This is a genomic window from Flavonifractor sp. An100 (assembly GCF_002161175.1).
Classification (GTDB): Bacteria; Bacillota; Clostridia; order Oscillospirales; family Oscillospiraceae; genus Lawsonibacter.
Map to the genome: position 1 here is coordinate 114414 of NZ_NFMA01000004.1, position 40703 is coordinate 155116.

At 55.8% G+C, this 40703-nt stretch carries 42 protein-coding genes and 1 other annotated feature (1 of these 43 only partly in view); of the genes, 12 read left to right on the top strand and 30 right to left on the bottom strand.

Going from position 1 to position 40703, the window contains the following annotated elements:
* Both B5E43_RS03945 and B5E43_RS03950 read right to left on the bottom strand, forming a co-directional pair.
* Nucleotides 1-592, bottom strand: the 5' portion of a protein-coding gene (locus B5E43_RS03945; RefSeq protein ID WP_087393836.1) for an S-layer homology domain-containing protein. The gene continues 521 nt to the left of window position 1, outside the view; the window shows 592 of its 1113 coding nt (coding positions 1-592); the start codon lies at nt 590-592; the stop codon falls past the left edge of the window.
* Nucleotides 589-1260, bottom strand: a complete 672-nt coding sequence (locus B5E43_RS03950; RefSeq protein WP_087393837.1) for a redox-sensing transcriptional repressor Rex — start codon at nt 1258-1260, stop codon at nt 589-591. Before B5E43_RS03950 ends, B5E43_RS03945 begins: the two co-directional genes overlap by 4 nt.
* Nucleotides 1261-1427: 167 nt before the next feature.
* On the opposite strand from B5E43_RS03950, the gene B5E43_RS03955 reads away from it, so the two are divergent.
* Nucleotides 1428-2012: a helix-turn-helix domain-containing protein gene (locus tag B5E43_RS03955; protein ID WP_087393838.1), complete on the top strand. Its 585-nt coding sequence runs from the start codon at nt 1428-1430 to the stop codon at nt 2010-2012.
* Between the two features lie 45 nt (nt 2013-2057).
* Here the strand turns inward: B5E43_RS03955 and B5E43_RS03960 are convergent, their stop codons facing one another.
* Together B5E43_RS03960 and B5E43_RS03965 are read right to left on the bottom strand one after the other, a co-directional pair.
* On the bottom strand, nt 2058-2651 hold the full coding sequence (locus B5E43_RS03960) for a TlpA disulfide reductase family protein (RefSeq protein WP_087393839.1): 594 nt from the start codon (nt 2649-2651) through the stop codon (nt 2058-2060).
* Between the two features lie 9 nt (nt 2652-2660).
* Entirely contained in the window at nt 2661-3323 is a 663-nt protein-coding gene (locus tag B5E43_RS03965) for a cytochrome c biogenesis protein CcdA (RefSeq protein ID WP_087393840.1), read from the bottom strand.
* A gap of 227 nt (nt 3324-3550) precedes the next feature.
* On the opposite strand from B5E43_RS03965, the gene B5E43_RS03970 reads away from it, so the two are divergent.
* The 4 genes from B5E43_RS03970 to B5E43_RS03985 all read left to right on the top strand — a co-directional run bounded on the left by B5E43_RS03970 (nt 3551) and on the right by B5E43_RS03985 (nt 8092).
* On the top strand, nt 3551-4207 hold the full coding sequence (locus tag B5E43_RS03970; protein ID WP_087393841.1) for a Crp/Fnr family transcriptional regulator: 657 nt from the start codon (nt 3551-3553) through the stop codon (nt 4205-4207).
* A 110-nt stretch (nt 4208-4317) separates the two neighbouring features.
* The gene (locus B5E43_RS03975) at nt 4318-4986 is read left to right on the top strand and encodes a response regulator transcription factor (RefSeq protein WP_158098954.1); all 669 of its coding nucleotides are present in this window, start codon (nt 4318-4320) and stop codon (nt 4984-4986) included.
* A gap of 14 nt (nt 4987-5000) precedes the next feature.
* Complete coding sequence (locus tag B5E43_RS03980) at nt 5001-6773, top strand: HAMP domain-containing sensor histidine kinase (RefSeq protein WP_087393843.1); 1773 nt, start codon at nt 5001-5003, stop codon at nt 6771-6773.
* Between the two features lie 167 nt (nt 6774-6940).
* Nucleotides 6941-8092 carry a GGDEF domain-containing protein gene (locus B5E43_RS03985; protein WP_087393844.1) on the top strand — a complete coding sequence of 384 codons (1152 nt, stop codon included), beginning with the start codon at nt 6941-6943 and terminating at the stop codon, nt 8090-8092.
* Nucleotides 8093-8173: 81 nt separating this feature from the next.
* Here B5E43_RS03985 and guaB read toward each other — a convergent pair whose 3' ends face one another.
* From guaB to B5E43_RS04045, 12 genes are all read right to left on the bottom strand, one after another.
* Nucleotides 8174-9649 (bottom strand): IMP dehydrogenase, encoded by a 1476-nt coding sequence (gene guaB / locus B5E43_RS03990; protein ID WP_087393845.1) that lies wholly within the window; start codon nt 9647-9649, stop codon nt 8174-8176.
* 102 nt (nt 9650-9751) lie between these two features.
* Nucleotides 9752-10495: an acyl-ACP thioesterase domain-containing protein gene (locus tag B5E43_RS03995; RefSeq protein ID WP_087393846.1), complete on the bottom strand. Its 744-nt coding sequence runs from the start codon at nt 10493-10495 to the stop codon at nt 9752-9754.
* Entirely contained in the window at nt 10492-11106 is a 615-nt protein-coding gene (locus B5E43_RS04000) for a hypothetical protein (RefSeq protein ID WP_087393847.1), read from the bottom strand. Before B5E43_RS04000 ends, B5E43_RS03995 begins: the two co-directional genes overlap by 4 nt.
* Nucleotides 11107-11147: 41 nt before the next feature.
* Nucleotides 11148-12155, bottom strand: coding sequence for a PhoH family protein (locus B5E43_RS04005; protein ID WP_087393848.1), 1008 nt, complete (start codon nt 12153-12155; stop codon nt 11148-11150).
* Nucleotides 12156-12275: 120 nt separating this feature from the next.
* Nucleotides 12276-13499 carry a sporulation protein YqfD gene (locus tag B5E43_RS04010; RefSeq protein ID WP_087393849.1) on the bottom strand — a complete coding sequence of 408 codons (1224 nt, stop codon included), beginning with the start codon at nt 13497-13499 and terminating at the stop codon, nt 12276-12278.
* 12 nt (nt 13500-13511) lie between these two features.
* A complete protein-coding gene (locus B5E43_RS04015; protein WP_087393850.1) occupies nt 13512-13793 on the bottom strand; it encodes a YabP/YqfC family sporulation protein in 282 nt (93 codons plus the stop codon).
* Nucleotides 13794-13850: 57 nt separating this feature from the next.
* Nucleotides 13851-14369 carry a hypothetical protein gene (locus B5E43_RS04020; protein WP_087393851.1) on the bottom strand — a complete coding sequence of 173 codons (519 nt, stop codon included), beginning with the start codon at nt 14367-14369 and terminating at the stop codon, nt 13851-13853.
* 66 nt (nt 14370-14435) lie between these two features.
* The gene (locus B5E43_RS15300) at nt 14436-14666 is read right to left on the bottom strand and encodes a hypothetical protein (RefSeq protein WP_206406913.1); all 231 of its coding nucleotides are present in this window, start codon (nt 14664-14666) and stop codon (nt 14436-14438) included.
* 123 nt (nt 14667-14789) lie between these two features.
* A complete protein-coding gene (locus B5E43_RS04030; RefSeq protein WP_242964698.1) occupies nt 14790-14930 on the bottom strand; it encodes a helix-turn-helix domain-containing protein in 141 nt (46 codons plus the stop codon).
* Nucleotides 14931-15052: 122 nt separating this feature from the next.
* Nucleotides 15053-15631 carry a YgjP-like metallopeptidase domain-containing protein gene (locus B5E43_RS04035; RefSeq protein WP_158098955.1) on the bottom strand — a complete coding sequence of 193 codons (579 nt, stop codon included), beginning with the start codon at nt 15629-15631 and terminating at the stop codon, nt 15053-15055.
* A gap of 89 nt (nt 15632-15720) precedes the next feature.
* On the bottom strand, nt 15721-16362 hold the full coding sequence (locus B5E43_RS04040; RefSeq protein ID WP_087393856.1) for a hypothetical protein: 642 nt from the start codon (nt 16360-16362) through the stop codon (nt 15721-15723).
* Nucleotides 16343-16927 (bottom strand): RNA polymerase sigma factor, encoded by a 585-nt coding sequence (locus B5E43_RS04045; RefSeq protein ID WP_158098956.1) that lies wholly within the window; start codon nt 16925-16927, stop codon nt 16343-16345. The genes B5E43_RS04040 and B5E43_RS04045 overlap by 20 nt, the downstream gene beginning before the upstream one ends.
* Before the next feature lie 102 nt (nt 16928-17029).
* Between B5E43_RS04045 and B5E43_RS04050 the strand changes: the two genes are divergently transcribed.
* Nucleotides 17030-18211, top strand: a complete 1182-nt coding sequence (locus B5E43_RS04050) for a nucleoside recognition domain-containing protein (RefSeq protein WP_087393859.1) — start codon at nt 17030-17032, stop codon at nt 18209-18211.
* Between the two features lie 64 nt (nt 18212-18275).
* Entirely contained in the window at nt 18276-18488 is a 213-nt protein-coding gene (locus B5E43_RS04055) for a hypothetical protein (protein WP_087393861.1), read from the top strand.
* A 66-nt stretch (nt 18489-18554) separates the two neighbouring features.
* Here B5E43_RS04055 and B5E43_RS04060 read toward each other — a convergent pair whose 3' ends face one another.
* From B5E43_RS04060 to B5E43_RS04095, 9 genes are all read right to left on the bottom strand, one after another.
* On the bottom strand, nt 18555-19439 hold the full coding sequence (locus B5E43_RS04060; RefSeq protein ID WP_087393863.1) for an AAA family ATPase: 885 nt from the start codon (nt 19437-19439) through the stop codon (nt 18555-18557).
* Between the two features lie 89 nt (nt 19440-19528).
* Nucleotides 19529-20914, bottom strand: a complete 1386-nt coding sequence (gene gltA / locus B5E43_RS04065) for an NADPH-dependent glutamate synthase (RefSeq protein ID WP_087393865.1) — start codon at nt 20912-20914, stop codon at nt 19529-19531.
* The gene (locus B5E43_RS04070) at nt 20907-21755 is read right to left on the bottom strand and encodes a sulfide/dihydroorotate dehydrogenase-like FAD/NAD-binding protein (protein WP_087393867.1); all 849 of its coding nucleotides are present in this window, start codon (nt 21753-21755) and stop codon (nt 20907-20909) included. The genes gltA and B5E43_RS04070 overlap by 8 nt, the downstream gene beginning before the upstream one ends.
* 100 nt (nt 21756-21855) lie before the next feature.
* A complete protein-coding gene (locus tag B5E43_RS04075; RefSeq protein WP_242964699.1) occupies nt 21856-23784 on the bottom strand; it encodes a bifunctional UDP-sugar hydrolase/5'-nucleotidase in 1929 nt (642 codons plus the stop codon).
* A gap of 142 nt (nt 23785-23926) precedes the next feature.
* Nucleotides 23927-24928, bottom strand: coding sequence for an asparaginase (locus B5E43_RS04080; protein WP_087393870.1), 1002 nt, complete (start codon nt 24926-24928; stop codon nt 23927-23929).
* Nucleotides 24929-25018: 90 nt separating this feature from the next.
* Nucleotides 25019-25876, bottom strand: coding sequence for a glucose-1-phosphate thymidylyltransferase RfbA (rfbA, locus tag B5E43_RS04085; protein WP_087393872.1), 858 nt, complete (start codon nt 25874-25876; stop codon nt 25019-25021).
* A gap of 210 nt (nt 25877-26086) precedes the next feature.
* Entirely contained in the window at nt 26087-28084 is a 1998-nt protein-coding gene (locus B5E43_RS04090) for a pyruvate carboxylase subunit B (RefSeq protein ID WP_087393874.1), read from the bottom strand.
* Between the two features lie 269 nt (nt 28085-28353).
* Nucleotides 28354-28482, bottom strand: a complete 129-nt coding sequence (locus B5E43_RS15620) for a hypothetical protein (RefSeq protein WP_275532986.1) — start codon at nt 28480-28482, stop codon at nt 28354-28356.
* A 332-nt stretch (nt 28483-28814) separates the two neighbouring features.
* Nucleotides 28815-29336, bottom strand: a complete 522-nt coding sequence (locus B5E43_RS04095; protein WP_087393876.1) for a hypothetical protein — start codon at nt 29334-29336, stop codon at nt 28815-28817.
* Between the two features lie 126 nt (nt 29337-29462).
* Nucleotides 29463-29708, top strand: a binding site (T-box leader).
* 95 nt (nt 29709-29803) lie between these two features.
* On the opposite strand from B5E43_RS04095, the gene leuA reads away from it, so the two are divergent.
* The 4 genes from leuA (at nt 29804) to B5E43_RS15305 (ending at nt 35985) form a co-directional block, all read left to right on the top strand.
* Nucleotides 29804-31498, top strand: coding sequence for a 2-isopropylmalate synthase (leuA, locus tag B5E43_RS04100; RefSeq protein WP_087393878.1), 1695 nt, complete (start codon nt 29804-29806; stop codon nt 31496-31498).
* 307 nt (nt 31499-31805) lie between these two features.
* Nucleotides 31806-34190 (top strand): phosphoketolase family protein, encoded by a 2385-nt coding sequence (locus B5E43_RS04105; RefSeq protein WP_242964704.1) that lies wholly within the window; start codon nt 31806-31808, stop codon nt 34188-34190.
* A gap of 202 nt (nt 34191-34392) precedes the next feature.
* Nucleotides 34393-34935: an ECF transporter S component gene (locus B5E43_RS04110; RefSeq protein ID WP_087393882.1), complete on the top strand. Its 543-nt coding sequence runs from the start codon at nt 34393-34395 to the stop codon at nt 34933-34935.
* A 3-nt stretch (nt 34936-34938) separates the two neighbouring features.
* On the top strand, nt 34939-35985 hold the full coding sequence (locus B5E43_RS15305) for a hypothetical protein (protein WP_206406915.1): 1047 nt from the start codon (nt 34939-34941) through the stop codon (nt 35983-35985).
* Nucleotides 35986-36030: 45 nt separating this feature from the next.
* On the opposite strand, the gene B5E43_RS04120 is transcribed toward B5E43_RS15305, so the two are convergent.
* Entirely contained in the window at nt 36031-37164 is a 1134-nt protein-coding gene (locus tag B5E43_RS04120) for an aldo/keto reductase (RefSeq protein ID WP_087393884.1), read from the bottom strand.
* 2 nt (nt 37165-37166) lie between these two features.
* Complete coding sequence (locus tag B5E43_RS04125; protein ID WP_087393886.1) at nt 37167-37577, bottom strand: DUF3842 family protein; 411 nt, start codon at nt 37575-37577, stop codon at nt 37167-37169.
* Nucleotides 37578-37682: 105 nt separating this feature from the next.
* Between B5E43_RS04125 and B5E43_RS04130 the strand changes: the two genes are divergently transcribed.
* Nucleotides 37683-37922, top strand: coding sequence for a DUF6774 domain-containing protein (locus B5E43_RS04130; RefSeq protein WP_087393888.1), 240 nt, complete (start codon nt 37683-37685; stop codon nt 37920-37922).
* Here the strand turns inward: B5E43_RS04130 and B5E43_RS04135 are convergent.
* The 3 genes from B5E43_RS04135 to B5E43_RS04145 all read right to left on the bottom strand — a co-directional run bounded on the left by B5E43_RS04135 (nt 37898) and on the right by B5E43_RS04145 (nt 40528).
* Complete coding sequence (locus B5E43_RS04135) at nt 37898-38758, bottom strand: patatin family protein (protein ID WP_087393891.1); 861 nt, start codon at nt 38756-38758, stop codon at nt 37898-37900. The genes B5E43_RS04130 and B5E43_RS04135 overlap by 25 nt on opposite strands.
* A 208-nt stretch (nt 38759-38966) precedes the next feature.
* Nucleotides 38967-40196, bottom strand: coding sequence for a site-specific integrase (locus B5E43_RS04140; protein ID WP_087393893.1), 1230 nt, complete (start codon nt 40194-40196; stop codon nt 38967-38969).
* A 128-nt stretch (nt 40197-40324) separates the two neighbouring features.
* A complete protein-coding gene (locus B5E43_RS04145; RefSeq protein ID WP_087393895.1) occupies nt 40325-40528 on the bottom strand; it encodes an excisionase in 204 nt (67 codons plus the stop codon).
* Nucleotides 40529-40703 lie beyond the last annotated feature (175 nt).

The following is a 40703-nucleotide window of genomic DNA, read 5'->3' on the forward strand; positions in this document are numbered from 1 at the left end:
CCACCGAGGAGTAGTACCAGTCTCCACTGCTTACGTCGTAAAAAGGCAGGCCCGTGCCGCTGCCCTGGGTATAGGAGTAACCTCCCTGAACCCCCAAGCTGGCCCCTCCGGACAAAATCGTCACCTTGGCCAGGGTATCCTCTCCCACCAAATAGCGTTGGTTTGCGGTCAGCTGAGTCCCCGAGGCCACCTCAGTTCCTGTGGTCACATCAATGAACGCCCCATTGTGCGTAACGCTGGCCGTTCCTTCCATCAGCATCGTCCCAGACCCGGTGGTCAGCTCGATCACATCGCCTCCGGTCCAGCTTCTGGCCTGCAATGTAGCGCTGTAGGAACCACTTCCGCTCCCGGAGGTTGCTCCCCCCTGGTACCCTTGCTGCAGAGCATCCAGCGTTTTCTTGGCACTGTCGTAGGTCTCCTGTAACTTTTCGTTTCCCGCCTGTGTGCCCTGCTCCACTGCCGCAGGTATAAAGGTGTTTTTAATATAAGATAACGTGACCAAGCTGTCTCCCGTGGCCAGCGCGTACGCCCCACAGGCCATGACCAGCAAAATACCGACCCCACACAAAAGCCGAATGACCGATCGTTTCACAGCGTATCCTCCTCTGTGTCCTGGCTTTCCGGCTCCTCTTGCTGGGAGATCATATAGCTCAGCGCCAACAGGCTGTCGGAAAAATGGACCGATTCCACCACTACGTCTTTCCGGTTCACCGAGATCTCATAATTGGTAAAATTCCAGATTCCCTTTACCCCCGCAGCTGCCAACCGGTCTCCCATCTCCTGCGCGGCAGCGATGGGGACGGTCAGCAGCCCTACACTTACTGGATGCTGGGCTAAAAACTCCTCCAAGGAGCTGATATGATACACCGGCACACCGGCGATCTGGGTGCCTACCACCTGCTCGCTGACATCAAAGGCCGCCAGCAGATGAAAGCCATTGCTGGAAAATTTAAAGTTCTTGATCAGTGCCCGCCCCAGGTTTCCGGTTCCAAGCACCACAATGGTATGGCCCCGGCTAATTCCCAGGATTTCCCCAATCTCTTCCTTCAGGCTGTCCACCTTGTATCCGTAACCCTGCTGTCCAAAGCCGCCAAAGCAAAACAGATCCTGCCGGATTTGTGAGGCGGTAAGACCCATGGACTTCCCCAGCGCGCTGGAGGAAATCCGGACCACTCCGGATTCCTGAAGCTCGGAGAGCTGACGGTAATATCGGGGCAGACGACGTATGACCGCTGTCGATACTTTTGTGTTCCGTTTCATAGCATTTGCTCCCTAAATAAAACGTGCAACGTTATAATCCTATTTACCTGATATAGTTTACCTTATTCCCCATGCGCTGTCAATTTTTTTCCGTTTCCAACTCAACGCAGCGTTGGTTGCCTTTCTCCCGTTCCTTTGGCATAATAGCGTTTAGGAGGGATTCAACTATGGATCAAAACAAAATGGGATCGCTGATCCGGACTCTGCGCACCGAACAAGGTATGACCCAACTAGCTCTGGCCCGCGCTCTGGATGTAACAGACCGCGCGGTTTCCAAGTGGGAACGCGGTCTGGGATGCCCAGACGTCTCCCTCCTGCCCCAGCTGGCACAGCTGCTGGGCATCCCCATGGAACAGCTGCTGGCGGGAGAGCTGGATGAGCAAAGCCCAGATGGAGGAACGATGCGAAATCTCTCTTTTTATCTCTGTCCCCAGTGTGGGAATCTTCTCACCGCCACCGCTCCGGCCTCCCTCTCCTGCTGCGGCAGACGGCTGAAGCCCCTCCCGGTTCAAAAACCGGATGAGGATCACAGGCTTAATTTTGAGCCCATCGAGGATGAGTGGTATCTCACCGCCCCTCATCCCATGGAAAAGGGACATTATCTGTCCTTCGCCGCCCTGGTCACCGGAGAACAGCTTACGCTGCTCAAGCGTTGGCCGGAGTGGGACTTTCAAGTCCGCCTGCCCCGGAGAGGCCACGGGATGCTGTATTGGTACTGCACCCAACATGGTCTGTTCCGACAGCCCCTTTAATCCATACGGCCCTCTTCGAATTACCGCTTCGAAGAGGGCCGTATGCTATCCTTCCCCACCAGTACGGGCCATTTCGATGCCTTTCTCCAGGGTATCGCGTGACATCACGCCACTCCCCCAAGCCACCACATACCCTTCCCCGTCAATAAAAAAGGTGGTGGGCAGCCCCTGTACCCCATAGGCCATGGAAGCCTCCAAATTTGTATCATAGAAGAGGGGCAGCGCATAGTCCTGTTCCGCCGCAAAGGCCTTTGCACTCTCCAGGGTTTCCCGGGAACCATCGGTGACGTTTACCATCAGAAACTCCACCTCTCCCCCCAGCTCCTGATACACCGCGTCGAAATCAGGCATTTCCTTCCGGCAGGGTCCGCACCAACTGGCCCAAAAGTTCAACACCAGCGGCTTTCCAAAGTAGTCAGACAGCTGATGGGACTGCCCATCTCCGTCTTCCACCGTGAAGTCCAGCGCAGCCACCCGCTGCTTCTCCTCTTGGGAAGCATCCGCAGAGGACTCCGGCTCCTGCACCGCCAGTTTTTCCTCCTCCACCTGCGAACTCAGCGTGCCATAAAGGGCGTATGCCCCTCCCAACAGCACAATCAGCACAGCTGCCACAACCAAAAGCATTCGCTTCTCTTTCATACCTTCCTCCTAGCTCAGCAGGCTCAGCAGACGTCCCAGTGTTCCGGTCATCATCAGCACTCCAATCCCAACCAGAAATCCTCCGCTGACCAAATTGATGATTCTATAGTTCCGTTTGATCCACTGAAAAGCCCCCTTCAACTGGTCAATGAGGACCGCACTGACTAAAAACGGAACCCCCAGCCCCAGAGAATAGGCCAGCAGCATCAGCACGCCAGTCAAAACGTGCCCCTGCTGGGAGGCCAGAATCAGGGCCGAACCCAGGAATGCTCCCACACAGGGAGTCCACCCCAGCGAAAACACCACCCCAAACACCACCGAGGAAAAAAAGCCCGGCTGCATCTTAGCCTGTCCCAAGTGATTCCCCCGGAAGATCGTCACCTGGAACACCCCTAAAAAGTTTAGTCCGAACACAAGGACAATCAGCCCGGAAATAAGATTGACCTGGGTCTGATAGGCGTTCAGAAAACTGCCCAATGTGCCCGCCAGCGCCCCCATAGCTGTAAATACGCAGGTAAAGCCAAGCACAAAACCTGCCGCCCCGGCCAATGTTTTACGAGTGCTGCGCTCGCCGCCGCCTGCAAAATAGGAAATATAAATCGGCAGCATAGGGAGCAGACAGGGAGAAATAAAGGTGATAATTCCCTCCAGGAATGAGATTAAATACTGCATGCTGTTACCCCTTGTTTCATTTTTTCTACTCTGAGAGTCTATGAAAAAAGAATAGCTTTTTTTCAATCGTCTGTCCGTGATTATATCACGGTTTTTCTTCCGGGCAAAGCCCTCCCCACCCCAGAACGCCAATGGTCCCAGGCTACCCCCCAACCGCCAGAAAAGATTTGACATTGCCGGAGCCTGCCTCTATACTGGTCTCGTTGTCAAAAGGAGGCGATGCGTCCATGAACCTTGCGAAATATTTTCCCATATGGAACCAGCTTACCCCGGAACAGCAGGAAGAACTTAGCCGCTTTGCTGTGCTCCGCACCGTCCCCCAGGGTACCTTGCTCCACAGCGGCTCTGCCGACTGTCTGGGCCTGCTAGTCATTCAATCCGGACAGCTACGTGCCTTCATTCTCTCCCCCGAAGGGCGGGAAATCACCCTATACCGGCTTTTTGAGCGGGATATCTGCCTGTTCTCCGCCTCCTGTATGCTCCAAAGCATCCAATTTGACCTCTCCATCCAGGCGGAGAAGGAGACCCAGCTTTGGGTCATCCCCCCTGAGGTATATAAGCGTCTGATGGAGCAGTCAGCGCCCGCAGCCAACTACACCAACCAAATTATGGCCAGCCGCTTTTCCGAGGTCATGTGGCTGATCGAACAGGTGATGTGGAAGAGCTTTGATCAGCGTTTGGCTGCCTTTCTGTTGGAGGAAAGCCTGCTGGAGCACACCAACCTGCTCCAGCTGACCCATGAGAAAATTGCCAATCACCTGGGTACCGCCCGGGAGGTGGTCACCCGCATGCTGCGCTACTTTCAGCAGGAGGGCATGGTTCGCCTCTCCCGTGGCACCGTAGAACTGCTGGACCACAGCAAACTGGAAGCCCTTCAGAAGTGATTTGCATCCGCCAAAAAACGGCGGATGCTTTTTTATTTTCCAACCCGCCGTGGATGATTTTTGGACTATTTTTTGTTATACTTCAGCCAGAAGAAAGGAGGGAGCAGAGGATGGCAGGACGCATTCTGTTGGCAGAGGATGACCGAGCCCTCTCCGCTCTGATTCAGGACTTCTTTGCCGCAGCCGGCATGGAGATCGTCCCCGCCTACGACGGGGCGTCTGCCCTGGCTCTGGCGTTGGAGGAGAGCTTTGACCTGTTGATTCTGGATGTGATGATGCCCCAGTTCAGCGGCCTGGAGGTGTGCCGGGCGGTGCGGGAGCACAGTGCGGTCCCCATTTTGTTCATCACTGCCCTGGGCCAGGAGGGGGATGCCCTGGCGGGCTACCGGGCGGGTGCGGACGACTATATTGTAAAGCCTTTTTCCTTTCCAGTTTTAGTTGCCAAGGCCCAGGCCATTTTTCGCCGCAGCCGGGGCCAGAGCTTGGGCATCCATCAGCTCAGCTACGGCAGCATTTTGATGGACACCGCTTTGGGACAGGTTTGGGTGGACGACCTCCCCGTCCACCTTCGCCCCAAGGAGTACCAAATTTTGGAGCTGCTGCTCCGAGAACAGGGACACACGGTAAGCCGGGATCTGCTGATCCAGCGGATATGGGGCGTGGATTTCCAGGGAGATGAACGGATGGTGGACCGCCACGTGGCCGCCTTGCGGCAAAAGCTGGGCTCCTCCGCCCAGCACATCCGCGGGGTGTACGGGGTGGGCTACCGGCTGGGCTGAAAGGAGGAAGACCGATGAGGACAAAACGAAAAAAGAAGCGGGCCCGCTCCCTGTCCGGCAAGCTGGCCCTGACCACCATGGCTATGCTTCTGGCCATGTGGCTGGCCGTGGGCACCGTACTGGTGGTATCCACCGCCCGTGAAATCATCGACGGCGGTTATGAAAAGGCCACCTCCCTGGTCAATGACTACCGCTACGACTCTTATCTCCGTGCCTATACCCCCGCTCAAGAGGATGACTGGTGGATTCAGCACGCCCTGGAGGGCTACAACCGGTTTCTCACCCCCGTCATGAACAGCGGCCTTCCTACCCGATACCTACAATATAACTTCACCTGGGTGGATGATGAGGAGGAGAACCACGTGCTTTTGCCCGTCCACACCCTCATTGGTATCCGGCTGCAATCGAAGGAAGAGGCGCCCATGGGGATGTTCCTTCTGCTGGATGAGCTGTCGGCGGCCGATCTGGCTCAGATTTCCCGGCAAATCCGCGTCCACTGCCCTCCTCTGTCCGCCACCGGTACCCGCAACGGTCTGCTCTTTAAAGTTGACACCATCACCATAGGCGACCGCACCTACTCCACCGGGCGGACCGGGGGGACAGATACCGTCAGTGTGGGCGAAAAGACCAGTCTGGGATCTCCTGAGCCCTATACCATCTCTCCCCGTGCTGCCCGGAGTGAGCAGGACTGGGAACTGCTGCTGGGCGCACAGGATTGGTTATTTTCCGACTACGATGACCAGCGTGCCCCCTGGCAGGACTACATCTCCCGCTATTTCTCCTATGCCTCCGTGATTTATATGGATGGCCCGGATGAGCCTGAAGTCTGGGTGGGCGTGGTGCTGGCCGCAACCCCTCTGCGCACCGCCCTCCAAGAACATATGGGGACCCTGCTGATCCTGCTGGCTCTGGTGCCGGTTCTGGGCTTCCTTTTCTCCGCCATCATTCACAACATGGTAGTCCTCCCCATCCGTCAGACCCAAAAGGACTTCCAAAAGGTGGCCGCTCTGGATTTCGGTGGACTGGAAGGGGATACAAACCGGCTGGATGAGCTGGGGGACTTAAACCGCAGCCTGCGCCAGATGGCTGACACTCTCCAGAACCGCTGGGACGACGAGCGGGCTCTGGAACGCAGACGGCAGGATTTTGTGTCCGCCGCTTCCCACGAACTCAAAACTCCTCTGGCCCTGATGCGGGGATACACCGAAGGGCTGGAGCAGGGCATTGGGGATCGGGAGGAATATCTAGCCGGGATGGAGCGGGAAATCCAGCGTATGAACACACTGGTCATGGAAATGCTGGATCAGACGAAGCTGGAGCGGATCGACGATTTATCCAGCCTGGACGCCATTGATCTCTCCCAACTGGTCAACCGGCAGTTGGAGCAGCTGGCCCCTCTGTTCGCTGCCCTGCATGTGACAGTCCAGATCAAACAGGGACTTTTGATTCCCGGAGACCGACCACTGCTGGAGCAGGCGGTGGGTAACCTCCTAACCAATGCCGCTAAATTCTGCCGCCCTGGCGGATGCGTCTGTGTCACGTTAAAAGCCGGAGAACATGGACCGGTCCTTACCATCGACAACGACGCTGACCCGATCCCAGCCCATCAGCTCCCTCGCCTGTTTGAACCCTTTTTCCGGGGCGACCAGGCCAGAGATCGCTCGGGCAGTGGGCTGGGGTTGTCCATCGCCAGACGAATTTTTCAGCTGCACCACTTAGACTGCCAGATTCAAAATACTGATACCGGAATACGGGTCCGTGTTCTCCCCATTTCCATTCGTGAATAACTCTACCCCACCTCTAAAGCTCTGTCGGGAAGCCTATCTATCCCGACAGAGTTTTCTTTTTTGTGGAGCCAGTTCGCCGATCTTCGATTGACAAGCTGTGGAAAATAGTGTAAATTTTTTAAACTGAACTGTTTCATCTATTTCCCTGCTAACGAGGATTATACGTTATGGATATGCAACCATCTAACCTTGAAAATATACAAAATGAATACCGCCGCATTGACGAGATGTGGCTGCGGGTTCAATACCGGCTGATGATCGGTTTGGCCTTTTTTGCATTCAGCTCAGAGCTGGTTTTGAGTTTTTTGTTAAACGAAGTAGACTTAATTGCCATTCCTTTTTCCACTTATTTGTGGAAATATCTATTTTTCCCCACTATCTGTAATGCCTTTCTTGTGTTTGCTGCGGCTGCAGCTGCCTACAGTCACCGTCTTACTTTGACTCAGAAAATGTATGCTGTCTCCCTGGCGTTAACCATCATGGCGTTTACTCTTTATACCGTTCACTCCATCTTTCCCTCTCTCTTCCTCATTTTTTTGATCCCCATGGTTTTAACTGTCTTATATGGAAATCTTGTTTTAACGTCTATTGTCAGTTCTCTCTCTGTTTTAGGTAAAATTCTTTCCGATTTATTCCTATTTTGGGACCCGCGCCGTCCCCACGTATTTTCTAACCAGGAGTCTTCGTTTGATTTTGGCCTATCCCTTTTACTTTTACTGTTATTTTACGTCTTGTTCTGCTGCTTACTTTCCATGGAGCGCCTAAAAAATGAGGTCAGCCTGAAATTGGAACGAGAGCGGGAACAGCTTTGGCAAAAATCTATGATTGACCCTTTGACCTGTGTGGGTAACCGCCAGGCTATGCGTGAGGCTTTTTTTAATGTGGAACAAACTCTTGATGTAAAGCCATTCTCCCTATCTTTAGCCGTAATGGACCTGGACGACTTTAAACGACTTAACGATACCTACGGCCACGTGACCGGAGATCGTTTTCTCCAGGCCTTGGGAAAAACCCTTCTATCCGTTACCTCTGACTCCATTCGCCCCTTCCGTTTTGGTGGGGATGAATTTTGTCTTATGTTTTACGGCCACTCTAGAGAAGAGATTCAATCCATTTGTCAACAGGTACAGCAATCCTTTTTTCAAAAGAAAGTGCATCCACCCTGCCCTCCTCTCTCTATCAGCATCGGTATTGCCCAATATACCTCCACTGACACGCTAAGTCAGCTCTTTGACAAGGCTGATAAGGCCCTTTATCCGGCTAAACGTGATAAAGGTTCCATCTGCTTTTACCACACATTAGGAGAAAGCGGCTATTGACTCCCCACTCTGTTTCAATTTTAAATTTACCAAAAAATATGGGCCGCGCCAAGTATTTGGCGCGGCCCATATGGATTCCGCTTAGTTGGGGTTGACCGTGTAGTTGGGAGCTTCCTTGGTAATGTAAATATCATGGGGATGGGACTCGCGCAGACCAGCTGCGGTGATCTGCATAAACTGCGCCTTGCTCTGTAGCTCCTCCACATTGTGGCAGCCGCAGTAGCCCATACCGGCTCTTAGACCGCCCATCAGCTGATAGATGGTCTCGCCCGCCAATCCCTTATAGGGCACACGGCCTTCCACGCCTTCAGGCACCAGCTTTTTATTGTTCTGCTGGAAGTAACGGTCCTTAGACCCCTTGTTCATAGCGGCCAGGGAGCCCATGCCGCGGTACACCTTGAACTGACGGCCCTGGAACACCTCGGTATCCCCAGGGGACTCCTCGCAGCCAGCCAGCAGGGAGCCCAGCATGACCACGCTGGCACCCGCGGCAATGGCCTTGGCAATATCGCCGGAGTACTTCACACCGCCGTCAGCGATGATGGGGATATCATACTGGGCAGCCACACAGGCGGCGTCATACACAGCGGTGATCTGAGGTACGCCGATACCTGCCACCACACGGGTGGTGCAGATAGAGCCGGGGCCAATACCGATCTTCACACAATCAGCCCCTGCCTCGATCAGAGCCTTGGTGCCCTCCGCAGTAGCCACGTTACCAGCAATCAGCTGCACATCCGGATACAGAGCCTTAATACGCTTGACACAGTTGAGGATATTCTGGGAGTGACCGTGGGCGGAGTCCAGAGCCAGCACATCGGCCCCCGCCTCCACCAGAGCGGCCACACGGTCCAGCACGTCAGCGGTGACGCCGATGGCCGCGCCCACCAGCAGACGGCCCTTCTCATCACGGGCGGAATTGGGGTAGACCTCCGCCTTCTCAATGTCCTTGATGGTAATCAGGCCCTTCAGGCGGAAGTCCTTGTCCACCAGGGGCAGCTTTTCGATCTTATGACGGCGTAAAATCTCCTTGGCGTCCTCCAGAGTGATTCCCTCCGGAGCGGTGACCAGGTTCTCCTTGGTCATCACATTGTCAATGAGCTGATTCATGTCCGTCTCAAACTTCATATCCCGGTTGGTAATGATACCGATGAGCTTGCCATTGTCACAGATGGGAACACCGGAAATCCGGTACTTAGCCATCAGCTCGTCCGCCTCCGCCAGAGTATGGCCGGGACCAAGCCAGAAGGGATTGGTGATAACGCCATTTTCCGAGCGCTTCACCATGTCCACCTGCTCAGCCTGCTGGCTGATGGACATATTTTTATGGATAATACCAATGCCGCCTTCACGGGCAATGGCAATGGCCATGCGGTATTCCGTTACCGTATCCATGGCGGCGCTGATGAGGGGGATATTCAGATGCACCTTGCGAGTCAGGCGGGTGCGCAGGTCGATGTCTGCCGGAAGTACATCACTGGCGGCAGGAATCAGAAGCACATCGTCAAAGGTGAGCCCCTGTTTTACAAATTTCTGCGCGGCGTCCTGATTGACCATACACGACAACTCCTTTTCTCTGCCCCGGAAATCCGGGACCTAGTTCATTCTTTTTCTCAGAAAGGATATTAAGATTTATTTTACCGTTCCGCTACTTTCTTGTCAAGGAATGACTTGTCCAAATTGGAGCTCCGATTCGAACCGAGCTTTTCCTTCCTCGTCCACTCCCCGTATGTAAAGGTTTTCCCCTTGCTGGCCAGATTCCAGAACCAACAGCTCGCCGGGCCTGCACTCGGCAAGGTAACCGATCTGCAGTTCAGACAAAAAGCGCTTCTGTTCCAGCTGCTCCATATCAATAGCGTCGCAGGCAAAATCGGCGTAGCGGGTATTGTTCACATGTCCGTTGATGTCACTGTCGCTGTAGCGCATCTTCCGCCGCTCCACCTGCCGAAGCTCCTCCGGGCAATGCAGCTTGTTCAAGACCTTCTTCTTGCACAGCTCTCCGCCCCCGGTTCCCGCCAGCTCTTCAATGGCAGACAGACGCATCAGCTTTCGGGTCTCTACGTTGGCTAGCACCCATCCGGATACCGACTCCCCTACCTGTTGGCCGTTGACCAGAATGTCATAATCCCGGTACATCATGGCCGCCTTGCCACCCCGGTGCCAGGTACGAATGGTAATTTCGTCCTCCCACCGCAGGGGGCGGTCCAGATGATACCAGGACCGGGCCAGCATCCAAAAGGCACCGTACCGCTCAATCAGCAGCTCCCGGCCAAAGCCCCCCTCCTCCGCCGCCAGAGTGGCTGCGATTTGAAGGTGGTTGAGCAGGGCTGATGCTTTACAAATTCCCTGTCCATCCGCATCCAGTCCCGTCAAACGGATGGTGTGTTCATAATACAGACTCATGTGCGCTGCTTCCCCCGGATCAAAATGGTATTCTTGCAGCAGATATCATCAATGTCGTCAGCGGTGGCTGCCGGAATCCGCACCTGGGCGCCGCAGTCGGCACAGATGATGTCCACCGAGCTGTAATTGACCTGGAAGGTCCAGCTCTTGCTCCCGCAGGCACAGGAAATGCCACCCCGAGCCGCAATATCCTTGATCTCGGAGAGGACCTCATGCATGACGATCTCATCCAAAAAGGCCCCGTGACTGGCGGACTCCTCCTCCAGCTTGTCCACCGCCTGCTCCAAACGGGCAGTGGCGGCGTAGACCGGTCCTTCCTCCCCCACGTAGCAGCAGTCCAGCCCAGAGGCGGCACAGGAGAACGCCAGGGCCTTCTCCCGCACAAAGGCGTGGGCAGAGCAGGAGACGGCATGCTCCCGCCCGCAGAACAGGCAGGGCACTGTCATCTGCACCCGGTTGGGCAAAAATTCCACCGTCAGCTCCGACTTACCACAAGGGCACTTGATGCGGGTGGGGGAAGCCGCAAGAGAAAATAGGTCCCGCTCCACAATCACCGACTGACGGCAATGGGGACAAATATAGGAAAGAAATCGCTTGGCATCCTGTACCATGGAATGGTCTCCTTTGTTATTGCAATGATGGCTGTCGCCACTTATTTCTTACGAAAGGGTTTTCCGCTCCCGCGGCGGGGCTGTGCGCGGTCGGGCGCCGGATTGGGATGCTTTCCTCCCCCCGGCTCACTGCTGCCGGCCTTGTGCTTTTCAAAGGCGCTGATGATCTTACCCACCAGCTTATGACGCACCACATCCGCCCCGGAGAGCCGGATGACCTTGATGTCGTCAATGCCCTCTAATATTTCTGCGCAGCGCTCCAACCCGGAGTCCTCCGGCGAGGGCAGATCGATCTGCGTGATATCGCCGGTGAGCACCATTTTGGAGCCCTCACCCAAACGAGTTAGAATCATCAAATGCTGGGCCACCGACATGTTCTGGCACTCGTCACACAACAAAAACATAGACTTCAGTGTCCGCCCTCGCATATAGGCCAGCGGTGCAATCTCAATGATCCGCTTTTCCATATAGCTCTGCACCGTCTCCGGACCCAACATCTCATCCAGCGCATCATACAGCGGCCGGAGGTAGGGATCTACCTTATTTTGCAGGTCACCGGGAAGAAAGCCCAGCTTTTCCCCCGCCTCCACCGCCGGACGGCACATAACAATTTTATTGACCTTTTTGTCCTTCAGCGCCCGAACCGCTTCCGCCACCGCCAGGTAGGTCTTACCCGTACCGGCCGGTCCAATGGCGATGGTCACAGTATTTTCTTCAATCGCCCGGATATACTTCTTCTGTCCCAGGGTACGGCACTTGACGGGGGCTCCGGCATAGGTGTAGGCCACCACATCCTTCATGGCGGACACGGTCTCCTCCGCCCGGCCCTCCCGCACGCTGTCCAGCGCCCGGCTGACGGCAAATTCGTCAATTTTTTCCCCCAGGCCCCGCATCTGATTGAGCATCTGCAGCGTCTGTACAGCCAGCCGAATGTTCTCCTCCGACTGCCCCATCACCTCCACACTGCCGTCCCGGGTCAAGAGCATGACGCCCAGTTCTCCCTCCAGAACCCGCAAATTGGTATCCGTCACGCCAAACAGGTCCTGCATGGTCAAAACATCCAGTTCTATCTTCTCTGAAGCCAAATACGTTGTCCTCGCTTCCCTATGGTTTTCTCTTAGTATATGCCCTTTTTCCTTTGATTTCAATACTCAAATCAGGGCCCTCCCTCACGTCTGGGACTCCTCCTCGGAGGACAACTGGCTTCTGCCCGGAACCTCCCGACCAATTTCTTCCTGGCACTCGGCCAGGGCAGTCACCTGGAGCAGCCCCCCCTCCACGCGGGCGGTATAATCAATCTGATCAATCCGTCCATCCTCTCCCACCAGTTTCCGAACCTGCTGTTCCAACTGTCCTTCCAGCAGCTCCTGGGCGGCTTTCCAGTTAATTTCCAGCGTTTTCGGCTCGTAAACCCGAATAGTCTCCCGTACCAGCCGTATGGGTAGCTCCACACCACCAGGCAGTACGGCCTGCCAGGTTTGGACCGACTTTTCTCCCTCCTTTGTCTCCTCTCCCCACAACACCTTCCGCTGTCCCGCCCATTCCAGCGCCCAGACGGTTTCCTCCTCTCCCGTGTACTCCTTCCCATCTGCCTGAAGGGAAATGGCAGCGGTGAGGGTGCGCCAGGTCCTGGCCCACACTCGACCCCGGGCATGGGTCTGGTAATAGCGGGTGGGCAAATCGCTGTATTTGGGCGGCTCCATAGTCACCGTGCCAGAGATCAGTACATCGCCCTCCAGCACAGTATCTCCCTCCTGCACCAACCCATCCCCCAGCTCCGCTTCCACGTGGGTTATGATTCCGGGAGCTTCCGCTATAATGTCGTAATACCCGCTTTCATCCACCCGCTCCGGAACCTCAACGGTTTCCCGTACGATAACCTCCAGCCGGGTGCCATGGAGATTGATGGCCATCCAGGATATCCCCTCCAGCCCCAAAATGGCCTCCTGGGCCACCTGCTGCCGGTCAATGGATGGACCATACACTCCGGGGCGCACCCCCAGCTGCCGCAGCTGAGTGAGGATGACGGCGGTGGACAGGCGCTGATTTCCTGTGACCTCCACAGTCAGAACAAACCGGGATAAAAAGGTCACCGCGCACAAGGACAGGCACAGACCCGCTAAAAAGGCGTACCGGCTGCGAAAGCGCAGCAGGAAATCAGGAAGCCCTCGCCGCCCATCCACCTGGACCTGACAGGCCACCCGCTCTGCCAGCTCCCGCAGTTGCTTCAGTCCCCTTCTCCGGACCGTAAGCTGAATGGTATGCTCATCCTGCCACTCCACCGCCCAAAAGGCCACCCCTTCCTGGGCACAGAGGTTGATCACCCGTTCTGGAAAGGGTCCGGTGACCGTCACCACCACCACACCCCACAGGAAATTCATCAGCCGTTTCATCTTACACCCCCGTTACGTCAGCTGGATCTGTCGGATTTGACCGGTGATCAACAGCTCCAGCCCTGTCATGGCACGTAATTCCAGCCCCTGTCCCATAATTTTTACCACAAAGCTCCCCCCACTTACATGAATCTCCTCGCTGCCGTAAGCCAGGATTCCTTTGTGGTTCTCCATGCGCAGTTCCCCATCTCCTACCAGCTCCAGCCGGGGAAGGCTGGACAGAGCATCTGCCGGCAGATCGAACAGCTCTGCCGTCCGCTCCATCAGACCCGTCCGGCGCTGCTTTTTCTCCATAAAAAATCACCTCTCCCCTATGTGTATGAAGGGGAGAGGCGAAACTTGTGAACATTCTCATTCATCCTCCAGCAGGCGCTCCATCCTTGTTCCAAACAGAGACTCGTTTCCCCGCACCAGAGGGCCATGGTAGACATAATAATTATAATCTGGGTCCAGGAAGCCCTCATCCGTCTCCACCAGGGTCTGCCCCTGATACTGGATGACCCGCTCCTGATTGTCATAGGAAAAGGCAGCGAACAGGCCTCCAAAGGTGAGCGTTACATACATGGACAGGCAGGCACAGCCCACCAGAGTCAGTTTGAGTCCCCACCGCAGCACGGGCGCCAGGTTCGGCATTTCCTTGGGTAGGAGGCTGCCGAGAGTCAGAACATTGATTGCCAACCAGCCCACAATCAAAATTACCGCTAAAATCCCTCCCGGCAGGTCTCTCCAGGCCAGTCCCAGTTGCCCCAGCACCCAGCCGCCGCCAAAGAGCAGAAGTAGCGCTCCTGCCCATACGCCAAACACCCAGACTAGCTTCTTATGGGGCCCTTCCCGGCAAAACAACAGACACCCCAGAGTCGCCATCAGCATGAACGGACTTCCAATTATCGCCCCTGCTGTAAAGATTTGTTCCTTGGGAGTGTTCCTTTCCTGTCCTTAAAGCGGAGGCTCTGTTTTTTTAACGATACGCTCCTCCTGCTCCAGCTTTTGGTCCAACCTCATAATCAATAAGTTCAGCCCCAAAGTGGTGACCAGTAAAAAGCCTGCCACCTTAGCCACCGCGTCGACCGTATCCAGCCAGGCTGACACATCCCCGATTTCCGCCAGGTGACCGCCATACAGGATCTGAAACCAAAGAGACACCCCGCAGCATCCCAGGCTGACCAAGTACGGCCATCCGCTCCTGCTCCCGCCTTTTGTCCGCCCGGACAGATACCACACCGGGAGTCCCCAGGCAATCAATCCCAGCACAACACTTCCTAAGTTTAACATTCCGGCGCCAAACATGGTCTAACCCTCCCCCTCCTCATCCGGTACAAACTCTAAAATGTCGCCCGGCTGGCAGTCCAGGGCCTGACAAATCGCCGCCAACGCCGCCAAAACCAGCCACCGTAATATCCTTGCCAAACGCTGCGCACCGGTCTGTTTCATCCTTAGTCCTCCTTTTCCCCCACATCCTACCATCTGTGTTTTTGTTTGTCAATGTATTTTTATCGATTATCAATAAATTATTTAAATATTTAAATAAAAAAGGGTGGGAGACCCCACCCTTTTTACAGCTTCCGCTGCTCCTCCAGAGCTCCGCCACAGCCCTTCAGCACACGGCGCCGCTGCCTCCAGTCCGGCATCAGCTGATCCATTTGCGCATAAAATCCAGGCCCATGGTCGTGGTGGAGAAAGTGTACCAACTCATGGAGGGCCACATACTCCCTCAGCTCCTCCGGACAGCGGGCCAGAGCGGTATTTAAGGTAATGTACCCCTGCATCCAGTGGCAGTTGCCCCATTGACTGCGCATCTTTCGCACCTTTATCTCCGGCATGGCCACCCCCAGAGGAGCCACCAGGGGATAGACCCGCTCCACCGCCAAACGGAGCAGAGACAGACACTCGACCCGGTCAGGCAGAGGCGGAAATTCCTCTTCCTCCCCTTTCTGCCGATGGAGCACCCGGTGCAGCCAGGAACTTTTTTCCCGGATAAACTCGTCTCCCCGTTCGGGCGGACAGCGCCTGGGGGCAGAGAGGGTAATCTCCCCCTGGGGACTTACCCGTAGATTGAGATTTTTTACCTGCTTTTGGACAAATACATAGGTAATAGGACCATCCGGAGTGACCACCAGGCGCAGCTGTTCCACCTCTCGCCCCTCCTCTCTCGTTTCTTTCGTTCCGCATTGTACCAAAGTCCGGAACAAAAGGCAAGGCGCGGTCACCCGCGCCTTGCCTCTCAGCGGCCCTGCCACACCTCATCACGCCACAGTTCTTCCACCTGTACCTTCCCGACCGTATACCACTCCGGCTCTTCCAACAGCTCCTCCTGAGGAAGTTCCGGCTGGCTGTGCATAATACCGCCTCCCCCTCCGCTGCCATCGGGCAGCGTCACTCCCTCAAACCAGCCATAGTCCTCCGTGGTACCACCTATGATCCAATAATGGAGGTTTCCCTGGTCGTCGATGCGGGTATGGACATAGGGGGTCTGTTCATCCACTTGGTCCGTCACGTCCAGCCGCTGCCCATCGGCCACAAACCAAAGCCGTCCCTCCTCCAGCGCAAGGATGGCTGGATTCCCCTGCTGGTCATAACCGTCGGACATGGTCACCGTACCATACCCGTTCCCAATGGTCACTTGGCCGCCGGAAACCAACTGGACAATCTTCTCCCCCCAGGCAAAGCCCACCAAAGCCAGGCAGGCTGCCAAAGCTGCCACCAGTACGGCCACTTTTCTCTTTTGATGACATTTCTTCGTTACCGTGCCCATGACGGCACGCTTTACCGCCTCATTATCTACAAAGCATCCGTCCTCCGGCCCAAATTCCTCGTCTGTATAGGCGTCCATGAGAGCGGTAATCTTAAGTTCCTTCAAACTCATATCCGACCTCCTTCAGATAGTTCTTTAGCCTCTCCCGTCCCCGGTATAGCCGGGTTTTGGCGGTAGACAGGTTCAGGCCCATCTCCTCCGCCGCCTTGGCCACAGTCTGTCCATAGTAGTAATGACGGACAAACAGCTCCCGGTCTGCCTGCTCCAAGCTGTCTAAGGCCCGGCAAAGCACCTGCTCCAGTTCCTTTTGCTCCAGTTCTATTTGAGGACTGTCCGGAGTTAGGAGTAGAGCGTCCTCCTCCAGCGGAAGAGTCTCGCGTTTGGCCCGCAGCCGGTTAAACGCCCGGTTCCGGACCACTGTTCCCAGCCATCCCTTCAGATTGTCTCCCCGAAGGGTCTTTCGCCGGCTCCAGGCCTCCAAAAAGGTTTCCGCCGTCAACTCCTCCCACTCCTCCGGACACCCCGGCAGAACCCGGGCCGCCACCGCACTGACATAGGGGGTATATCGCTCGATCAGCTCCTCCAGTCCCGCCGGATCGCTCCGGCGCAGACGGGCTAACAATTCCTTCTCCTGAATGGTGATTCCTCCTTTCGTAAAGCGCGCTTCACCTATCATAACACCTCCCATTTCCTTTTGGTTTCACCCTCAGAAAACTTTTGGCTGGACAGGCAAGATTCCGCTTTCTTTCCCATATGCTCCCTTACGGGGGTGATGGCCATGGGCCGGCTGTTGAGCAGACAGAGCTATCGGGACATTTTATTGGGGATTGGACTGCTGCTGGCTGCCGCAGCCCTGGTGGCCTGGCCCCAACAGACCATTGCCGCCATGCGGGACGGACTGGAGCTGTGCGGAAACGTGATTGTCCCCTCTCTGTTTCCCTTCTTCGTTCTCTCCTCCCTGGTCGTGGAGCTGGGACTATCCCGCTACCTGGGCAAGCTGATGGAACCCATCATGGCCCCTCTTTTCCGGGTCAACGGAGCCTGCTCCACCGCATTGGCCCTGGGATTTTTGGGTGGGTATCCGGTAGGCGCCCGGACCGCCATCAACCTGTACCAAAGCGGTCAGTGCTCGAAAACGGAGGCGGAACGGATGCTGGCCTTCTGCAACAACTGCGGGCCCGCTTTTATTCTGGGCGCGGTGGGGGCGGGCGTGTTTGGTAGTGGCCAAATTGGACTGCTCCTCTACTTGGGCCATCTGTTGGCTTCCTTAGTGGTGGGGCTTTTGTTCCGCTTCTACCGTCCACAGGATGGGCCCCGTTCTGGAAAAAGGCTGGGCGCCCAATTCCAGGCCTCCCGCTTCCCCGTCGCCTTTACCAAGTCCATCACCGGCGCAATGACATCCCTCATCAACATCTGCGCCTTTATTCTATTTTTCACTGTGGTCATTCGGATCCTGACTCTGGCCGGCTTTTTCCCCGGATTCGGACACCTGCTGGCCAGTCTGTTTGCCCCCTTTGGCCTGTCACAGTTCTGGGCAGAGCGGCTGCTCACGGGGCTATTGGAGCTCTCCTCAGGCGTTGCCTCCTTGACTCAGGGTGCTATAGGAGGACGCCTTTCCATGGCCGCCTTTATGCTGGGCTGGGCGGGCGTTTCTGTTCACTGCCAGGTACTGGCCTTTCTGGGAGACAGCGGGCTGTCCCTGCGCACCTACGTGGTGGGAAAATTTCTCCACGGCCTGCTTTCCGCCGCCGCGGTTTCACTTCTGGTCCGGCTGATCCCCATTCATTTTCCTGTCTCCGCCTATCTGGCCGAGCAGACACAGGCCATTGCCGAACTGGATTTTCACCGGGCTCTCACCTTGTCCGCCGCGGCCGCCTGGGGTATTTGGTTGTTTTTCCTCCTGCTCGCCGCCTGGGTGGTGAAAAAAAGCAGTAGAAAAAAATGCTGCCATGGAGTATAATGCTACTGACCGTCCGCGATCTGTTCCAACGCTGGTCCATTCCATACTACCGGAGAGTATCACTATGAACCTGTTCCAAAAGAAAATTGAACCTCGCTGTACATACTGCGCCCATGGCCGTGCCCTGGGTGAGGACCAGATCGTCTGTCCCAAAAAGGGAGTGATGGCGGCTGGCTCCCACTGCCGTTCCTTCCGCTACGACCCCCTGAAACGGGTGCCGCCCCGTCCAGCCAAGCTGGCAGGCGTGGGATTAAAGGACGAGGATTTTCAAATTTGACCACTTTACAAACATTCCCCGGGATCCGCACTACGCGGCTCCCGGGGAATGTTTGTTCCATTCACTTTATTCTTTTTGAAATTCTTCTCTTTTACTCTCAAACAGCCGATAGTAGGCTTGCACATGCTCCAGCTCTGTCCAGGGCCGGACCTCCACCGGCCGAGAGTCCAGATCATAGATCCGAGCTCCCTTCATGGACAGCAAAAAGGGCGAGTGGGTGGAAATCACAAACTGACAGCGGTAAAACCGGACAGAATCCTCCAGGAATTGGAGCAATTCCTCCTGGAGATGAGGGGCCAGGCTGTTTTCCGGCTCATCCAGCAGGTAAAGCCCTCCCTCCTTGATTTCCCGGGTAAAGTATAAAAAGGCGCTCTCTCCGTTGGACTTGCCCGGCACATCCTTCATCAGCCGGTCCCGGACATACCGGGAACCCGTTTTCCGTTTGGCCTCCACCACCTGGCGCAGCCGGTCCACATCCTCCAATGACCGCAGCTGAAAATCCGCATAACGGGCGTCGGTGTACTCCTCCAGCAGCTCCCGCCGCCGATGGTCAATGCCCTCATTCATACAGCGGAAGTCCAGCAGGTAGTCGAACACGTCGTCGCTGGTAATCACACGACTGGCCTCACGGACCTGAGCGGTAAATGTATAACTGGTCTCTGCCCAACACCCATTCAGGTATTCTCCAAAAAAGGAGCTGCGGTTAAATACTGCGCTCCTGTTCAAGCTCAGCTTTTCCCCAATCAGGTTCAATAGGGTGGTCTTTCCACTGCCGTTACCCCCACAGAAGATGGTCACCGGCTCAAACTCCAACGTGGGAACTTCCCGGTTCAAAAATAGCCCAAAGGGATACCGGCTGCCATAACAGGTACGCTTATTTTCCCGGTTCTCCGCTAAAAAGCCCAGCTCCCAGCCCTCCCCCGGCAGGGAAAAGGATTTCAAATATTCCACGATTGCCCTTCTCACCCTCCAAAATTGCCGCACTCCCCCAGGGGCCGCTTCTCAGCGGCCCCTGGGGGAGTGATTATTCCAGGGTTACATTACTTTTTGCTTTTGATGTACTCATCAATGGACTTGGCCGCATGCTTACCAGCACCCATGGCCAAGATGACGGTGGCAGCACCGGTAGCGGCGTCGCCGCCGGCAAAGATCGCCGGGCAGGAGGTACAGCCCTTTTCGTCGGCAGCCACACAGCCCTTGCGAGTCTTCTCCAGGCCGGGAGTGCCGTCGTAGCTCATGGGGTTGGGCTGGGTGCCCAGAGCCATGATAACGGCATCCACTTCCATCTTAAACTCGCTGCCCTTCACCGGCACCGGGCTGCGGCGGCCGGAGGCGTCGGGCTCACCCAGCTCCATACGGATGCAGGTGATGGATTGGACATGGTTCTTCTCATCCCCCTCAATGGAGACGGGGTTGGTGAGCAGATCGAAGATGATGCCCTCCTCCTTGGCGTGGTGGACCTCCTCTGCACGGGCGGGGAGCTCGGCCTCGGAACGGCGGTAGACAATGTGAACTTCGGCGCCCAGGCGCTTGGCGCAGCGGGCCGCGTCCATGGCCACGTTGCCGCCGCCGACCACGGCCACCTTCTTGTTGTGCAGGATGGGGGTCTCACTGTCAGGCTTGTAGGCCTTCATCAGGTTAATACGGGTGAGGTACTCGTTGGCGGAATAGACACCCACCAGGGACTCACCGGGGATCTTCATGAACATGGGCAGGCCGGCGCCGGAGCCGATGAACACCGCTTCAAAGCCCATATCAAACAGCTCGGTGATGGTGAGCACCTTGCCGATGACCATGTTCAGCTCAATGTCCACGCCCATCTTCTCCAAATTGGCCACCTCACGCTTGACAATGGCCTTGGGCAGACGGAACTCGGGGATACCGTAGCTGAGCACGCCGCCGGGGGTGTGGAAGGCTTCAAAGACAGAGACGTCATAACCCATGCGGGCCAGCTCGCCGGCGCAGGTCAGTCCGGCAGGGCCGGAGCCGATGACCGCCACTTTATGGCCGTTCTTGGGGGCGGTAGCCACATTGCTCACCCCGTGCTCGGCAGCCCAGTCGGCCACAAAGCGCTCCACACGGCCAATGGCAACGGGCTCACCCTTCACGCCACGGACGCACTTGCCCTCACACTGGTTCTCCTGGGGGCAGACACGGCCGGAAATGGCGGGCAGAGCGTTGGCATTGGACAGGATCTCATAGGCCGCGGCAATATCGCCCTCGGCCACCTTGGCCAGGAAATCAGGGATGGGGATGCCCACCGGGCAACCGCTGACACATGCGGGATTCTTGCAGTGAATGCAGCGCTGGGCCTCATTCATGGCCTCTTCCAGCGTGTAGCCCAGAGCTACCTCCAGGAAGTTGGCGTTACGGATCTGGGGGTCCTGCTCCTTCATGGGAGTCTTATTTAACTGCATATTAGCCATTCATGGCACCTCCTCCCAGGCGGCAGAGATGCTTCTCCTTCGCCTTGGCTTCGTGTTCCTTATACGTAGCGTTACGGGCAATGACCTCGTCAAAGTCTACCTTATGGCCGTCAAAATCGGGGCCGTCCACGCAGGCGAACTTTACTTCGCCGCCCACGGTCAGCCGGCAGCAGCCGCACATGCCGGTGCCGTCAATCATAATGGGGTTCATGCTCACGGTGGTGGGGATATTGTACTTCTCCGTCAGCTTGCAGGCAAACTTCATCATCAGCAGGGGGCCGATGGCAAACACATGGTCAAACTTGACCCCGCTGGCAATCAGCTCCTCCAGCTTATTGGTGACAAACCCATGGAAGCCATAGGTTCCATCGTCGGTGCAGATGTGCAGGTCGGTACAGGCCTGGGACATCTCCTCCTCCAAAATGACAATATCCTTGGTCTTGAAGCCGCCAATCAGGTCCACCTGGTTGCCCGCCTCATGGAGCGCACGGGCCACCGGCAGAGCAATGGCGCAGCCCAGGCCGCCGCCCAAAACGGCAACCCGGCCATAGCCCTCAACCTCCGTGGGAACACCCAGAGGGCCCACGAAATCGTGCAGGCAATCACCCTCGTTGAGCTGGTCCAGAGCCAGGGTAGTGCCGCCAATCTTCTGGTAAATCACAGTGACCAGTCCATCCACCGCGCTGGAAATGGTCAGAGGAATCCGCTCTCCCTCTTCGTCCACACGCAGAATGATGAACTGCCCTGCCTTGGCCTTTGCGGCCACCAGGGGCGCGTACACCGAAATCTGACCGATTTCAGGTGTCAGCGTCTTTTTCTTGGCGATTTGATACTTCTTCACTGCTGATCCTCCTCAAGTTGAATTGTTTTGCCGGGCTCCCCCGGCATCCCTTTTTCCATTCATCTTAAAACACAGCCCCGCTGTGTAGATCACACATTCATTACCGGAGCCATCCGCCCCGATAGCTGCCATAGCGCCTTCTGCGCCGGAGCCGAAGAATCCATCGCACCAGCAGCACTGCTGCCAGCACCGCCAATACCAGTACAGCCAAAGCTGCAAACGTAATCCAGGTTGGATTTTTCACCAGCTCAATGGGGTTCCAGCTGCGGCTGACCGTCTTTCCCCCTCCAAGCTCCTGAAATGCCTCCGGCACACCGTCGTCCCGAAAGGAACGAAGATACGCCGCTAAGGCATACCACTCTTTGATCTCATTTCCCGCTGCGTCCCGTAAAATCCGTTGGGAGAAATCGGTAATCAGCTGTCCCTGCTCGTCCTTGGGTTCAATGGACAAAAGGCCAAAGGATTTCTCCTTCACCGTGGACAGCATCTGAGCGGAATACATACCAGAAACCACCCGATACAGCTTGTCACGTTCCAGTTTCGCCAGCCCCCCGCTGCCTGCAAAGAACGGCTCTTGGAGATACGCTTGGGTGACCCGATTGAAGGGGGCACGGTGCACGTTGAAGCTATACTCCAAACCGGAGAAATACAGCTGTGCCTCCGGCATCAGCGGAGTGACAGAAGCGTCAATTTCCATGACTGCCTGGAGTTCTTTCCCCGTCAGGTAGCAGGAGACCAGGGGATATCCAGCACTCCCGTTCTCCCCCACTCCCATGGACAGTACATCAAAGGCCTGGGATGTGGTAATGGGGCCGGCATACAAAGGCGCACGGAGCACCCCGGCGGCCACAAGAGTCACCGTATCCACATTTGGGCTATCTGCCTCTAAATTGGCCACCGCCCAAGCGTAAGAATCCGCGACCAGAGCGCCCAGAGAATTTCCCTCCTGCGTTTCCTTTTCCGGCAAGGACAAATCAAACCCGCTGGTCGTCAGCTGCTGATCATAGGTCAGGTTATAGGCGGACAGATAGCTGCCGTTGACCTGCTTTTTCCAAACCTCCACCAAAGAAGCCAGCTCCGGGTCCTCCGGAACCGTTTCATCCACCGGTATGAGCCGGTAATCCACCAGCGTCTTTTCCCCGGTATCGCTCCAGCGCAGGGTAATGGAGCCTAAATTCTCACAGTAGGGTCCGGAAGAGACAATATAGGTGTCTCCCTCCACAATGGGCTGCTGCAGCGTGGTATGGGTGTGACCGGAAACAATCAGGTCGATCCCCTCCACCTGCTTTGCCAACTGCTGGTCCTCAGATCGCTTTTCCTTTTCATTCGTGCCCCCGTGGGACAGGCAAATAATAAACTGGGCACCCTGCTCCTCCAATTTGGCCACACACTGCTTTGCCGTCTCAACGGGGTCCGTCAAAACAAACCCGGATGTAGGGGCACAGGCATCCGCATCCGTTCCCATCAGTCCAAAAATTCCATACACTACCCCGCCGCGCTCCAATGTTATGGCATCTCGTACCCCGTAGGCGGACATAGCTCGCTGAATATCCAACTGATCCGGGTTGTCTGCGGCTGGTTTATAATTGGCCATTAAAAGCCTTGGAAGAGGGCCTCCACTCAGGGCCGCCGTCTGCAGCATTTGGGCAAAGCCCTGGTATCCGCCGTCAAATTCGTGGTTTCCCACGGTACCCGCGTCATATCCCATTGCCCCCATGGTTCGCAGCTCCGCCGCCTGAGAAGCAGACAAAGTCTGAAATAACGAGCCGATGGAGAAATCTCCCCCATCCACAACCAACGCATCGGGATGGGTCTCCCGCTCCTGGTCTAGCAGCGTCTTCAGACGGGCATATCCGCCAGATTCTCCTCCCCGGCCGGTCTTCTGCGGGAGAAAATGAGAATGGAGGTCATGGGTAAACAGTACGGTGGTCTCCCATTGCTGGCCGTCCCCTCCATCTGCAGCCCAAACAGCAGTCCACAAAACCAGGATTGCCAATACTGCACCTGAAAGATATCGCAGGGCCTTCAACGGTTTCCCTCCATTCCTCCATTATTTTGCCATAAATCAGTTCCCTTTGGTCTTGCTATCGTGTCAAAATATTGTCGAATCTTTACCTTTTTGTGTTAATATTATAACATATGACGCAAAAATTGCACCATTTTTGACAAAATCAACAAATCACATCGTGTTGGACCGGCCGGTAGAACATCTCACGGATCTGGCTGGGCTGAGTGGATTGCCCCAGCACCCACATCAGCTTCGCGGTGGCAGCCTCCAAAGTCATGTTGTAGGCCTCCATCAATTGGTACTTCTCCTTGACCTGCTGGCCCACCTGATACACCGACATGTCGCTGCCTTCATAGGGGACCTGAGTCATCATAACGATGGTTTTTCCTGCCTCCAGCCACTCTCCCATAGCCTGGGCTAAGGCTCCCGCGCTTCCGCCCGGCAGACCGCCCACGCCAAAAGACTGTAGAATTACCGCTTGATAGCTGTCCTTCAGCTGCCGCAGCGCCTCCGCCCCCATCCCGGGGATTAGTGTCAGCAGCAGCACCCGTTCCTCCAGATTATCGTAAAACACCGGCTCCGCCCCATAGGAATAGGAGCGCGGTGCCAGATACCGAATCAACTTTCCGTCCCGGATCACAGCCACCTCTGGATAGTCCACACTGGAAAAGGCATTGTAGCTCTTTGTCCGCTCCTTTCGGGCCCGTGTACCCAGGATGACACGCCCATCAAAAACCAGACTCACATCATGAGAGTCCCGATCAGCTGCATACAAAAAGCTGTTGTACAAGTTCATCCGTGCATCGGTGTCGTCCAGACAGATGGACTTTTGAGAGCCGGTAATGACAATGGGCTTGGGGGAATCCTGAATCAAATAGGACAGTCCGGCTGCGGTATACGCCATCGTATCCGTACCATGGGTGACCACAAAGCCATCATAGTCCTGATACGCATCCTGAATGGCCTTGGCAATCTCCAGCCAATGGCTGGGGGTAATATTAGTGCTGTCTAAATTCATCAGCTGTCTGGCCTCGACCTGGCATAGCTCTCCCACCGCCGGCACATAGCCCAGAATTTCCTCTGATGTAATAGCCGGGCTCAGCCCATGACCACTCTCCTTTGAGGCAATGGTTCCTCCGGTAGCCAGCATTAGTATCCGTTTCATTGGCTCTGTTCACACAATCCTTTCCGCGGCAAACCCGCGCTTAGAAAAAAGGGGCCGTCTCCAGCCCCTTTGTGGTCGTTTTCCAGTGGCTCACAGACACTGCAAATACTTCCCATAAAGTGTCATGCTCAGTTCTTTTCCGATGGCGTGGACCTGCTCCTCGCTGACCCAGCCCTCGTACAGTCCAAGCTCTTCCAAACAGCCCACATATCGGCCCGTTGTATCCTGGATGTGTTTTATGGTCTGTCCCGCTTCCAACAGGCTGTCTGCGGTACCGGCATCCAACCAAGTAAAATTCTTTTCCAGTGGAATGACCTGTAGCTCCCCGCGACGCAGGTACTCCAAATTTACGTCGGTAATTTCTAGCTCTCCTCGGGCGGAAGGCTTTAAATTGCCTGCGATTTCCATGACCTGGTGGTCATAGAAATAAAGGCCGGGAATAATATAATTGGACTTGGGGTAGCGAGGCTTCTCTTCAATGGAAATGGCCCGTCCTGTCTTGTCAAACTCCACTACGCCGAAGGGACGTGGATCCTCCACCCAATATCCGAACACAGTGGCCCCACGCTCATTGGACGCCGCCCGCTTCAAAGTAGCACCCAGAGTGGGGGCATAGAAAATGTTATCTCCCAGCACCAGGCAAACTCGGTCACCGCCCACAAACTTCTCTCCAATTAGCAGTGCGTCGGCAATTCCTCGGGCCACCGGCTGCTCTGCAAAGGAGATTTTCAGCCCGTACTGGCTACCATCTCCCAGCAATGCCGCAAAGGTGTCAGTCTCACCAGGGGGAACAATAACCAAAATCTCAGAAATCCCTGCCTGCATCAAAATAGCCAGTGGATAATAAATCAGTGGCTTGTCGTACACGGGCAGAAGCGGCTTGCAAACAGGCTTTGTCATGGGATACAAGCGGGTTCCTTTGCCCGCCGCTAGGACGATACCTTTCATATAATCCTCCTGACTGTATATTCCTTTGTGGATTCTCGGCCTATGGATTTTCTTTAGTGTAACATGGACTGGGAATGTTGACAAGCCTTCCTCTCCCACTTTAAAGGATTTTTAACGTTATACTTGAAAGGAATCCCTATCATTAGAAACCCCCGGAGAACGGCAAAGTCAGTCTCCGGGGGCTCAATCTCTTTGTCAGGCGGAACTGAATTAGCCCAGTACCACCAACAGATCGTCGGTATTTACAGTGGTTCCCACAGCGGCGGCCACGGACTTGACCGTACCGTCCACAGGAGCGGAAACCTCAATTTCCATCTTCATGGCCTCCAGAACCACCAGCACGTCGCCGGCCTTTACCTGCTGGCCCACAGAGCACTCCACCTTAAACACGTTGCCGGGCATGGGACTGTTCACCGCAGTCTCCCCAGAGGCAACGGTAGCAGCCGGGGCAGCAGCGGGAGCGGGAGCAGGAGCAGCGACAGGGGCGGGAGCTGCAACGGGAGCGGCCACAGGGGCAGCGGCCACAGGGGCAGCAGCCACAGGGGCAGCAGCCACGGGAGCAGCGGCCACAGGGGCAGCAGCACCATCAGCCTTCTCCACGCTCACCTGATAGGGCTTCCCGTCGATGGTGATGGCGAAGGTCCCGGTGCAGTCGTCCTGAACGCCCATCACCAGGTGGGGAGGCTGATAGGACGCGGCAAAGGGCTCAATGGGACGGGCAGTATAGCCATTGCCCATGGGCGCGGGGACACGGGTATAGTACACATGGCCCTGCCAGGCGGGAATGGGAGCAGTCTCGGGCTTCTTAGTAGGAGCGGGAGCCGCAGCGGGAGCTGCCTTCTTGGGCTCCTCCTTCTTGGGGAAGCCGGCCTCGCGGTCCTTAAAGAAGGCCATGGCAACCTGGGGAAAGGCGATGTAGCTCAGCACATCCTCGTCGCTCTTAGCGGTAGCGCCCAGCTCCTTCTTGGTCTTCTCAAACTCGGGCTCCAGGCTATCAGCAAAGCGGCCCTCGACCAGGGGAGTGTTGCCCAGAATCTTCTTCTGGATGTCCGCATCAATGGGAGCGGGAGTACGGCCATACTCGCCGCGGCAATAAGCCTTGATCTCCTTGCCCACTACCTTGTAGCGCTCGCCGGCCAGCACGTTCTGCACGGCCTGGGAACCAACCATCTGGCTGGTGGGGGTGACCAGAGGAGGATAGCCCATGTCGGCACGGACCTTGGGTGTCTCAGCCAGGGCCTCGTCCAGCTTGTCGATGGCGTTCATCATCTTCAGCTGGGAAATCAGGTTGGACAGCATGCCACCGGGGATCTGATAGTTCAGGCACTGGGTGTCGGTAGCCATGGAGATGGGATCCAGGGTCCCGTCAGCCAGGAAGTCGGCACGAACGTGCTTGAAGAAATCAGCCATCTCGATGAGTACCTTGTCGTTCAGGTCCACCTGGTAGCCGAACTGGCGCAGCGCGTAGGCCAGAGTCTCAGTGGCAGGCTGAGAGGTGCCGCCAGACATGGGAGAAATGGCGGTATCCAGCACGTCGGCACCAGCCTCCACCGCCTTCAGGCAGGTCATGAAGGCCAGACCGGTGGTGCAGTGGGTGTGGATCACCAGGGGCAGCTCAGGCACGGCGTCCTTAATGGCGGAAACCAGATCATAGGCATCCTTGGGACCCATGATACCGGCCATATCCTTAATACAAATGGACTTGACGCCCATGCTCTTCAGGTCCTTGACCATCTGGACGTTCTTCTCCAGTGTATGTACCGGGCTGGTGGTAAAGCAGATCGTACCAGAAGCGTGAGCGCCCTGCTTCACCGTCTCGTCGATGGCAACCTCCAGGTTGCGGGCATCGTTCAAAGCGTCGAAAATACGGATGATATCGATGCCGTTTTTCACGGAATACTCCACGAACTTACGCACCACATCGTCGGGATAGTGCTTATAGCCCAGGATGTTCTGTCCGCGCAGCAGCATTTGCAGCTTGGTGTTGGGCATCTTGGCACGGATCTTACGCAGCCGCTCCCAGGGATCTTCCTGCAGGTAGCGCAGGCACACATCAAAGGTGGCCCCGCCCCACACCTCAGCGGAGTAATAACCGGCTTTATCCATCGTCTCCAGGATGGGCTCAAACTTGCTGTAGGGCAGCCGGGTGGCGATCAGCGACTGGTTTGCATCACGCAGCACGGTCTCCGTGAAGTTTACTTTTCTCATGTCAATCGACCTCCGTATTACTGAAAAGAATGGAGCTTTTTGCCCTTGGTCCAGGGCATTTCCCCGTCCAAACGGCTATCTGGCTTACTGCCGCAAAGTCATTGCTACCATTTTAGTATAACTTTCTCAATAAAGCAAGTACCCCGTTGGGAATAATTAACCTTTTTTTGCCGGGCCGTCCGGGCAATAAAAAACGACGCAGCAGAATTTATTTTCCTGCTGCGTCGCTTATTCCGTCAAACCGCACTCCGGCGGGGTCGGATTCCCCATCACCGGTCGCTGCACGACTCATCCTCGCGGGCATGGGTGCCCTCGTAGTCAAAGATCAAATCGTCAATGTCCACATCAGACCGGACACGGGACCAGATGCTGTTGACTTCACGCTTCATCATCGTCATGCGTATTCCCTCCTTTCTCCTTAAAAATGGGTATAAAAATACCATCGTCCGCCCTGCAAACGATGGAGGAAAATCGTGTTTCTTAGAATGACCTCATCCTCAGGCTATTCTTTCCCGCACAGTCTGCTCCACTCGCTTGCAGCATATGCTACCACCCTGAGTTACATAACGCATTCTGTGCCACCCCATTTCCTCTTAGTTTACTTTGCATTGGAGCTTACTCCTATGCTTTCATTATTGTAAACCCGTCATCCTTTCTTGTCAAGCAAAATTTTCTAAAAATGCAAGTTCTTTTTAAAATATTTGCAGAATCTTCACACTTCAGAGCCTCCCTACGGGATTCGCGGATGTCCTTCCCGGTCAAATTGCCATACCAAATGGGGGGTTCCATTTACCAATTCCACCGCAGCCAAACAGACTAAGGCATCCAGCACCACCGGACTGTCCGTCCGAAAGGGTACCGCCAGGCGAAACCCCTGCGGCCCCGGACTGCACAGCATTGGCTTTTTCATCTCCTGTCGTAAAATGGGATCATCCACCAGTCGACCTGGATTCTTTTCACAGTACCACGCCCCCTCTTTGGCAAAGGCAAAGGCCAACACCGCCTCCCCACCAGTGACCGGCCAGCCCACCTGCTGCTCCAGCTCTTTCCGGGAAAAGGACCGGCTGATGGACAACCTCCCCCCCTCCGGAGCCAATGTTCCAAGGAGCATCCGTCCTCCTCCGCCACCTTGAACCCACACCTTGTAGATACCTCGGCCATCCTCTTCCCGCTCCGCCTCCAACCGGACTCTGGCGCCCTCCACTGTCACACGCAGCATACCGCCCCCGTCTAACTGCAGCCGATTCTCCATCCCTCACCCCTCCCCCTCTATCTTATGCCGGCCCATTCCTTTATTCCTCCCTAGACTTCCCTCTTTCTCTATCTCTGCGAAATTTTTCTTGACAAACCCCGCCCCTTCCGCTAAAATCATCTCCAAGCAAACGCAATGAAGGGAATAAAGACGGCGGCATGTCCCCCTCAGAGAGCCGGTGGTTGGTGCGAATCGGTGTGTGGCTCCGCTGTGTATAACTGGTCCCTGAGTGGTCTGTCCGAACCCGAGATAGTAGGATGGAACGTCTGGCCCCGTTACCGGCCGCGGCCTTGTTGGAGGCTTTGAGGGCTGTTCGGGCAACTGACAGCTGAACCAGGGTGGTACCGCGTGAATTGATTCCACGCCCCTGACTTTGAAAAGTCAGGGGCGTTTTTCTATCCCCTGATTCCATTCAGGCCCCGCTGCCAACATCAGCGGAGCAAGTTTTTGATTAGGAGGACATCGCTATGAATCCAGGCTACAAAAAGTACATTCCTTTCCAGCCCCAGAAGATTGTGGGCCGTACCTGGCCGGACAAGGTAATCACACACGCCCCCGTTTGGTGCTCGGTGGATCTGCGGGACGGCAACCAGGCACTGGTGGACCCCATGAATTTGCAAGAAAAGCTGGAATACTTCCATACCCTGGTGGACATCGGGGTGAAGGAGATTGAAATTGGATTCCCCTCCGCCAGCGAGACGGAGTATGAGATCTGCCGGGAGCTCATTGAGGGCGGTCACATTCCCGACGATGTGACCATCCAGGTTCTGGTTCAGGCCCGGGAACACCTAATCAAAAAAACCTTTGAAGCTATTCAGGGCGCCAAAAACGTAATATTGCACTTCTATAACTCCACCTCCACCCTCCAGCGCAAGGTGGTGTTCCACATGGACACCGACGGCATCACCAAGATCGCCACCGACGCCGCCGACCTCATCTACGAGATGTCCCAGCCCCTGATCCAGGAGGGAATGAACCTGCGCTTTGAGTATTCCCCCGAGTCCTTCATGGGCACGGAGATGGACTACGCTGTAGAGATCTGCCAGGCTGTGCTGGACCACCTCCACGCCACACCGGAAAACAAAGTGATCCTCAACCTGCCCACCACGGTGGAAAACTGCATGCCCAACCAGTTTGCCGATATGATGGAATATTTTATCCGCAAGCTGCCCTCCCGGAACTGTGCCATCATCTCCCTCCACCCCCACAATGACCGCGGCACCGGCGTGGCTACCACCGAAATGGGTCTGCTGGCCGGTGCGGAACGGGTGGAAGCCACCCTCTTCGGCAACGGCGAGCGTACTGGCAACGTGGACATGATCACCCTGGCCATGAACATGTACACCCAGGGCGTGGACCCCCAGTTGGACTTCTCCAACATCAATAAGATCAAGGAAATGTATGAGCGGTGCACCAAGATGCCCGTAGGCGACCGCCAGCCCTACGCCGGCAAGCTGGTCTTCACCGCCTTCTCCGGCAGCCATCAGGACGCCATCAACAAGGGCACCCAATATATGAAGGAGTCTGACTCTGACTTCTGGGAGATCCCCTATCTACCCATTGACCCAGCCGACGTGGGCCGGGAGTACGAGCCCATCATCCGCATCAATTCCCAGTCGGGCAAGGGCGGCGCGGCCTACATTATGGAGCACAACTTCGGGTTCGACCTGCCCAAAGCCATGCACCCAGAATTTGGTGCCATCGTCCAAAAGGAGACCGACACGGTGGGCACGGAGATCTCCCCCGAGCGCATCAACGAGCTGTTCCATCAGGAATACATCGACGTCAAGGAGCCTTACAAGCTGCTTAAGCACGCCTTCCAGGAGAGCGTAGACAGCGAAGGCCACTCCCACGTCACCTTCTGGGGTACGCTCCAGCACACCGATACCATCTTTAAAGTTTCCGGCGAAGGCAACGGTCCTATCGACGCCTTCTTCAACGCCATCAAGGGTGAGAAAATGGCTCGTTTCTCCTTCCTGGACTACTCCTCCCACGCCATTACCAACGGTTCCGATTCCCAGGGTGTGGCTTACATTCTCCTGCAGGACCAGCGGGACGGCAAAAAGTATTGGGGCGTAGGTCTGTCCCACAACATCAATCTGGCCCCTCTGCGCGCCATCCTCTCTGCTATTAACCGCGCCAAACGCAGCCGCCACAGCTGAGCCTCTCATATTCCCCCGGCCTCTTCCCAGAGGCCGGGTTTTCTTTGTTCCGCCCCTTTATTCTATATTTAACCCATATTTCTCCCCCTTAAATTCTATGTTATTTTATAATTTCCAATTGAATTTCCCATTTTTTGCTACGCCTCCCTCTTTGAATTGACTTTTTTCTTATTTAGAGTATACTTATTTTCATCAAGTTGGACCTTTGCGGATCTTTCTGCCCGCAGGCCATTTCCTGTAAGGAGGCAACGTTATGCCTAGAATTGCTGATAACGCCGCTAAGGCCGCTGCTAAGGCCCCTGCCCGTATGTCGAAAAAGGACCCGCTCACCAAGGAGCAGCTCCATACTATTGACGCCTGGTGGAGAGCCGCCAACTATCTCTCCGCCTGTCAGCTCTATCTGTTGGACAACCCTCTGCTCCGTGAGCCCTTAAAGCCTGAGCACCTGAAACACAACATTGTGGGACATTGGGGCACCTGTCCCGGCCAAAACTTCATCTACACTCATCTAAACCGGGCGATTGTAAAATATGACCTGGACATGATCTATATTTGCGGCCCCGGACACGGCGGAAACGCTGTAGTGGCCCAGGATTACTTAGACGGCTCTTATAGTGAGATCTACCCCAACATCAGCCAGGACATCGGCGGCATGAAACGTCTCTTCCGCCAGTTCTCCTTCCCCGGCGGCATTCCCTGTCATACTGCTCCCGAAACACCGGGCTCCATTAACGAGGGCGGTGAACTGGGCTATTCCCTGGCCCACGCCTTTGGGGCGATCATGGACAACCCCGACCTGATTGCCGCCTGCGTGGTTGGAGACGGTGAGGCCGAAACTGCTCCCCTGGCCGCGGCCTGGCACTCCAACAAATTTTTAAACCCCATGACGGATGGCGCCGTTCTCCCCATTCTCCACCTCAACGGCTTTAAAGTCTCCAACCCCACCATTTTCTCCCGTATTTCCCATGAGGAAATTGAGATGTTCTTTAAGGGATGCGGTTGGGAGCCTCGTTTTGTAGAGGGCAGCGACCCGAAGACCATGCACCAGAAAATGGCCGCCGCGCTAGACTGGGCCATCCGGGAAATTCAGCGTGTTCAGGAATACGCTCGCACCACCGGCGATGTCACCCGTCCCCACTGGCCTATGATTGTACTCCGCTCCCCCAAGGGCTGGACCGGCCCCAAGGAGGTGGACGGCAAACAGGTTGAGGGCAGCTGGCGGGCCCACATGGCCCCCATCCCCGTCCATGACGGAAAACCCGGCCGGATCCAGGAGCTGGAGAAGTGGCTGAAAAGCTACCACCCCGAGGAGCTCTTTGACGAAAACGGCGCCCCCATCCCCGCCCTTCAGGAAATTGCCCCCAAGGGCGAGCACCGGATGGGCGCCAATCCCCACGCCAATGGAGGCTTGCTCCTACGGGACCTGCGAATCCCCGACTTCCGGGAGTACGCCTTAGATGTGCCTCAGCCTGGGGCGGTAGAGGCGGAGGACATGACGGTATTGGGCGCCTACGCCAGAGACCTGATGGCACGCAACCTTAAGGGTCGCAACTTCCGAATTTTCTCCCCCGACGAGGCCGCCTCCAACCGTCTCTCCCAAGTTTTCGCCGCCTCCGGCCGCCGCTGGTCGGACAGCATCGATCCCAGCGCGGATGAAAACCTATCCCACGACGGCCGGGTGATGGACGCCGCTTTGTCGGAGCACCTGTGCCAGGGCTGGCTGGAGGGCTACCTCCTCACCGGACGCCACGGCTTCCTCAACAGCTACGAGGCCTTTATCCGCACGGTGGATTCCATGGTCTCCCAGCACGCCAAATGGCTGAAGGTCTGCCGTCAGCTCCCCTGGAGGCAGTCCATCGCCTCCTTAAACTACGTTCTCTCCTCCAACGTGTGGCAGCAGGACCACAACGGCTTCACCCACCAGGACCCCGGCTTTTTAGACCATGTGGCCAACAAAAAGGCCGATGTGGTGCGCCTTTACCTGCCCCCCGACGCCAACTGCCTGCTCAGCTGCTTTGACCACTGCATCCAAAGCCGGAACCAGATCAACGTCATGGTGGCCTCCAAGCTCCCCCGCCCCCAGTGGCTCAGTCTGGACGAGGCCATCAAGCACTGTACCCACGGCATCGGGATCTGGCAGTGGGCCTCTAACGACCAGGGCTCGGAGCCGGACGCTATATTGGCCTGCTGCGGCGATACTCCCACCCTGGAGACTTTGGCCGCTGTCACCATCCTGCGCCACTATCTGCCCGATTTGAAGATTCGGGTCATCAATGTGGTGGACCTGATGAAGCTACAGCCCCACACCGAACATCCCCATGGTTTGACCGACGAGGATTACGATGCCCTCTTTACTACAGACGCCCCCATCATCTTTGCCTTCCACGGCTACCCCACTCTGGTCCATGAGCTCACCTACCGCCGGCATAACAAAAAGCTCCATGTCCGCGGCTACAAGGAGGAGGGCACCATCACCACCCCCTTTGATATGCGGGTGCGAAACGACATCGACCGCTTCCACCTGGTGATGGATACCGTCAAGCGCCTGCCCCAGCTGGGCAACAGCGCCTCCTATCTCATCCAGGAGATGAAGGACAAGCTGGTGGAACATCGGCAGTACATCAACACCCACGGCCAGGACCTGCCGGAGGTGCGGGACTGGAAGTGGAACGGCGGCAAGGGGATCTATTGATTTCCCTTGCCCGGTTGACGAACTAGCTCTTTTATAGTATTATAGGGTCAATCCCTGGCTGAAGCCAGGTTTCCAGTGGTTTTTATTTCTATGTCAGCAATACCGCGAAGGTATGTCTTGCCCAGAAGGGCGGGGCGCCTGCGCGGTATTTTTTACCCTCTCCGCCCCATAAGACAATCTGAGACAAAGGAGTCAAACCATTATGCAGCGTCAAAATCACCAAATTAAAAATTTGGTCACCGCAGCCCTTATGCTGGCCCTGGCCTATGTTCTTCCCAACTTCACCGGCAACATTCCCCAAATTGGCTCTATGCTTCTACCCATGCACCTGCCCACCATACTGTGCGGCTTCCTGGCCGGAGGTCCCTGGGGTGCGGCGGTTGGGTTTATCGCCCCTCTCCTGCGCTCCGTGCTCACAGGCGGCTATCCTCCCATGTTCCCCACCGCCATCGCCATGGCCTTTGAAATGGCCACCTATGGCTTTATCTCCGGGGTACTATCCCACCGTCTTCCCTTGACCCTGAAAGGCATTTACATTTCTCTGCTGAGCGCGATGGTATGCGGCCGTGTGGTGTGGGGTGTCGTGATGGCCATTATTACCCTGGGCGGAGACAGCTTCACCTTTGCCGCCTTTATCGCAGGAGCCTTTACTAACGCCATTCCCGGCATCATTTTGCAGCTCATCGCCGTTCCGGTCCTGGTTTTGACTTTGCAAAAAGCCAAGCTGGTACCCCAGTCCGTTTAAGCTATGGAACCGATTGCTCAGCTCCTCCAGGAGCATATCAGCCGACACCCAAAGCTGGAGGTTCAGGACGGCGTAAAATTTCTCTACCAGAGCTTCCTGGGACCCGGTCACCTGATTTACGATCCCAGCGTTCTGCGCCGCCGTCTAAACGAGGAGTGGTCCAGCATAGAGGGTGACCCCGACGCCCCGCTCTATGAATCCCTGGGGAACGGGCTTTGCCGCCTGCATCTGAGTGCCTGTAAAGGAAAATTACTGTCCTCCAATACGCTACTGCGCCTGTTCTGCTCCACCGCGGAAACCGTCTCTCCCCAGAACGAGGCCTTCCACCGTTCACTCTCCCTTCTCAGCCTTCTTCCCCAGCCCAAAGAAACGATAGAGGCCTATATCAGGGAATACCGCGCTCAGGGCTACCCCTCCGTCTCCCACTCTGAGGCCTACCGTTCCGCCTACCATCCTGCCTACCGGGTTGTGTGGGAGAGCTTTGCTGGCCTGGTGCCTATCCTGGCGGCCATCGACACACGGATGTCCCAAGGCACTCCGGTTCGGGTGGCCATTGACGGCCCCTGTGCCTCTGGGAAATCCACCTTGGGCAATACCCTGGCCTCTCTCTACGGCTGTCCTCTTTTCCACATGGATGATTTCTTTCTCCGTCCGGAACAGCGTACCCAGCAGCGCCTGGAGGAACCGGGTGGCAACGTGGACTATGAACGGTTTCAGGAGCAGGTGCTCTCCCCTCTGTGCGCAGGAGAGACTGTTCGTTACCGCCCGTGGCACTGCCACGAGGGAGACTTTGGTCCAGAGCTCGTCGTTCCTCCGACTCCCCTCACCATCGTCGAGGGGAGCTACGCCCTGCGCCCAGACCTGCGGGACCACTATCACCTGCGAATCTGGGTGGAGGTTCCCTGGTCCCTCCGGGCTGAGCGTCTCATCCAGCGGGGAGGTCCTACTTGCCTGGAGCGCTTTGAACAGCTTTGGGTTCCCCTGGAAAATCGCTATTTCTCCGCCTGTCAGGTAAAGACTTGCTGCCACATCCAATACCCTGAAACCTAACAAAACGTCCGGCTACCGAAAAAGGGAGCCGGACGTTTTTATTTCTTATGTGCCCACTCGTCTCTCCAGTTCCCTTCCCGCCTGGGCCAGCTGTTCCGGAATGGGAATATGTTGCGGGCAAAGGGTCTGACACCGGCCACAGGACACACAGTGAGAGGGTTTTTCCTCCTGATCCAAGCCTCTCCAAGCTCTCCGGGTCAGGCGGTCATTGTCATATACTGACATGTTATTCCAAATTCGAAATACCTTGGGGATATCCACCCCCTGGGGACAGGGCAGACAGTATCGGCAGCCCGTACAGCCGTTTCGAATCCGCTGTCGAAGCCGCCGGGCCGTCTCCTCCACCGCCGCCTGTTCTTCCTCATTCAGCGGCCGCAAGGGAGAAAACAGGGTGCTGTTTTCTTCGATTTCCTCCTGGCTGGCCATTCCGCTGAGCACGACTCGCACCCCCGGTTGACTGGCCACCCAGCGCAGTGCCCAGGACGCATCGGACGCAGACGGATTTAACGTCCGCAGCGGTTTGGCCACTTCGTCCGGCAGACGGGCAAGGGCTCCCCCTTTGACAGGTTCCATCACCACCACCGGCACGCCTTTGCTCCGGGCCAGCTCCAGACCACGCAGTCCGGCCTGGTAGTCTCCATCCATATAGTTCAGCTGGATCTGACACATATCCCATTCCCAACTATTCGAAATCTCCTCAAAAACCTCATACCGGTCATGAAAGGAAAACCCCAGGTGCCGCAAAATTCCCTTGTCTTTATACTCCTGGAGCAGGGGCAAAACCTCCAGCTGCTTCATCTTTTCCCAGGTCTTTTGAGTCAGGCTGTGCAGCAGATAACCGTCCAGGTATTCTACCCCCAGGCGCCGCAGCTGAAGTTCCACCGTCTCCCGCACCTGGTCCAGGCTGTCCACCTTCCAGCAGGGCAGCTTGGTCACCAGACAAAAACGCTCCCGGTCATAGTCTGCCAGCGCCTCTCCCAGACATGGCTCATTGGCTCCATTGTGATAGGGCCAGGCGGTATCAAAATACGCGATTCCCCGCTTCAACCCCAACCCCACCAATTGGCTGGCCCGCTCCCCATCCAGGGTATGGCTAACCCGGTCCATGGGAAAGCGCATGCATCCAAATCCAAGCCGTACCGGTCCTGACGAATCCATCCATTGGGACCAGAGATCCATTTTTATACCCCCAGCTCCTGTGCCAAATCCTCAACCGCCTGTGAAACATATGTAGACAAGGATTGCTCCTTTACACCAGCTACCACCACTCCGCAGCTGTTCATGGGGATTAAAAACTTCTTTGCACTGCAGCCGCCTACCGCCTGCGCAATCGCCGGGGTCACCTCACCCAAAATAGCGTGGGTCACCACCACCCCAATGGGCCCCATCACTGCGTCTGCATCCATTACATTCCGAATTACCGGATTATCCCCTGTCGCTCCAAAATCCGCTCCCGCCTTAAGCATGGTTGCGGTGGCAATGCTGTTGGTCCCGATGGCAAAAACCTTTGCCTGGGGAAGTCGTGCCTTTACCCCCTCAACCAACAGCTTTCCCAAACGGCCTCCTTGGCCATCAATGATTACGATTTTCATAGTCTGCTCTGCCTTTCCTGCGAAATCATACCATATTTTGAAAAATACTCCGTCCCAACGGACATTCGCTATTCTGGCGCATAGGGTACCTTAGGAGGTGATGAAATGGCTCCCAGCTGTTCACCCAACCATCACCAGCTCATTGTGCTCGCTTCCTCCCTGGCGGCTCTCCTTGCTCAACACAAAACGCCGGAAGAGATCAGTCGCCTGGCAGCCTTTTTCACTCTGCTGGGGGACACGTTGGCTCTTCTCGCTTTACAGCCTGACTGCAATTCTTCTGATCATCCCTGCACCCCAAATTCCAGTTGGCAGTCCGAAGCCTATCCCTCTGAACCGGAAAAATAAGCTCGGATCTCGTCCAGACGATCCACCGCCGCCTGATATCCCTTCGCCCACAACAAACGCAGCTTATCTGGGTTGCGTTCAATTCTCGCAACCCCCAGAGTGGAGTCTGGAGCAATGACAAGGACTTCCCCTTTCCGTTCCTTTTCAAACAAGGCCTCTCGGTCTTTGTTGTATTCCTCTGCCCGGTGCTCCATGGCCGCCACAAAATTGGGGTACTTCCGGTAGGTCTTGCGAATTAAATGCATCATCCCAGTGGGTTTACGCACATAGCTGCGCGGACGGGTCAGCACCACTAGCAGCCGGTCACACCCCTGCTCCAACGCATGCCGCCAGGGGATAGAATCTCCTACCCCTCCATCCAAATAGGGTTGGCCGTTGATATGGTAGATGGGGAACATCAGGGGCATGGCACAAGTGACCTGGAGCAGCAGAGAATGGCGGTCCCGCCTGGGAACCTCCATATAGTCGGCCTTCCCCGTATTTAAATTGGTCACCACAGCCTCTACCTGTCCCGGATAGGCCGCAAAGGTGTCGTAGTCAAAAGGAATCAACTCGTTTGGAATGGTATCATAGGCAAATTTTAGGCCAAAATAGCTCCGGTTGTTTTTATCCGCCAGATTATTGATGCCCATGTAGCGCCGGTCTTGGGCATAGGTGGTTACTACCTCCAGATTCCGCCGCGGCTGCTGGGAAAGATAACTCACCCCATAGGCAATGCCTGCCGACACTCCAATCAGGTAGTCCGGCATGATCCCTCCCTCCAGCAAACCATCACACACTCCACTGGAGAAGATGGCCCGCAGGGCCCCACCCTCCAAAACAATTCCAGTTTTCATAGGCGTTTTCCTCTTTTACTTTAAAGTTGATTGAATAGTTTAATAGATTTTTGATTATCTCTTTAGAAGTTCTTATATGCCGGTATAGCCCATAACTACGGGCTTTTCCGGCGTTTTTGATAACGGAAGAAGTTCACATTTTTTCTCATTTCCCCTCACGTCTTTGCTATGGGAAGTAGTAGAAACGGTAGTAAATACCGGCTTACTACTAAGCGGCAGCCTTGGTTTCCTCCGTGTTCTCCACGGTGGTTTCCGCAGCAGCTACGGCGGTTTCCGCCTTGGCCGCTTCCAGCCGTGCCATTTCCTCCTGTGCGGATTGGAATGTGGCGTGTGCGTAATAGTTCAGCGTCATAACGATGTTGGCGTGTCCCATGATGTACTGCAAAGCCTTGGGGTTCATACCGGCGTTTGCCATCCTTGTGCAGAATGTGTGCCTCATGGTATGGGGCGTCATTACCGTTGGCAACGGCTCCTTGTGACACTTGTTGAATTTCTTGGCAAGGCCCTTAAACATGGCGTCATAGTTGACGGCCACTTTCGGCAGGCCGTTTCGGTTCAGGAACAGGAAATTGCTGTACCCGTCAACCTTGATGGCCTTTGCCCCCTTGCGGTTCTTCAACACTCGCTGGAACGCTTCATACGCGGCTGCGCTCATAGGCACCTGCCGAAATCCGCTGTCCGTCTTGGGCGTTTCGATGTAGTAGCCATCCTCCGTACTTCTCAAAAGCTGGTGGTCTACATTGACGAAACGCAGGTCAAAGTTCAGATCGGTTTCGGTCAGACCGCAAAGCTCGGAAATCCGAAGCCCTGTTTCCAGCAGGATCACAACCTCGTCATAATACTTGGCATACACGGGATCGTCCTGTATGAATTTCAGGAGTTCTTCTTCCTGTGCTGGGGTGAGAGGCACCTTTGGCTCCGTGTCGTCGTTGATTACGTCATTGATCGGGAAGTCGAACGGGTTCTTGCGGATGCAATCGTCCTGAATAGCCATATAAAAGATCGCTTTCAGAGAACGCTTGCTGTTGCAAATGGTGTGGTAGGCTATGCCCTTTTCCTGCATACGCAAGGCCCATTCTTTCGCATCGGGCAGCTTCACACTGTCGATGCTGGCCGCCCCCAGCTTATCGTCAGACAAAAGTTTCATCAACTGTTCGCGGCTTTTTTTCGTCCCACGCTTCACGTTTCCCCGCTGCCGGATATACTTGGCATAAAGCTGGCAGACCGTCATTTTTTTGCCGATGGGGTCGATCCCGTCGGCAATGTCCTGTTGTATCTGCTTGACCTTCTCACGCAGAGAAATGTCGGGGCGTTTCCCGGCAGGGATTTTGTCGGTGGGTACTAACTTCCATGAGTACACAAATTGGGGATTTCCAAAGGTGTCTGTATATTTGTAAGCGTATCTTCCGTCGGATCGCTGGCTCTCTCCAGATTTCAAGAGGCGGCCTTTGCTGTCGCGCTTTTTTCATCTCGTTCTTTTCTCGGCATTGTTATGCTCCTTTCCGTATCGGAAAGAGCCTAAACACGCTTATAAGAAGATTATAGCACATTTAAGGCCCAATTTCACTATATGGCGTCGAGGGTATCAATAATTTTTTCAAATTGCTTCCGCTTGATTTGGATGCGGTTGCCGTTCATAATCACCCAGCCAGCATTAGGGTTTTCCTCGGCTAACCTACGCAGCTTGTTTTCCCCGATACGGAAATATTTTGACGCTTCCTCAATCGTCAGCGTGTATTTTTCCCAGATAGGCACATCAGTGTTATTCATTCTTTTAGCCCCCTTTCCAATGGCTAAAAAGGTTGTTAGTTGCAAAAGGGGCCATAATGCGTACGCCGCTCAAAAAGTGCAACTTGACCGCAGATGATGGTGCATAGCCACCGCTGGAATGGTGCACCCATTCCGCCGAAATGGTGCATGGCGGCCGCTGGCGTGGTGCACCGGG

Excerpts from the sequence above, each read along its gene's own strand:
- B5E43_RS04050 (WP_087393859.1), top strand. The coding sequence starts at position 17,030 with ATGGGCCGGCTGTTGAGCAGACAGAGCTATCGGGACATTTTATTGGGG.
- B5E43_RS03955 (WP_087393838.1), top strand. The coding sequence starts at position 1,428 with ATGGATCAAAACAAAATGGGATCGCTGATCCGGACTCTGCGCACCGAA.
- B5E43_RS04010 (WP_087393849.1), bottom strand. The coding sequence starts at position 13,499 with ATGAAACGGCTGATGAATTTCCTGTGGGGTGTGGTGGTGGTGACGGTC.
- B5E43_RS04015 (WP_087393850.1), bottom strand. The coding sequence starts at position 13,793 with ATGGAGAAAAAGCAGCGCCGGACGGGTCTGATGGAGCGGACGGCAGAG.
- B5E43_RS04145 (WP_087393895.1), bottom strand. The coding sequence starts at position 40,528 with ATGAATAACACTGATGTGCCTATCTGGGAAAAATACACGCTGACGATT.
- B5E43_RS04130 (WP_087393888.1), top strand. The coding sequence starts at position 37,683 with ATGGCTCCCAGCTGTTCACCCAACCATCACCAGCTCATTGTGCTCGCT.
- guaB (WP_087393845.1), bottom strand. The coding sequence starts at position 9,649 with ATGGTCAATCAGGACGCCGCGCAGAAATTTGTAAAACAGGGGCTCACC.
- B5E43_RS04080 (WP_087393870.1), bottom strand. The coding sequence starts at position 24,928 with ATGAAACGGATACTAATGCTGGCTACCGGAGGAACCATTGCCTCAAAG.
- B5E43_RS04055 (WP_087393861.1), top strand. The coding sequence starts at position 18,276 with ATGAACCTGTTCCAAAAGAAAATTGAACCTCGCTGTACATACTGCGCC.
- B5E43_RS03970 (WP_087393841.1), top strand. The coding sequence starts at position 3,551 with ATGAACCTTGCGAAATATTTTCCCATATGGAACCAGCTTACCCCGGAA.
- B5E43_RS04125 (WP_087393886.1), bottom strand. The coding sequence starts at position 37,577 with ATGAAAATCGTAATCATTGATGGCCAAGGAGGCCGTTTGGGAAAGCTG.
- B5E43_RS03960 (WP_087393839.1), bottom strand. The coding sequence starts at position 2,651 with ATGAAAGAGAAGCGAATGCTTTTGGTTGTGGCAGCTGTGCTGATTGTG.
- B5E43_RS04020 (WP_087393851.1), bottom strand. The coding sequence starts at position 14,369 with ATGCTGATGGCGACTCTGGGGTGTCTGTTGTTTTGCCGGGAAGGGCCC.
- B5E43_RS04120 (WP_087393884.1), bottom strand. The coding sequence starts at position 37,164 with ATGGATCTCTGGTCCCAATGGATGGATTCGTCAGGACCGGTACGGCTT.
- gltA (WP_087393865.1), bottom strand. The coding sequence starts at position 20,914 with ATGGCTAATATGCAGTTAAATAAGACTCCCATGAAGGAGCAGGACCCC.
- B5E43_RS04005 (WP_087393848.1), bottom strand. The coding sequence starts at position 12,155 with ATGCAGGACCTGTTTGGCGTGACGGATACCAATTTGCGGGTTCTGGAG.
- B5E43_RS03980 (WP_087393843.1), top strand. The coding sequence starts at position 5,001 with ATGAGGACAAAACGAAAAAAGAAGCGGGCCCGCTCCCTGTCCGGCAAG.
- B5E43_RS15305 (WP_206406915.1), top strand. The coding sequence starts at position 34,939 with ATGGAACCGATTGCTCAGCTCCTCCAGGAGCATATCAGCCGACACCCA.
- B5E43_RS04000 (WP_087393847.1), bottom strand. The coding sequence starts at position 11,106 with ATGGTACAGGATGCCAAGCGATTTCTTTCCTATATTTGTCCCCATTGC.
- leuA (WP_087393878.1), top strand. The coding sequence starts at position 29,804 with ATGAATCCAGGCTACAAAAAGTACATTCCTTTCCAGCCCCAGAAGATT.
- B5E43_RS03985 (WP_087393844.1), top strand. The coding sequence starts at position 6,941 with ATGGATATGCAACCATCTAACCTTGAAAATATACAAAATGAATACCGC.
- B5E43_RS15620 (WP_275532986.1), bottom strand. The coding sequence starts at position 28,482 with ATGACGATGATGAAGCGTGAAGTCAACAGCATCTGGTCCCGTGTCCGG.
- rfbA (WP_087393872.1), bottom strand. The coding sequence starts at position 25,876 with ATGAAAGGTATCGTCCTAGCGGCGGGCAAAGGAACCCGCTTGTATCCC.
- B5E43_RS03975 (WP_158098954.1), top strand. The coding sequence starts at position 4,318 with ATGGCAGGACGCATTCTGTTGGCAGAGGATGACCGAGCCCTCTCCGCT.
- B5E43_RS04090 (WP_087393874.1), bottom strand. The coding sequence starts at position 28,084 with ATGAGAAAAGTAAACTTCACGGAGACCGTGCTGCGTGATGCAAACCAG.
- B5E43_RS04040 (WP_087393856.1), bottom strand. The coding sequence starts at position 16,362 with ATGAGTTTGAAGGAACTTAAGATTACCGCTCTCATGGACGCCTATACA.
- B5E43_RS04045 (WP_158098956.1), bottom strand. The coding sequence starts at position 16,927 with ATGATAGGTGAAGCGCGCTTTACGAAAGGAGGAATCACCATTCAGGAG.
- B5E43_RS04110 (WP_087393882.1), top strand. The coding sequence starts at position 34,393 with ATGCAGCGTCAAAATCACCAAATTAAAAATTTGGTCACCGCAGCCCTT.
- B5E43_RS04095 (WP_087393876.1), bottom strand. The coding sequence starts at position 29,336 with ATGGAGAATCGGCTGCAGTTAGACGGGGGCGGTATGCTGCGTGTGACA.
- B5E43_RS04105 (WP_242964704.1), top strand. The coding sequence starts at position 31,806 with ATGTCGAAAAAGGACCCGCTCACCAAGGAGCAGCTCCATACTATTGAC.
- B5E43_RS03950 (WP_087393837.1), bottom strand. The coding sequence starts at position 1,260 with ATGAAACGGAACACAAAAGTATCGACAGCGGTCATACGTCGTCTGCCC.
- B5E43_RS04135 (WP_087393891.1), bottom strand. The coding sequence starts at position 38,758 with ATGAAAACTGGAATTGTTTTGGAGGGTGGGGCCCTGCGGGCCATCTTC.
- B5E43_RS04030 (WP_242964698.1), bottom strand. The coding sequence starts at position 14,930 with ATGAAACAGACCGGTGCGCAGCGTTTGGCAAGGATATTACGGTGGCTG.
- B5E43_RS03995 (WP_087393846.1), bottom strand. The coding sequence starts at position 10,495 with ATGAGTCTGTATTATGAACACACCATCCGTTTGACGGGACTGGATGCG.
- B5E43_RS03965 (WP_087393840.1), bottom strand. The coding sequence starts at position 3,323 with ATGCAGTATTTAATCTCATTCCTGGAGGGAATTATCACCTTTATTTCT.